Annotated in this window: 48 protein-coding genes (1 of these 48 running past the window's edge); 24 read left to right on the forward strand and 24 right to left on the reverse strand. The window is 45.2% G+C overall.

Translation table 11 applies throughout. The features are described 5' to 3' along the window. Positions 1 to 426 precede the first annotated feature (426 nt). Entirely contained in the window at positions 427 to 618 is a 192-nt protein-coding gene (locus Q4592_RS14760; RefSeq protein ID WP_137672386.1) for a hypothetical protein, read from the forward strand. A gap of 8 nt (positions 619 to 626) precedes the next feature. On the opposite strand, the gene Q4592_RS14765 is transcribed toward Q4592_RS14760, so the two are convergent. Further along, positions 627 to 2,123 (reverse strand): aldehyde dehydrogenase, encoded by a 1,497-nt coding sequence (locus tag Q4592_RS14765; RefSeq protein WP_303514482.1) that lies wholly within the window; start codon positions 2,121 to 2,123, stop codon positions 627 to 629. A gap of 135 nt (positions 2,124 to 2,258) precedes the next feature. Here Q4592_RS14765 and Q4592_RS14770 point away from each other — a divergent pair, with 135 nt between their 5' ends. From Q4592_RS14770 to Q4592_RS14785, 4 genes are all read left to right on the forward strand, one after another. Next, on the forward strand, positions 2,259 to 2,984 hold the full coding sequence (locus Q4592_RS14770; RefSeq protein ID WP_303514483.1) for a gamma-glutamyl-gamma-aminobutyrate hydrolase family protein: 726 nt from the start codon (positions 2,259 to 2,261) through the stop codon (positions 2,982 to 2,984). A 128-nt stretch (positions 2,985 to 3,112) separates the two neighbouring features. Continuing rightward, positions 3,113 to 4,516, forward strand: a complete 1,404-nt coding sequence (locus Q4592_RS14775) for an efflux transporter outer membrane subunit (protein WP_303514484.1) — start codon at positions 3,113 to 3,115, stop codon at positions 4,514 to 4,516. A gap of 18 nt (positions 4,517 to 4,534) precedes the next feature. Then, the gene (locus tag Q4592_RS14780; RefSeq protein ID WP_303514486.1) at positions 4,535 to 5,698 is read left to right on the forward strand and encodes an efflux RND transporter periplasmic adaptor subunit; all 1,164 of its coding nucleotides are present in this window, start codon (positions 4,535 to 4,537) and stop codon (positions 5,696 to 5,698) included. 37 nt (positions 5,699 to 5,735) lie between these two features. Then, positions 5,736 to 8,882 (forward strand): efflux RND transporter permease subunit, encoded by a 3,147-nt coding sequence (locus Q4592_RS14785; RefSeq protein WP_303514489.1) that lies wholly within the window; start codon positions 5,736 to 5,738, stop codon positions 8,880 to 8,882. 49 nt (positions 8,883 to 8,931) lie between these two features. On the opposite strand, the gene Q4592_RS14790 is transcribed toward Q4592_RS14785, so the two are convergent. Beyond that, complete coding sequence (locus Q4592_RS14790; RefSeq protein WP_137672392.1) at positions 8,932 to 9,756, reverse strand: HDOD domain-containing protein; 825 nt, start codon at positions 9,754 to 9,756, stop codon at positions 8,932 to 8,934. Between the two features lie 172 nt (positions 9,757 to 9,928). Between Q4592_RS14790 and Q4592_RS14795 the strand changes: the two genes are divergently transcribed. Further along, positions 9,929 to 10,141, forward strand: a complete 213-nt coding sequence (locus tag Q4592_RS14795; RefSeq protein ID WP_137672393.1) for a hypothetical protein — start codon at positions 9,929 to 9,931, stop codon at positions 10,139 to 10,141. Here Q4592_RS14795 and Q4592_RS14800 read toward each other — a convergent pair. Continuing rightward, positions 10,133 to 10,855, reverse strand: coding sequence for a TetR/AcrR family transcriptional regulator (locus Q4592_RS14800; protein ID WP_303514494.1), 723 nt, complete (start codon positions 10,853 to 10,855; stop codon positions 10,133 to 10,135). The genes Q4592_RS14795 and Q4592_RS14800 overlap by 9 nt on opposite strands. A gap of 182 nt (positions 10,856 to 11,037) precedes the next feature. On the opposite strand from Q4592_RS14800, the gene argA reads away from it, so the two are divergent. Then, positions 11,038 to 12,369: an amino-acid N-acetyltransferase gene (gene argA / locus Q4592_RS14805; RefSeq protein WP_303514496.1), complete on the forward strand. Its 1,332-nt coding sequence runs from the start codon at positions 11,038 to 11,040 to the stop codon at positions 12,367 to 12,369. Positions 12,370 to 12,543: 174 nt separating this feature from the next. Here the strand turns inward: argA and Q4592_RS14810 are convergent, their stop codons facing one another. From Q4592_RS14810 to Q4592_RS14835, 6 genes are all read right to left on the reverse strand, one after another. After that, positions 12,544 to 13,575, reverse strand: a complete 1,032-nt coding sequence (locus Q4592_RS14810) for a porin (protein ID WP_303514498.1) — start codon at positions 13,573 to 13,575, stop codon at positions 12,544 to 12,546. 210 nt (positions 13,576 to 13,785) lie between these two features. Next, positions 13,786 to 14,379 carry a hypothetical protein gene (locus tag Q4592_RS14815; protein ID WP_137672397.1) on the reverse strand — a complete coding sequence of 198 codons (594 nt, stop codon included), beginning with the start codon at positions 14,377 to 14,379 and terminating at the stop codon, positions 13,786 to 13,788. A gap of 58 nt (positions 14,380 to 14,437) precedes the next feature. Then, positions 14,438 to 14,635, reverse strand: coding sequence for a DUF4250 domain-containing protein (locus tag Q4592_RS14820; protein WP_235836167.1), 198 nt, complete (start codon positions 14,633 to 14,635; stop codon positions 14,438 to 14,440). Positions 14,636 to 14,809: 174 nt separating this feature from the next. Beyond that, a complete protein-coding gene (locus tag Q4592_RS14825) occupies positions 14,810 to 15,067 on the reverse strand; it encodes a GrxA family glutaredoxin (RefSeq protein WP_137672398.1) in 258 nt (85 codons plus the stop codon). 141 nt (positions 15,068 to 15,208) lie between these two features. Continuing rightward, positions 15,209 to 16,501, reverse strand: a complete 1,293-nt coding sequence (locus tag Q4592_RS14830) for a condensation domain-containing protein (protein ID WP_303514503.1) — start codon at positions 16,499 to 16,501, stop codon at positions 15,209 to 15,211. 59 nt (positions 16,502 to 16,560) lie between these two features. Then, entirely contained in the window at positions 16,561 to 17,742 is a 1,182-nt protein-coding gene (locus Q4592_RS14835; RefSeq protein WP_303514505.1) for an MFS transporter, read from the reverse strand. A gap of 115 nt (positions 17,743 to 17,857) precedes the next feature. On the opposite strand from Q4592_RS14835, the gene Q4592_RS14840 reads away from it, so the two are divergent. Next, entirely contained in the window at positions 17,858 to 18,742 is an 885-nt protein-coding gene (locus tag Q4592_RS14840; protein ID WP_303514507.1) for a LysR family transcriptional regulator, read from the forward strand. 109 nt (positions 18,743 to 18,851) lie between these two features. Here Q4592_RS14840 and Q4592_RS14845 read toward each other — a convergent pair whose 3' ends face one another. Then, on the reverse strand, positions 18,852 to 18,977 hold the full coding sequence (locus tag Q4592_RS14845; protein ID WP_255437773.1) for a hypothetical protein: 126 nt from the start codon (positions 18,975 to 18,977) through the stop codon (positions 18,852 to 18,854). A 730-nt stretch (positions 18,978 to 19,707) separates the two neighbouring features. Then, positions 19,708 to 20,151: a hypothetical protein gene (locus Q4592_RS14850; protein ID WP_137672402.1), complete on the reverse strand. Its 444-nt coding sequence runs from the start codon at positions 20,149 to 20,151 to the stop codon at positions 19,708 to 19,710. Between the two features lie 415 nt (positions 20,152 to 20,566). Between Q4592_RS14850 and Q4592_RS14855 the strand changes: the two genes are divergently transcribed. Beyond that, the gene (locus tag Q4592_RS14855) at positions 20,567 to 22,126 is read left to right on the forward strand and encodes a Re/Si-specific NAD(P)(+) transhydrogenase subunit alpha (RefSeq protein ID WP_303514513.1); all 1,560 of its coding nucleotides are present in this window, start codon (positions 20,567 to 20,569) and stop codon (positions 22,124 to 22,126) included. 13 nt (positions 22,127 to 22,139) lie between these two features. After that, on the forward strand, positions 22,140 to 23,540 hold the full coding sequence (pntB, locus tag Q4592_RS14860; protein WP_137672404.1) for a Re/Si-specific NAD(P)(+) transhydrogenase subunit beta: 1,401 nt from the start codon (positions 22,140 to 22,142) through the stop codon (positions 23,538 to 23,540). Positions 23,541 to 23,665: 125 nt separating this feature from the next. Here the strand turns inward: pntB and Q4592_RS14865 are convergent, their stop codons facing one another. Then, complete coding sequence (locus Q4592_RS14865) at positions 23,666 to 24,259, reverse strand: hypothetical protein (RefSeq protein ID WP_303514516.1); 594 nt, start codon at positions 24,257 to 24,259, stop codon at positions 23,666 to 23,668. Between the two features lie 1,071 nt (positions 24,260 to 25,330). Continuing rightward, a complete protein-coding gene (locus tag Q4592_RS14870) occupies positions 25,331 to 26,041 on the reverse strand; it encodes a hypothetical protein (RefSeq protein ID WP_303514518.1) in 711 nt (236 codons plus the stop codon). Between the two features lie 673 nt (positions 26,042 to 26,714). On the opposite strand from Q4592_RS14870, the gene Q4592_RS14875 reads away from it, so the two are divergent. Further along, positions 26,715 to 28,448 (forward strand): PAS domain-containing sensor histidine kinase, encoded by a 1,734-nt coding sequence (locus tag Q4592_RS14875; protein ID WP_303514520.1) that lies wholly within the window; start codon positions 26,715 to 26,717, stop codon positions 28,446 to 28,448. 52 nt (positions 28,449 to 28,500) lie between these two features. Here Q4592_RS14875 and Q4592_RS14880 read toward each other — a convergent pair whose 3' ends face one another. The 3 genes from Q4592_RS14880 to Q4592_RS14890 form a co-directional block, all read right to left on the reverse strand. Beyond that, positions 28,501 to 28,812 carry a DUF496 family protein gene (locus tag Q4592_RS14880; RefSeq protein WP_201798708.1) on the reverse strand — a complete coding sequence of 104 codons (312 nt, stop codon included), beginning with the start codon at positions 28,810 to 28,812 and terminating at the stop codon, positions 28,501 to 28,503. Between the two features lie 190 nt (positions 28,813 to 29,002). Beyond that, positions 29,003 to 29,524 carry a DUF2058 domain-containing protein gene (locus tag Q4592_RS14885; protein WP_137672409.1) on the reverse strand — a complete coding sequence of 174 codons (522 nt, stop codon included), beginning with the start codon at positions 29,522 to 29,524 and terminating at the stop codon, positions 29,003 to 29,005. Positions 29,525 to 29,654: 130 nt separating this feature from the next. After that, on the reverse strand, positions 29,655 to 30,182 hold the full coding sequence (locus Q4592_RS14890; protein WP_303514523.1) for a RodZ domain-containing protein: 528 nt from the start codon (positions 30,180 to 30,182) through the stop codon (positions 29,655 to 29,657). A 95-nt stretch (positions 30,183 to 30,277) separates the two neighbouring features. On the opposite strand from Q4592_RS14890, the gene recG reads away from it, so the two are divergent. Then, positions 30,278 to 32,359, forward strand: coding sequence for an ATP-dependent DNA helicase RecG (recG, locus tag Q4592_RS14895; RefSeq protein WP_303514526.1), 2,082 nt, complete (start codon positions 30,278 to 30,280; stop codon positions 32,357 to 32,359). Here the strand turns inward: recG and Q4592_RS14900 are convergent, their stop codons facing one another. Then, positions 32,360 to 33,301 (reverse strand): LysR family transcriptional regulator, encoded by a 942-nt coding sequence (locus Q4592_RS14900; protein ID WP_303514529.1) that lies wholly within the window; start codon positions 33,299 to 33,301, stop codon positions 32,360 to 32,362. Between the two features lie 188 nt (positions 33,302 to 33,489). Further along, the gene (glpK, locus tag Q4592_RS14905; protein ID WP_303514531.1) at positions 33,490 to 35,004 is read right to left on the reverse strand and encodes a glycerol kinase GlpK; all 1,515 of its coding nucleotides are present in this window, start codon (positions 35,002 to 35,004) and stop codon (positions 33,490 to 33,492) included. Positions 35,005 to 35,233: 229 nt separating this feature from the next. Here glpK and Q4592_RS14910 point away from each other — a divergent pair, with 229 nt between their 5' ends. Next, positions 35,234 to 36,022: a DeoR/GlpR family transcriptional regulator gene (locus Q4592_RS14910; protein WP_137672414.1), complete on the forward strand. Its 789-nt coding sequence runs from the start codon at positions 35,234 to 35,236 to the stop codon at positions 36,020 to 36,022. On the opposite strand, the gene Q4592_RS14915 is transcribed toward Q4592_RS14910, so the two are convergent. Continuing rightward, the gene (locus Q4592_RS14915) at positions 36,019 to 36,762 is read right to left on the reverse strand and encodes an MBL fold metallo-hydrolase (RefSeq protein WP_303514536.1); all 744 of its coding nucleotides are present in this window, start codon (positions 36,760 to 36,762) and stop codon (positions 36,019 to 36,021) included. The two genes, Q4592_RS14910 and Q4592_RS14915, sit on opposite strands and share 4 nt — an antisense overlap. Before the next feature lie 191 nt (positions 36,763 to 36,953). Here Q4592_RS14915 and glpD point away from each other — a divergent pair, with 191 nt between their 5' ends. From glpD to Q4592_RS14960, 9 genes are all read left to right on the forward strand, one after another. Further along, complete coding sequence (glpD, locus tag Q4592_RS14920; RefSeq protein WP_137672416.1) at positions 36,954 to 38,495, forward strand: glycerol-3-phosphate dehydrogenase; 1,542 nt, start codon at positions 36,954 to 36,956, stop codon at positions 38,493 to 38,495. Positions 38,496 to 38,715: 220 nt separating this feature from the next. Further along, positions 38,716 to 39,891: a UDP-4-amino-4-deoxy-L-arabinose aminotransferase gene (arnB, locus tag Q4592_RS14925; protein ID WP_303514540.1), complete on the forward strand. Its 1,176-nt coding sequence runs from the start codon at positions 38,716 to 38,718 to the stop codon at positions 39,889 to 39,891. Then, on the forward strand, positions 39,881 to 40,867 hold the full coding sequence (gene arnC, locus Q4592_RS14930) for an undecaprenyl-phosphate 4-deoxy-4-formamido-L-arabinose transferase (RefSeq protein ID WP_303514542.1): 987 nt from the start codon (positions 39,881 to 39,883) through the stop codon (positions 40,865 to 40,867). The genes arnB and arnC overlap by 11 nt, the downstream gene beginning before the upstream one ends. A 48-nt stretch (positions 40,868 to 40,915) precedes the next feature. Continuing rightward, positions 40,916 to 42,892, forward strand: coding sequence for a bifunctional UDP-4-amino-4-deoxy-L-arabinose formyltransferase/UDP-glucuronic acid oxidase ArnA (gene arnA / locus Q4592_RS14935; RefSeq protein ID WP_303514545.1), 1,977 nt, complete (start codon positions 40,916 to 40,918; stop codon positions 42,890 to 42,892). 2 nt (positions 42,893 to 42,894) lie between these two features. Beyond that, the gene (gene arnD, locus Q4592_RS14940) at positions 42,895 to 43,809 is read left to right on the forward strand and encodes a 4-deoxy-4-formamido-L-arabinose-phosphoundecaprenol deformylase (RefSeq protein ID WP_303514547.1); all 915 of its coding nucleotides are present in this window, start codon (positions 42,895 to 42,897) and stop codon (positions 43,807 to 43,809) included. Positions 43,810 to 43,828: 19 nt separating this feature from the next. After that, the gene (gene arnT, locus Q4592_RS14945) at positions 43,829 to 45,478 is read left to right on the forward strand and encodes a lipid IV(A) 4-amino-4-deoxy-L-arabinosyltransferase (protein WP_303514550.1); all 1,650 of its coding nucleotides are present in this window, start codon (positions 43,829 to 43,831) and stop codon (positions 45,476 to 45,478) included. Beyond that, positions 45,478 to 45,837, forward strand: a complete 360-nt coding sequence (locus Q4592_RS14950) for an EamA family transporter (protein WP_303514553.1) — start codon at positions 45,478 to 45,480, stop codon at positions 45,835 to 45,837. Before arnT ends, Q4592_RS14950 begins: the two co-directional genes overlap by 1 nt. Beyond that, positions 45,828 to 46,259 (forward strand): 4-amino-4-deoxy-L-arabinose-phosphoundecaprenol flippase subunit ArnF, encoded by a 432-nt coding sequence (gene arnF / locus Q4592_RS14955; protein WP_303514555.1) that lies wholly within the window; start codon positions 45,828 to 45,830, stop codon positions 46,257 to 46,259. Before Q4592_RS14950 ends, arnF begins: the two co-directional genes overlap by 10 nt. Positions 46,260 to 46,391: 132 nt before the next feature. Then, complete coding sequence (locus Q4592_RS14960; protein WP_303514558.1) at positions 46,392 to 48,665, forward strand: AsmA-like C-terminal region-containing protein; 2,274 nt, start codon at positions 46,392 to 46,394, stop codon at positions 48,663 to 48,665. A 2-nt stretch (positions 48,666 to 48,667) separates the two neighbouring features. Here Q4592_RS14960 and Q4592_RS14965 read toward each other — a convergent pair whose 3' ends face one another. From Q4592_RS14965 to Q4592_RS14975, 3 genes are all read right to left on the reverse strand, one after another. Beyond that, positions 48,668 to 49,579, reverse strand: a complete 912-nt coding sequence (locus Q4592_RS14965; protein ID WP_303514561.1) for a LysR substrate-binding domain-containing protein — start codon at positions 49,577 to 49,579, stop codon at positions 48,668 to 48,670. A gap of 121 nt (positions 49,580 to 49,700) precedes the next feature. After that, positions 49,701 to 50,612: a bifunctional GNAT family N-acetyltransferase/hotdog fold thioesterase gene (locus Q4592_RS14970; protein ID WP_303514564.1), complete on the reverse strand. Its 912-nt coding sequence runs from the start codon at positions 50,610 to 50,612 to the stop codon at positions 49,701 to 49,703. Between the two features lie 106 nt (positions 50,613 to 50,718). Next, complete coding sequence (locus Q4592_RS14975) at positions 50,719 to 51,141, reverse strand: hypothetical protein (protein ID WP_303514566.1); 423 nt, start codon at positions 51,139 to 51,141, stop codon at positions 50,719 to 50,721. Positions 51,142 to 51,246: 105 nt separating this feature from the next. On the opposite strand from Q4592_RS14975, the gene Q4592_RS14980 reads away from it, so the two are divergent. Beyond that, entirely contained in the window at positions 51,247 to 52,518 is a 1,272-nt protein-coding gene (locus Q4592_RS14980) for a DUF945 family protein (protein ID WP_303514568.1), read from the forward strand. A gap of 202 nt (positions 52,519 to 52,720) precedes the next feature. Here the strand turns inward: Q4592_RS14980 and Q4592_RS14985 are convergent, their stop codons facing one another. Continuing rightward, entirely contained in the window at positions 52,721 to 53,680 is a 960-nt protein-coding gene (locus Q4592_RS14985) for a MalM family protein (RefSeq protein WP_303514571.1), read from the reverse strand. A gap of 89 nt (positions 53,681 to 53,769) precedes the next feature. Next, the gene (locus tag Q4592_RS14990; RefSeq protein WP_303514574.1) at positions 53,770 to 54,987 is read right to left on the reverse strand and encodes a carbohydrate porin; all 1,218 of its coding nucleotides are present in this window, start codon (positions 54,985 to 54,987) and stop codon (positions 53,770 to 53,772) included. An 882-nt stretch (positions 54,988 to 55,869) separates the two neighbouring features. On the opposite strand from Q4592_RS14990, the gene Q4592_RS14995 reads away from it, so the two are divergent. Continuing rightward, on the forward strand, positions 55,870 to 57,671 hold the 5' portion of the coding sequence (locus Q4592_RS14995) for a GH116 family glycosyl hydrolase (protein ID WP_303514575.1). The gene runs 1,426 nt beyond the window's last position; the window shows 1,802 of its 3,228 coding nt (coding positions 1–1,802); it begins with the start codon at positions 55,870 to 55,872; the stop codon falls past the right edge of the window.

The raw sequence follows: 57,671 nt of genomic DNA on the forward strand, positions 1-57,671 counted from the left end.
AAGAACGCTTTAAGCGAGCCATTTTATTTCACTTTGGAGGGCTTGATATGACTTTCCACCAAGAACGGTGAAGAGCCGTGAAAAAAACAGTAAATATCAAGAAATAGACAAAGAACTCCACCTTAAAGTGCTACCCATTCCGGCTTTTCGCTAGACCAAAACAACGAGAAATTTCGCGGCTTGTATGGCGCAAATATTCTGAGAATCTAGGGCGCTAACATTGCCCTTGTTGACCCAAATAGTGAGCTTATCCCCTTTGTGTCAGTCAATACTTGCTTAAGGTCGGCAAGCCAATTTCAATAAGATAAAACGCAAGCATTGCTCGCCTTAACAAATTTGCACAAAAGCTTGGCGAAAACGGGCGAATACACCTTAGTTTTAGCGGGGGCAACTATACTTTAGGTACCCATGTATGGAGGGCTAGCGATGAGCGATTGTTACTTGCTGCCCAAGGGAACTGATTTGATTCGAGCGGTTAAGTACATTGGCGAGCATCATTGTCATGATGCTCGTTCACTCAACGAAGTTGCGTTTCGATTTGATTTAAACCCTCTCGACCAGCAGTTTATCTTGGACCACTTTATTGAAACGCCCGACACTCACGAATCGGGCAAATAGCCTTGTCACTAACTTAAGTCTATCCAGGTTGATTTAAGTTCGGTGTATTTTTCGAGTGCGTGCAACGATTTGTCTCGGCCATTACCCGATTGTTTAAAGCCACCGAATGGCATGGTCATATCGCCACCATCCCAATTGTTTACAAATACCGTTCCTGCCCGTAAAGCGCGTGAAGTGCGCACTGCAGTGTTAATGTCGGCAGTCCACAATCCTGCTGCTAAGCCGTATTCGGTATCGTTGGCTAAGGCAATGCCCTGCTCTAGTTCATCAAACACTTGAATCACTAACACGGGACCAAACACCTCCTGCTTTACAATGTCTAAATTGGCATCAACGTCGTCAAAAATAGTCGGTTGAATATAAAAGCCACCGCTTTCTTTACGTGTTTGTTGGCCACCACATAGCAACTTGGCTCCTTGTGCTTTAGCCGCCTCTATAAAGCCGAGTACCCGTTGCATTTGGCCTTCATCAACCATTGCCCCCATGCTGGTATTGGGATCTAAAGGATTGCCCGGCTGCCACTGCTCCACTAAGGCCAACATTTTTTCTACTAAGGCTTGATGCACACTGCGATGCACAATTAAGCGCGAGCCTGCGGTACATACTTCGCCTTGGTTATAAAAAATTGCGGCTACTGCAGTGGCGGCCGCTTTGTCTAAATCGGCAACGTCGGCACACACTAGGTTGGGGCTTTTACCGCCACATTCCATAAAGGCGCGCTTAAGGTTTGATTGACCAGAAAACTGCACCAGTTTTTTACCTACCGCAGTAGAGCCAGTAAAGGTGATGCAATCTACGTCCATGTGCAGCGCTAAGGCTTGGCCTGCAGTGTGGCCGTAACCTGGCAATACATTGAATACGCCATTTGGTATACCTGCTTGTTTGGCTAATTTGGCTAAGTACAGTGCGCTTAAGGGTGACTTTTCTGACGGTTTTAAAATAACCGAGTTACCGGTGGCAAGAGCGGGACCAATTTTCCATGAAGCCATTACCAGCGGGAAGTTCCACGGCACAATAGCAGCCACCACTCCTAAGGCTTCACGCGTGACTAAGGCTAGGGCATCGCTGGTAACAGGAGCGACTTCGTCGTAGACCTTGTCTATTGCCTCTCCATTCCAGGCGATACAGCGTGCGGTGGCGGGCGCGTCGTAAGACAAGGCATCACCAATTGGCTTGCCCATGTCTAAGCTTTCTAACAAGGCGAGTTGCGCTTGGTGCTGCTCTATTAGCTGTGCAAACGCCTGTAATACTTGTTTACGTTCTGCGGGAGCAAGGTTTGACCACACCCCACTTTGGTAGGCATTGCGAGCAGCTTGCACGGCTAATTCAACATCTGCAGCGTCACATTCCGCCAGCTCTGCTAAAATTTCACCAGTGGCCGGATTAATACTGGTAAAGGTTTTACCTGACACAGCATCAACAAATTCACCGTTAATAAATGCTTGTTTTGGGAAGTCTAAATCTAGTGCCTGTTGTTGCCAATATTGTAAGTTATGCTGAACCATGTTCCCTCCGGTTTATGCCGCCACTCGTTACGTTATATTTAACAAAGCTACACAAATATAGATAATTATTCCATACTTGATACAGTTTATTTAACAGCTGGTCTTTATAAACATTGCTTTTTCTGGGTTTTTACTATGCAAATAGCGCTTCTTAATTGCGACCGAGTTGACAGCCAATTAGTTGAAGAATTTGGCGAATATCCCGACATGTTTAAGCAGCATTTATTGGCTCAAGACAGCAAGCTACAATTCGATGTGTTTGACGTGCTCAACAACGAATTACCAAAATTGAATCAGTTTGACGGATTTTTAATTACTGGCAGCCGCCATAACGCCTACGACCAACAACCATGGATTTTGCAATTAATAAGCTGGGTTCAGCAGTGTGAACAATTACAACGCCCCTTGGCGGGCATTTGTTTTGGGCATCAAGTTATCGCCCGTGCTTTAGGTGGCAAAGTAGAGAAATCGGCGAAAGGATGGGGCTTAGGTGTCGCGGCCAACAACTTGTTACAAAAACCGTCCTGGGTCAGCCCCTCGCTTGAGGGTGAAGACAATGCCAAAACCGAACCGTTTCGTATTTTAGTTAGCCACCAAGATCAAGTGACTCAATTGCCTCCGCAAGCAGAGTTACTGGCCAGCAGTGATTTTTGTCCTAACTTTATGTACCAAATAGACCAGCATATTTTGGCTATTCAGGGTCATCCCGAATTTGCGCCAGACTACGCCGCAGCACTTATAGATAAACGACAAATGATCTTATCCCCTACCCAGTTCGTTCTAGCTAAAACAAGTTTGAAACGTCCGCTCAATGCAGACTCGGTTTTCGATTGGATAGTGCAAATGTATAAGCTGCAATAAGCACCTAGCTTTGGAATAAAAACCAAAGCGACTGTAAATTAAGGTAAAAGCAATAATCTGCACTCGACATCACTGGCTAAGCAACGTTAAATAACACCATCTGTAGGGAAATAGACAAAGGAACAGCAATGCGCTTGGCTGCATGGGTTTGGATACCAGCACTACTTGCCACCTTAACCGGTTGCAGCATGACCGATAACCCGAAGCACCAGCCCTCTGGCGAGTTGGCGGCAAGCAGCTGGACCAGCCAATTTCAGCAAGGCGAGTTTACCGAACAACGCTTTGAGCAAGCACTGCCTCCTTCATTGCAACCGCTACTTAAAGAAGCATTACGCAGTAACCCGCAACTGCAACAACAAGGTTTTGCCCTAGACCAACAGCTTTATCAAATTCGAATTCAAAATGCTCAGCAATGGCCCAGCATTGACGCCTTTGTAAGTGGCCAACGTAGCGGCACCAATAGCGATAGCGCCAGTCAGTTTAGAGTAGGCTTAGATTTTAGTTGGGAAATCGACTGGCTTGGCAAGCTAGATGCGCGCCAACAAGCTGCAGTATTAGATGCCAAAGTCAGCTTTGAACAGTGGCAACAAGCTCAAATTCGCTTAGCCGCAAACACTACTCAACAATGGTATAACGTGATAGAAGCTCAACTACAAAAGCAACTAATTGCCGAGCGTTACGATAATTTAAAAGCCAACTTACAAATTATTGAAGAGAGCTACCAAGGCGGCCTTAACAGCGCGTTAGATGTATACCTTGCTAGGGCAGATTTAAGCGCTGCTCGCGCCCAGTTAAATTCGCGAACCACCCAACTCACCCAAGCCCAACGAGAGTTGGAGTTGTTGTTGGGCCGCTACCCTAGTGGCCTTATTCAAGTAGACGGTGTATTAGATGTGCCACTAGCGGCGATGCCAGCGGGTGTTCCCTCAGAGTTGCTTAATCGACGGCACGACATTAAAGCGGCGCAATACCAACTGGCGGCTGCCGATTTACGGGTGTATGCCGCGTATCGAGATCGCTTCCCTAGCCTAACGCTTACCGCCAGTGGTGGCGGCCAAAGTGACCAACTAGGGCAGCTATTGGATGCAGAATCTTTGGTGTGGTCTCTATTTGCTGGGGTGACCGCTCCCATTTTTGACGCGGCTCGCCGCGAGAATCAACAACTACAACAATATGCGAAAGCTCAATCTCTCAATGCCGCTTATGTAGAGCAAGTATTAAATAGCTTTGCCGAAGTTGAGCAAAGCTTAAACCTTGAACCCAGCCTGTATCAAAATGCCCAACTACTCGCCACTGCTGCAGAAGATTCTAAACAAGCCGAGTCTTTGGCCTTTGAAAACTATCTGGCGGGTTTAAATGAGTATGTCACAGTGTTGGAATCGCAACGCCGCGCCTTTGATGCGCGTAGCAGTGCCATTAACGCCTTAAACTTGCAGTTACAAAACCGTATTGAGCTTTACCTGGCACTAGGTGGAGGCTTAAACCAAGCCCAAACTACGCGAGAGGCCTTTGCCTCAGAGCCATTATTTTAACAGGGAGTGTTGCCTAATATGGCCAAACTGATACGTCTTAGCTTGCCTCTATTGGTGATCATCATTGGTTTGCTGATAAGCCAATACATTAAGGCAAACAAACCTCAGGCTCAGCGCAAACCTCAGGCTCAATTAGCTGAGCTGTCGGTAGAAGTGATGCCATTAGCCCCCCAACGCTATCAAGCAAAAGTTAACTCTTACGGCAGCGTACAAGCACATACCGAAGCCAGTTTAATTGCCCAGGTTGCCGGCAGCATTACCTACGTATCAGACAGTTTTCGTGAAGGGGCTTTTTTTGAAAAAGGCGAAGTACTGGTAAAAATAGATGCCCGTGACTATCAAAATGCCATCACCATTGCCGAAGCTGAGTTGCAATCAACTCAGCTATTGCTAGCCGAAGAACAGGCCAAAGTGGAACAAGCCTTACGCGACTGGAAACGCCTAGGCAAAGGTAAACCCGCCAACGATTTGGTACTACGCAAACCGCAGTTAGCTGCTCAAGAAGCGGGATTAGCCTCGGCCAAGGCCAAGCTCACCAAGGCCAAATTAGATTTAGAACGCACCGTTATTCGTGCCCCTTATGCTGGGCGAGTTTTAGAAAAAAGTGCGGAACTGGGTGAGTACGTGAGTAGCGGTAAATCGCTCGCCAGCAGCTACGCCATCGACTATTTAGAAGTACGCTTGCCACTGAGTTTGAATGAGCAAAGTGTGTTGAATATTCCTGAAAACTTCCGTCGTTCAAACGCTGATGTGGTTAAACCTCAAGTGAGTTTACGCTCTAACTTTGGCGCACATGAATATCAGTGGAACGCCCAGGTTGAGCGCAGTGAAGCCGCCCTCGACAGTGCCAGTCGTCAATTGTACCTAGTGGCACAAATTAACGATCCTTACGGCCCAGCCAACGAGAACAAACCTTCTCTTAAAATCGGCCAATTTGTTCGAGCCACTATTCAAGGTAAAACCCTAGAGCAGGTATTTGTTATACCGCGCAGCGCCCTGTATTCAGGCCAGCAGGTGATTATTTTGGAAGACGGTTTATTGCAACGCAAAACCGTAAGCATTATTTGGCAAGACCAAGATAGCTACATTGTAGAAAGCGGTATAAGTGCCGGACAAACCTTAGTCACCACCCCACTCGGGCGAGTGATAAGCGGCACTCCTGCCAAGCCGATAGGAGCCTAACCATGCACCTCTTAGCTGCTCTACCTAGGATGTTATTATGCATGGATTAATCGCCTGGTTTACGCGTAACCATGTTGCCGCCAACCTGCTGATGGTGTTAATTGTTGGTTTAGGTCTTTACTCGGCAAAGTTTCGTTTGCCCTTAGAGGTATTCCCCGAGTTTGAACTGGACATGGTAAACGTAAGCATATCGCTGCCCGGTTCAAGCCCAGAAGAAAGCGAAGAAAGCCTCGCCATTCGCATTGAAGAAGCGATTAGTGACATTGAAGGTATCGAGCAAATATCCTCCGTGTCACAAGAAGGTGCTGCGCGGGTCAGTGCTGAAATCAACTCTCACTACGATACTCGCGATGTAATGAGCGATATTAAATCGCGCATTGATGCGGTAAATACTTTCCCCAGTGACGCCGAACGCCCGGTAGTAAGCTTAAGCCAACGCAAACGTGAAACCATTACCGTGGCGGTATCTGGCGACATTGCGCATAAAGAGCTGCGCTTAGTGGCCGAATCCATTCGAGACGAATTGTTGCAACTCCCGGAGCTAACCCAAGTAGAGTTAGATTCGGTAGCGCCCTACGAAATCTCCATTGAGGTGTCAGAGCAAAAACTCCGTGAATATGGTTTAGAGCTGAGCAAAGTGGCGCAAATTATTAGCCAAGCCTCTTTAGATTTGTCGGCCGGTTCAGTAAAAACCCAAGGCGGCGAAATTTTACTGCGTACCAAAGGCCAAGCTTATGTGGGCGATGAATTTGCCGACCTACTGATCATTAGCCGCGCCGATGGTACTCGCATTAAGCTATCTGATATTGCAACAGTGGTGGACGGCTTTGAAGAAACGCCGATTATTAACCGCTTTAATAAACAGCCCACGGTGATGATAGAGGTTTATCGCGTAGGTGACCAAAGTGCGATTGCCATCTCCGATGCGGTAAAACAATACATCACCAATAAACAACCTTATTTGCCACAAGGGCTGGCACTAAACTATTGGCGAGATAGCGCCAAAGTGGTGAAAGCGCGCTTAAACACCCTTAAAAACAGTGCCATTCAGGGCTGTATTTTAGTGGCCTTATTGCTGGCGATATTCCTTCGCCCCGCCATTGCGGTTTGGGTATGTATCGGCATCCCCATTAGCTTTATGGGCGGTTTGCTAATGATGCCAACCATGGATGTGACCATTAATATTATCTCTCTATTTGCCTTTATCATGGTGCTGGGGATCTTGGTGGATGACGCCATTGTGACAGGCGAGAATATTTACACCCACTTAAAAGCTGGAGAGGAACCCTTACATGCCGCGATTAAGGGCACCCAAGAAGTCGCGATACCGGTAACCTTTGGCGTACTTACCACGGTGGCGGCTTTTCTCCCGCTAATGATGATAGATGGAGTGAGGGGCAAAATTTTTGCACAAATTCCGCTGATTGTTATTCCAGTACTGATGTTCTCATTAGTGGAGTCGAAACTGATTTTGCCGGCTCACTTAAAACACATCAAACCGGTGAACAAACAAACCCAAAGCCGCTTTAGTTACTGGCAAAACAAACTTGCCGACGGCTTTGAAGCAGCCATTCTTAGGTTTTATCAACCACTGTTAAAACGCGCCTTATCTCGCCGAGTATTATCTGCCGCTATTGCGATAAGCGTTTTTGTGGTGGTGCTGTCGCTAGCCACTGCCGGCTGGGTGCGCTTTATTTTCTTCCCAAGAGTACCCAGCGAAACCGCCCGCGCCACCTTAGTGATGCCAGCAGGTACAGCATTTAATACCACCGACAATTATATTAATCGCATGTTAGATGCCGCCATAAACCTGCAAGACAAGTATCGCGACCCCGACAGCGGCGACAGTATCATTCTCAACATTTTAGCCACTAGTGGGTCTAGCGGTGGCTCGGGCAGCGGCCAAAGCAATAAAGGCCGAGTCGTCTTTGAAATAGAGCCTCCGGAGTCGCGCAGCAATACCATGAGTAGTGGTGATTTGGTGCGTGAATGGCGCCAGCTTATTGGGTCGTTACCGGGCGCAGAAAGCCTCACTTTTCGTGCTGAAATTGGTCGCGGTGGTTCACCTTTAGATGTGCAGTTTAGTAGCAACGATTTTGCAGCAATGGCGCAAGTGGCCGATCTCACCAAGCAAAAGCTGCAAGAGTACCCAGCGGTGTTTGATGTAGAAGACAGCTTAGCCGATGGGAAATTAGAGCTGCAGTTAAACATTAAACCCCAAGCGCAAGCACTTGGCTTAACCCTAAACGACCTTGCTCAACAAGTACGCAGTGCTTTTTTTGGTTACCAAGTACAACGTATTCAACGCGGTCGCGAAGACGTGAAAGTATATGTACGCTACCCCGCCAATGAACGGCGCTCTCAATACAACTTAAATAACATGTTAATTCGCACTCCCGATGGCGCAGAGCTGCCGTTTAGCGAAGTAGCTAGCGTGATTCCCTCACAAAGCCCGGCAACCATTACTCGCATCGACCGTATGCGAACCCAAAACATTCGCGCCGATGTAAACAAAGAGCAGGCGAATATTGAGGTAATTAAGGCCGAACTGCAGCAGTGGTTAAGCCAAACCTTAGTGGCTTACCCGCAGGTTAATTTCAGCTTAGAAGGCGAAGCCAAAGAGCAACGAGAATCCTTTACCAGTTTGGCCTTGGGTTTATTGTTTGTACTGTTTGTTATTTACGGCCTGCTAGCGATTCCTTTTGGTTCTTACTGGCAACCTACAGTGGTGATGTCGATTATTCCTTACGGAGCGGTTGGTGCGGTACTTGGTCATATGATTATGGGCATGCCACTAACCATTATGAGTATGATGGGCATGCTGGCGCTCACCGGAGTAGTTGTGAACGACAGCTTGGTATTAGTGGACTATATAAACCGCCAACGTAAAGCAGGCGTAGATTTAATGACCGCGGTAACTAAAGCCGGCGTGGCCCGTTTTAGAGCGGTAATTCTTACTTCGCTCACCACCTTTGCCGGTTTAATGCCGTTAATTTTTGAAAAGAGTACTCAAGCGCAGTTTTTGATTCCCATGGCGGTGTCACTTGGCTTTGGGATTATTTTCGCTACCAGCATCACCCTGCTGATAGTGCCGGTTAACTACTTACTGCTGGAAGATGCTAAGGCGGGCTTACGCCGCTTTAAACTGTGGTGGTTAAAAGGCTTTGAAAAAACCGCCAACTAACAAAAAGGGGTTAGCTAAGCTAACCCCTTTTTTAATAAGCGGTTTGAATTTAGGCGGTCGTGGTAGCAACCATTGCTTCGCCCTGTTCTACCGCTTCTTCAATAAAACTAGCCACGGTAGATTTATCCAACTCAACCACTTCACATAGCGGCTCAGGTAAGTTTTTACCTACCATTTCGGCACTTAGGCCAGCGTTTAAGGCATGATGCGCAAATATTGCCAAACGGATTAACACCGCGGGTTTAGACACTTCATCAAAGTCCATTGGATTTAACTGCTGTTCAATGGCATCGGTAATCACCGGCGAGAAATTCCAGCGACGCGCTAATTCGCCACCAATTTGCGCATAGTCTAAACCCAAGGTTTTACGCTGTGCCGACACCCGCGTTTCGCCCGTTTCCAAGCACAACTCAATTAACCCTGCTTCTTCAGGCGTTGCACTGGCAATCAGCAGCTCACCAAAGTTGTGTAACATGCCACAGGTAAAGGCTGTTTCAGGTTCAACATGGGTGCTTTTAGCTAATGCTTGCGCTAACAACGCCACGTACATGGCTTGTCCCCAAAACTGTTGTTGGTCGAAGTTTTTGCTCGGCATCATGCCATTTAGGCCCGCAGCCACTACCAGTGAACGAACCCGTTTTAAACCTAAGCGGATCGCGGCCGCTTCAATAGAGTCAATTTGCTTAACCCCACGAAACGCGGCTGAGTTAGCCATTTTTAATACGTTCGCACCCAAAGATTGGTCGGTCGCCAGCTTTTTACCCAAATGGTGAAGATCAACATTTTCATCATTAATGCTTGTCAGTAATTCCTGCATAATTTGCGGCATTACTGGCAGTTTTTTTACCTGCTGGAAAAAGGCTTCCAGTTCCATGGACAACTCTCCTAAAAAATAGTGTGAAGCACTGCATGCTTTCACTCTTTACCTGGTCAAAAATTGAGCGTTAATTCACATAGACTAAACAAGTGAGCTTGTTTATCGCCAAATTGACCCACACTGAAACTTATATGCAGAACAGTTTGACCTTATAGGCGTAGAAAATACAGTGACGATCGCACAAAATGACAGGAAATCTTGGCCCAGCTGTAAACCTATTACTCAAGGTTTATCAGAACAGGTCTTAAAAGAATTAATATTAGGAAACAAAACCTTAGATTATGGGTCTTGGTTACATTGCTTGGGTGCAGAGCGCCTAGTTGATGAGCAAGAATACCCTACTACCAACCAAGCACATATTGTGAGCAACGCCTTAGCGTAAAAACTTCTCTGGTACTTTTTCTAGCAGTACCATTTTGCGTAATTGATTCAGCATGATTTGAAACCAAGTGAACTGGTGGTGATGCTCTTCTGCCGAAAAGCCAATGGTACCCGCCATAAAATTGCGAGTCAGTCCGTACAGGTACAAACAAACACTGGTTAAGGCTTCATCATCCCACTTCGAGCCGTGACTGATAAATGAGCGCTTAGTTTGCTCAATCACTATCACCCGGTGCCAGCTCTCAAGCGCTTTAAAGTCTTTATCATGAGTAAACAATTCATGAAAACTCACTAGCATCACTTCTGTTTCGTCTAGGGCATTTATCTTACTTTGGGCGCTATCTGGATACTCTACGATATTGCCTAAGGTTTGCTGGAAGTTGACATCTTCCACCACAATTTGAACCTTTTTAAACCAGCGCATAGCCAACGAAAAGAAGATGGCCTCTTTATTTTTAAAAAAGCGGTACAACGAAGCAATATCGATTTCTGCATGTTGGGCAATCAAGTTGGTATTTACTGCAGCCATCCCTTGCTCTTGAATCAAAGACAAGGTGCTGTCTAAGATGTGTTCCACTAGTCGTCTGGTACGCTCTTGGCTAGGTTGCTTACGCATGGCCAAATGCTCAGGTACGACATAGTTATCCATAAATACCTCTCGTAATAAATTTATTCCATTTTTACCTGCTACCTCAACATATACTGAGGTAGTCATTAAATGTTACAGCAGCTTATACTCTACCTCGCGATAGTACACAACTGAATTGGCCATAACATATGTATAAGATTTGTCATCGAGAAAAACTTATTGCTCGACAATGTTGATGGATATGCAACAATAACCGAATATTTGACTATTAAGTCAAATCTTACGTTTAGTTATTCACGGAGAAGAATTTGAACCGCTCTGCCGAAGATTTAGTCAGCTGGTTTCGCCAGTCGGCTCCTTACATAAACGCCCATCGCGGCAAAACCTTTGTAGTGATGTTAAGCGGAGAAGCTAGCACTAGCGCCAACTTTAATAACATTATTCAAGATATTGCCTTGCTCAAAACTCTTGGTGTGAAAATTGTGTTGGTGTGTGGCGCCCGCCCGCAAATAGACAGTTTAATCGAGGAGCACCACCACAGCTGCATGTTTGCTGGCGAGCAGCGAATCACCGATGAGCGTAGCTTAAACATCATCAAACAAGCAGTAGGTCAGATCCAAATGGATATTGAAGCCCAGCTATCTATGGGCTTGGTTAACTCTCCTTTGCATCAAGCTCATATCAATGTGGTTCGTGGCAATTTTGTAGTGGCGCAACCAATTGGTATTGAAGATGGCATTGATTTTCTGCATACCGGAAAAGTGCGCCGTATTAACCACCAAAGTATTAAGCGCCAACTAGACCATGGTGAAATAGTTATGGTGTCTCCATTAGGAGTATCGGTAACCGGCGAGCTATTTAACATTTGCTCGGAAGATATCACCACCGAAATAGCGGTCTCTTTGAAAGCAGATAAAGTCATTTACTTCAGCCCCGAGCAAGGTATTCACAATGACAAAGGCCAGTTGATTAGCGAACTATTGCCCGATGCGGCCAACGAGCTAATGCGCTCAGAGCCCTTTTTACGTGATACCGACAAAGATACTCTGCGTTATTTGCGGGCGGCCATTCAATGCAGTGACCGAGGCATCGACCGCTGTCATTTGGTGAGTTACCAGCAAGACGGCGCATTGCTAAAAGAGCTCTATACCCGTGACGGCAGTGGTACTCAGCTGGTGCAATATAGTTATGAGCGAGTTAGAGAAGCGAGATTGGATGACATTAATGGCATCATTGAGCTGATTCGCCCGTTGGAAGAAGAAGGCATACTGGTAAGGCGCTCCCGCGAGTTGCTAGAAATGGAAATTGAGCGATTTACCATTGTTGAGCGCGACGGCATGATCATTGGTTGCGCTGCATTGTACGCCTTCAATAATGAAAACATTGGTGAGCTAGCGTGTTTAGTTAGCCACCCGCAATACCGCCAAGCGAGCCGAGGTGATCGACTACTTCAAGCCATTGTTAATCGAGCCCGTCAACAGGGGTTAGCAAAATTGTTTGTGCTCACAACTAAAAGTATTCATTGGTTCAGGGAGCGTGGTTTTAGCCCCGCTGATTTCGAAGACTTACCCACCGAGAAACAGGCTATTTATAACCTGCAGCGACGCTCTAAAATTTTAATTATGGATGTAGAGCGCTAACTCGCTGTCTGCCACTCATACTAAAAAGCCACTCCACTATGAGTGGTTTTTTTATGCTGAGTATATCTGTAGAAAATAAAAAACCAGCGCCGTAAAGGCGCTGGCAAAAGACAAACATACACAAGAAAATAAGGAACACGCTAAGTTAGGCGCTTAGCGTGTGTTGTAACTGTCTTAGAAGTCGTAACGTGCTGCGAAGTGGAACTCGTTCTCAGCATTGTCGATGTTGTTGATTTGGTAAGCAGCAACGATACGCAATTGCTTAGTTAGGTCGTAACGGCCTTCAATTGTGTAGTAATCAACGTTGTCGTACTTAGCTCCGCCTTGTGGCTCAACTTCAGCTTTGTTCCACATTGCTTGCGCACGGAAGGTTTTAGTGAACTTGTAACCTGCAACTAGCTCGTAACCAGTATGCTCGTTTTTAGCGTCTGAACCGTGAAGTTTAAATGCTTTGTTGTTTTCGCCCATCGAGTAGTTAGCTGCTGCGTAAACGCCATTTGCATCGTAGTTAACACCCAATAACGCTAGCTTGCTGTCTTTTGCTTCGCCATTGTTAGCGATGTTGTAACCCGCACCTAGACCAAGACCAAAATCAAACGTGTAAGCTAAAGCAATACCGTAAGCAGAGTTGTCTGCGTCAACCGTTTGGTTGCCATCAGCATCGTCCATTTTTTGGTTGTCGTTAAACTTGTAAGAAGCGTGGATATCGAAACCGCTGAATTCACCCGCGTATTTAAGAACGCTGTCTGAACGGCCAATACCTTCTTCACGGCTAGAGCTGATGCCGATAGCAGAGTTACCGTATGGGTTAACGTAGCTTGAGTCAGTCCAGTCAGCGACTAACTCTAGAGCACCGTAGTTACGACCAAAGGTAACTTCACCGAAGTCTCCACCAAAACCAGCGTAAGCTAAACGCGCTTTAGTTGCTGAAGTGTTGTCACCTTCGCCGTTGTTTTCCATTTGTAGCTCGTAACGACCTAAAGCGTAGTTTGACGCGCCAATCATAGATTTAACTTTAGCGCCAAAACGTACGTATTGGTCTGCACCAAAGTTATCAGACTTACCAGCGTCGTCACCAGCAGTGTAACCCGCGTAAATACGACCATATAGGTCTACAGCGTGTTTCTCGTCTTCGTATACTTTAGCAGCGTTAGCTGAACCAGAAGCAGCGGCAACTGCGATAGCAATAAGAGTAAGCTTTTTCATTTTAATCCCTAAAAAATGTGAACTGTATCAAGTAAAAGTTGAACAAATCTTAGGACTGGTAAATGACAGAGAGGTGACTGAAATATTAAAGATTAATGACAGCGGAACTTTAAGGAAAGCTCTGCAAGCGACTAATTATTAAGCATTTTATTTAGTTAATGCTCAAGTTAATTAAACGCATGCAGAATAAAATACGGTTGATTCAAACACCTAGAAACGGTAATTCAAGCCCATGTTAAGACCCAATTGCGACCAATAACCGCCAACAAAGGTCACTTGGCATCCTGGGCCACATTCTATTTTGGTTCCGTCGTTTACAAAGGTGCCGTACAAGCGTCCCTCTAGTTTTAAATCGAGGTTCTCGGTTAGGTGATAAAAATAACCACCACCAATACTAATAGAAAAACGCTGGGTGTCGCTGCCAGGGCTTGCCGCAAAATGAGTAAGACCGGCACCACCACTAGCAAAGGTTTCAAAATTCTCATACTGCCAACGGCGAGAGGCGGTTAGGTGAGCATACAATACGTCAACGTCGGTGTTAGCGTTGTCGTTCATCTCGGTGTTTTGCCAAGAGACTAAAGCCCCAACGTAATTGTCGTAGGTTTCGCGCTTGCGGTTTTCACCACTGGTGGTGGCAAAATCAAAAGCCGCCATATAAGAAGGTGCAGAACGCACCGAGTAGGTTTCTTCTGTATCAAGGTCGGTCATTTCACCACCAAAGGTGTAACCCGCTCCAATACTAAGATCGGCCAGAGCCGGTAGCGAAATACTCCACGCAAGTAAAAAACATCCTTTCTTTAGCATCGGTAACCTCCTGTTAGACACATCAACAGTGTCTAACATTCAGTCACTTAAGCCAAGATCAAATCTGCTTAAACTGGTTACTTATCGCATTATAGTGATAACCAATAGTTTCTAAACGGCGCGCTAAAGATCGCTCTTCAAGGCCAAACGTTAAGGCGAGATCTTCCAAGCTATCGCACTCTAGGCGTAACTTTTCGTTCACAATGCCCAATAATATGTTGGCTTCTAGGTTTAACATGTAGCTAGCATCCATCATTCTCTCCCGAGTATTAAATGGTATTGAGTTAATTTGAGCTTAGCTAAAAAAGCAGCAAGGGTAACAAATTTTGAACCTAGCATTTGCCTAATCTGCTGTACGTTTTTATTTACCCAGCCTTAAAACGCAAAAAGCCTGACCAAGGCCAGGCTTTAACAGCATCTTACTTAGCAATTAGATATCAAATTGCTCACGCATTAATGCTTCATATTCTGTACAGCCGCCCACGTGTGTTTCATCAACAAAAATCTGCGGTACTGTTTCTACAGGTTTGCCTACGGTTTTTTCCAAATCAGCTTTAGAAATACCTTCAGCATGAATATCAACATAACGGAAGCTGTAGTCTTCATGTGCTTCGCTAAGTTGTTCAGCAATCTGTTTTGCACGAACACAATAAGGGCAACCCGGACGACCAAAAATTACTGCAAACATTGTTAAACTCCAGAATAACGTGAATTGGGCTTACTATAACGGCTAAGCATTAAATTAAAAAATTGAATATTTCGTTGTTAGCGATAGGCAACAACTATCAAACTCTATAGACCTGCGTACTAATTAGTTTCTTTCATTGTTCTATCCATCAGTCATCGCCAGCAAACGCTGCTTAAACTGCTCAACAAAGTTGTTGCGCATTTCTGCACTAATCATCGGTTCTACACAATTAATGGTAACCGTTAACGCACCGGCCAAACTTTGCGAACCCAACCAGAATATAGCGCCAATAAGATGCTGAGCAGCGGTAAAGTAATATTGCTGCGGAACCAATGCAGTAGCGCTTGCCTGGGTGAATAAAGGGGCGATATTCCCGAGGTTAGATAAGTGTAAGCAGTTAAAGCGCCCCGCCACTTGCTTCATATCGTCATCCGCTCGGCGCGGCGCTTGAGCTTGCCACCATTCATCGCTACAAGAGACTAAATGCAGCCCGGTATTTACTTGCTGCTGATATAGCGCGTTAACTTGCTGGGCGCGTTGCCAAAAGGTTTGCTCTGCGGAGCAATCTACCGCAAAAGAAAACATCGATACGTAACACGCTAGCTCATGCTCATCTACCGGAGGCGCGACTATTGGCCGCACGTTAGCATTTCCGCCTGCGCTAACCAAGGTGGTGTTTGACTTAGCTAACGCTAAGGCCGTTTCAACGGCCGCGGTGTATAGCAAAATAGTCAAGCTCACATGATTCTCTCGCGCCAACACTCGAAGCTGAGTAGTTTGTTGCTGGCTAAAGGCCAGCAGCGCCAGTTTATTTTGCTGCAAGCTCTGTGGGCTGGTTTGGCTAAGCCAAGCGCTTGTTTGCTCAGGTGTAATCGGTGCACAAAAAGGACTTTCACCTGTCGATAAATCAATATCAGGAATCGCTTGGTGTACACATTGGCGAATAGCAAAGGGAACAAATTGCGGTGCCTGTTGCTCGGCCACTTGCTGATGCCGCTCTAACCACTCGGCTAATAAAGCCGTGGCCGATAAACCATCACAAATACTGTGGTGCATACTTATAATAAGGGCTGACTGCTCTGCACCTATCAGCACCCTCACCCGCCAAAGCAAGCCAGACGCACTTAAGGGAGTATTGGTTTGCTGCTGCATATGTTCAGTGAGAAATTGCGGGAACGCTGCGTCGTCACCGTTAAACTCAATCACCTCAACACTCGGCGGTTTTGAGCTCGGCAACCATTGCCATTGTTCATCAACTTGAGAAAGGCATACCGATAGCAATGGGTGGCGCTGCTGCAATAACTGGTGAATATGCGCAATGTGAGCCGGGTTGATTTGCCCTCTCACACTTACTGCATTCACCACTAACATAGCGCCGGTGCTAGTGAGTTCGGCAAATAAAGCTTCAGTTACACCTAATGGACGAATCGTCATCAATGCTCCTTTGTTGATTTACTTAACTACAACTGCAGCTAAGTGACTAACAAGGCTCATCATTGCATAGATGGGACTTTCACTTTTAGTATCTGGATCACCATGTTTAGCATTAAACCCACACCCATGATGCTAAATATGATCGCCATCGCATCGGGACTTGGCACCAATAAGGTCGTTAAACCGCCCACCGCAATAGCGGTTAAGGTCATTTGAGTGGTACCACTTAACGCTGATACCGCGCCCGCTTGGTTTGGAAACAAACCAAACAAGCCAGCTTGTGAGATAGGATAAATAACCCCGACACTCACGCTTATCATCGCCATACCCACTACCACCCACGCTAAAGAGTGCGCTTGAGTAGCCAAAATAAAGGCCGCGACAAACGGCAAGCAAGACGCAAAACCCAGTATGTGCTGCTCTGGCCAACGGCCAGTGAATCGTCGAGTGAAGGCGCTACCAAGGGCGAGCCCGCCGGCAGGAATAATCATCATTAAACCAAAGTCGTCGGCACTTAAGCCAAAATCGTGCTGCAAGATAAATGGAGCGCTACTAATCATGTACATCAAACCAATGCTAGCGATCCACCCGTAACTGGAGTAACGAACAAAATTGCTATCGCTGGCTAGCGTTAGGTAATCGTTAACCACCCGCTTAACCTGTAACGGCGGGCCGGGCTCGGCTTGGGTTTCGGGTAGCAACTTAGCGGCAATAATCATTAAACTCGCGCCAGCAATGCCGATAATAATGAACAGATAGTGCCAGCCCCAGTAAGCCGTAACTATACCGCCAATTACGGGCCCAAGAACCGGAATCACCGACGCAGCCATACCTAGCCAAGCAAAACCATTTTTGAGATGTTTTCCGCGGTAGCTATCGCTAATTAAGCAGCGCGCCAAAATTTGATTACTGCCAGCGCCCAATCCTTGAATCATGACTCCCGCCAACAACAAGTTAAGGTTATTTAAGCCTAAAAAAGTAAGCAGGTTGCCTAGCAAGAAAATACTTTGCCCCAGCCAGAATATACGACGACGCCCATAACTGTCGGCTAGTGGGCCATAAAACAGCTGAGAGATGCCTAAACCTAAAATGAAACACACAATAAGCCGCTGTACTAAATGCTCGTCTACCGCAAAGTGCTGCGCCATTTCTGGTAGCGCAGGGGTAAGTAAGCCGTTGGTTAATTGAGAACAGGCAATAAAGGCAATAGAGAACAACAGGGGAATACGCGAATAGGTCACTAACAAACTCCAATACATCAGCGAGTTTATTGTAATTTATTGCTAAGCGCGGATAATCATTCATTAAAGACATGATTTATTTCCCTGAAGGAAACAATCAAACAGGAGCGCAGTAATGGATTGGCTAAATGTAGTGCAAACCTATGTAGCAGTAGTAGAAAGCAATAGCTTTGTACAAGCGGCTCACCAGCTCAACATAACCACATCGTCTTGTAGCAAGCGCATATCATGGTTAGAGTCTCAGCTACACTGCCAACTACTATTACGCACCACTCGGCGGGTACGCACCACCGAACAAGGCCAACAGTTTTATCTGCAAAGCTGTGATTGGTTAAGTCAGTTCGACACTATGCGCCGGCAACTGGGTCCCTCAACCCAAGGATTAACTGGCAACTTAAGCATTGGCTCTCCTGCTGTGTCGGGTAGCCTATTTGTTACCCCCATTATCGCCACCTTCTTACCCATGCATCCACATTTAACAGTAGAGCTATCAGAAATAGAGCCAGGAGTGATTCCTGATCTATCCTTAGATATTGTCATCAGTCGGCAAATCGACAACTTCGACAGTACCAGTTATCGCATGCTGCATTTATTTGACTACGCAGTGAAGTGCTTCGCCAGCCCACGTTTTTTGTCTATTCATGGCCCAGTAGAAAATGCCAAGCAACTCAAGCAACTTCCGCTGTTATTAGTACAAGGGCAAATACGCTCTGGAGGGGTAAAATTTAACGACGGCACAATATTAAACCAAGCCTCTCGTTTCATCACTCACGACCCGCTGGCAGCTATTCAGGCAGCGGTACACCATATGGGAGTGGTATTGGTCTCCGAAGATTTAGTTCAGCAACAGTTAATAGACGGTAAATTGGTTGAAGTAGTGCCGGGTTTGCTGTCGGAACAACGCACCGTGTGCGCCTATTATCCAGCGCATCGCTTTGAAAACCCCAATATCAGCGCTTTTCTGCAGCACCTGCGTCAACACATTCAAAACACACATTAGCAAATTGTCTTCGGGCATAAAAAAACCGCTAGCGTTTAGGCTAGCGGTTTATAGGATGTAACAAGCGTAAATATTAAGTCACGAGTTTAAAAGGCAACTACAGCGTAGTTTACTCGGCCGCTTCAACATCTGATTCTGGTTCTTTTGCTTCAATGTCTTCACTGATAGGCAGGCGTACAAAAAAGCCTTTACCCGTTGCAAAACAACGCATCGTTTGCTGTTGGTCTTGTTCCATTTAGATAAGTCTCCTAGGTTGTTGCAAGTTTAAAAAAGTATTATTTCTGCTTATGTTTTGCTTATTGCCACTTGCGTAAGTAAGGCTAGCTAGTGAATAAAAATTGCACAAGAAATAATCGGTAAAAATCCTATTTAGCCCACTCTTTCTTGATCTAGCTCAGTCTTGCGGGAGGTAATCTATCGGCTTTTATCAGAAATGTGAAGTACTAATTTACCACTTTGGAGATGTCGGCCAAAAACGACAATATTTTTAACCAATAAAATCAATAACTTAACGAAAACAAAAAAACGCCAAAGAATGGCTTATAGCTAATTGATATGTAGGGATCTTGGTTTAATTAGATTTGGCTATATTTGTTTAAATAGCCAGAGAATAACAATAGATGAATCAATCACTTACAAGTTAGTGTTTACTAGCCTCAATACATGTGAATATTTATTCAGATAAATGATTAATGACAAAAAACTTAAATAATGTGTTATCGCTAAGCCCCGCGGAGACTGGACTTAGCGCTTCTTTATTTTCACAAAATCGAAAAACAACCATAGTCCGATAATTGTTGCCGATACAACGACCCCATATTCCAAATAAAGATGGATGTATCCAAGAAAAAAGCTAACGGCAGGAAGAACGATTACCAACAATAAGGCCAACAGCACATAGCCCATTTAAGTCCCCAATAATTTTACCAGTAGAAATTATATCCTGATAATTGCCAAGGACAAAGCTATTCGAAGTAAGAACGCAACTGTAATTGCACATGGCCGTTTTTCCACACAGTGGTATCGATTTGCGTTTTGCAAATGGCACATAGGGTTTTATTCGACAGGGTTAAATGGCCAGACATGCGGTTACCTTTGGCACGAAACATTAAGTTTTGCTGAGCCTGCCAACGTAAGCCACCGCGCCAATTGGCCCGCCATTGCGGCACTTGTTGGTAGCGTAAAAAAGTAGATTGTTGCTCAGAGGAAGTCACTGGTTGGGCAGTATTGGTTTGCGAAGTATTAAACTGTTGCTCTTGTAACCAATTAATATCACTAAATAAATTTTTAGTTGCTTGGGGTTGCTCAAGTTCGTTCTCAACGCTGAAATCAAATTTAAGCGCAGTGTTAGCATAAACCACATTTACCCACATCAACATTGTTACAATTAACGATAATGCAATAGCCATAACGACCTCCAACCTACCTTAGTATATGTAGCTACTTCCTCTTTTATTGCTAAGGGTTTATCAAGCAATCGCTCTGCTTAGGCATAAAGCCTTTACTAAAGAGTAGTAGACGTAGTTGTATCTAGCTATTTCCATGCCACTACTCTGAAATCACACAGGAACGACGTTACATTTTACTAACCTAATGACACCTAGGCATAACCTATCACACCGATAAACTTTACAAATTGGTTTGACCATTAGAAATAAGCGATACTTTTGTGCGAAGTTACTTGACTGTTAGGCCGTAGTTTTCTTTCATATCACACCAAATGCGTAAAGTTAGTTAACTTGCAGGAACTAACAAATATTTAATATGCAGCGACGTGTTGCCCAAATAGCAACTCAACATAAAAACCAATAGCAGGAACACACTATGCAAATCGGAATACCTAAGGAGATCTTCGACCAGGAGAGCCGGGTAGCCGCCACCCCAAAAACCGTAGAGCAGTTGCTAAAACTCGGCTTCTCTGTGGCAGTGGAAAGCGGCGCAGGAACAGCGGCCAGCTTTAATGACGAAGCTTACACAGAAGCCGGCGCAGATATCGTAACTAAAGAGCAGGCTTTTCAAGCCGACCTCATTTTTAAAGTGAATGCGCCTTTAGATGGCAGCAACGATACCACTGACGAACTTGCCCTTATAAAAGAAGGTGCAACCGTAGCCAGTTTTGCATGGCCTGCACAAAATCCTGAATTGCTAGAAAAGTTTAAAGCCGCCAAGGTTAACTTGCTAGCCATGGACATGGTGCCACGGATCTCTCGTGCTCAATCTTTAGATGCGCGTAGTTCACTTGCCAACGTAGACGGTTACCGCGCGGTTATTGAAGCAGCCAACCACTTTGGTCGCTTTTTTACCGGGCAAATTACTGCTGCAGGTAAAGTACCACCAGCCAAAGTATTAATTATTGGCGCAGGTGTAGCCGGTTTAGCCGCATTGGGTACCGCAGGTAGCCTAGGCGCTATTGTTCGTGCTTTTGATACTCGCCCTGAGGTTAAAGAGCAAATCAACTCAATGGGCGCTGAGTTCCTAGAGTTAGATTACGAAGAAGAAGACACTGGCGACGGTGACGGTTACGCCAAAGAAATGAGCGCAGCCTTTATTGATGCCGAAATGGCCTTGTTCCGCGAACAAGCCAAAGAAGTCGATATCATCATTACCACCGCATTAATTCCTGGTCGCCCAGCACCTAAGCTGATTTTGGCTGACATGGTTGAATTGATGAAACCAGGTAGTGTAATTGTAGATTTGGCCGCCGCTACTGGTGGTAACTGTGAGTTAACCGAGCCCGGTGAAATTGCCGTTAAACATGGCGTAACCATTATTGGTTTAACCGACATCTCGCGTCGTTTGCCAGCGCAAGCTAGCCAGCTGTACGGCACCAACTTAGTTAACCTGCTTAAGTTACTTTGCCCAGAGAAAGACGGCGAAATAAACATCAACTTCGAAGACGAAGTATTGCGTGGCGTAACCTCAGTGAAAGAAGGCGAAATCACCTTCCCACCACCAGCTATTCAAGTGAGTGCCCAACCCAAAGTTGAAGCACCAGCGCCAACCACAGAAGTAGTGGTAGAAGAAAAGCCTGCTAAACCTTGGGTAAAACCATTGATTGCAGCCGCTGGCCTCGCCGCCTTTGCTTGGGTAGCCGATGCTGCTCCAGCAGACTTCTTACAACACTTCACCGTATTTATGTTGGCCTGTGTTGTTGGTTACTACGTGGTATGGAACGTGAGCCATTCACTGCATACACCATTAATGAGCGTAACTAACGCCATTAGTGGCATCATCATTGTGGGTGCCTTAGTACAAATGAAAGCCGACACCTCCTGGGTAGTATTATTGCTATCGGGTATTGCCGTGCTTATCGCCACCATCAACATCGCCGGTGGTTTTACTGTGACTCAGCGGATGCTGAAAATGTTCCGCAAAGACAAATAGGAGAAATAGTCACATGTCTCAAGGTATTGTATCTGCAGCCTATTTAGTGGCTGCACTATTGTTTATCTTCAGCCTCGCCGGCTTAAGTAAACAAGAAACCGCTCAACGCGGTAATATATTTGGCATTATCGGTATGGCGATTGCGGTAATCGCAACCCTAGCCAGCACTCAGGTTACCGGCGGTAGCTGGATCATCACCCTTGCCATGGCAATTGGTGCAGCCATTGGTATTCGCTTAGCACTTAAAGTTGAAATGACTGAAATGCCAGAGCTGGTTGCGGTGCTGCACAGCTTCGTTGGTATGGCTGCGGTATTGGTTGGTTTTTCAAGCGCCATCGACCACAGCTCGTTAATGGATGCGGTAACAGGTCTTATCGACCCCGTTGCTAAGAACATTCACGACGTAGAAGTATTCCTCGGTATCTTTATTGGTGCGGTAACCTTCACCGGTTCAGTTGTGGCCTTTGGTAAGCTTCGCGGCATAATCAGCAGTGCCCCTAAAGCGCTTCCTGGCGCTCACTGGTTAAACCTAGGCATGATTGTGGTATCAATCTACTTAGGCAGCATGTACATGGACAGCGGCTCTATGTGGCCACTAGTAATTATGACGCTTATCGCCTTTGTATTTGGTTACAACCTGGTATCGGCCATTGGCGGCGCAGATATGCCAGTAGTGGTATCAATGCTTAACTCATACTCTGGTTGGGCAGCGGCTGCAGCAGGCTTCATGTTAGGCAACGATCTATTGATTGTTACCGGTGCATTAGTCGGTAGCTCGGGCGCGATTCTGTCTTACATCATGTGTAAAGCCATGAACCGCTCGTTCATCAGCGTAATTTTAGGTGGTTTTGGCGCAGAAGGTGGCACAGTAGTGGCCAGCGACGTAGACCAAGGCGAGCACACTGAAACGCAAGCTGAAGACGTAGCCGAAATGCTAAAAGACGCTAACGAAGTGATTATTGCCCCTGGTTACGGTATGGCGGTTGCGCAAGCCCAATACCCAGTAGCAGAAATTACTCAAAAGCTACGTGATAAAGGCGTTAAAGTACGTTTTGCTATTCACCCAGTAGCGGGTCGTTTACCTGGCCACATGAACGTATTGTTAGCCGAAGCCAAAGTTCCTTACGATATCGTAATGGAGATGGACGAGATTAACGAAGACTTCGCGTCTACCGATGTAGTGCTAGTAATTGGTGCTAACGACACGGTAAATCCAGCAGCTAAAGAGCCAGGTAGCCCAATTGCCGGTATGCCAGTGCTTGAAGTATGGGACGCTAAGAAAGTTGTGGTATTTAAACGTTCAATGGCCACTGGTTATGCAGGTGTGCAAAACCCATTGTTCTTTAAAGAAAATACTGACATGTTGTTTGGTGATGCTAAAGAAACGGTTCAGAAGATCCTTTCTCATATCTAAGCAGATAGCTTGTTGAATATGAAAGCCGCTCCTAGAGCGGCTTTTTCTGTTTAGGGTAACGCGTAAAAAGCTCAATTAGTTTTGCTAGATAGCTTTCATTGGAACGCCTAAGCTTTCTAACAAAGTTAACTATTATCTGCTTTATTTGAGGCTCTTAAGTCGTCTAACTCTTGTGGACTCGATAGATACATTTTCACCAGTTCCAGATTGTTTAGCCCTCTATTACTTAACCCAATATCCTTACGAATAGCTTTATGCATTTTGTTTACAGCCAAGAATACATCCCCTCCTCTTTCGCTGGCAGATTGGAACTCCAACTGTCGCTTGATCACTTCTGGAGAACCCCATAGCAAAATGTCTGTTTTAAATGCTAGCAGGTAATCAATGAGCTCTTGCTCAGACGGAGCCTTTTTAGATACTTTTTCATTCACTCCAGATAGTACCGCTGAAATCATCTCCAAATATTTTTGGTAAATTTCAACTTTCTTGGCGCGATGAGCTTCTTCTCGATCTCTAACACTAGTTTGCCATTGAGTAATTATAACTGCTGCTAAACCTACAAAAATGGTTGCCATAGCCCCCAAAATAGCTGCCGAGACCTTAGGGTCTGCCTCTGTAATACTCTCAACGAAGAAGTTTAGAGCAACCCAAAAACCAAACGCAAAAAAGCACAAAAACACCACACCAACCACAGCCAATAATGTTTCTTTTTTTAACAAAACGCATCCCCCTAGTATCCATCTATAACAATTTACGATAAAGAATCTTCATATAAAAAGCACATTATTTACGTGAACAATATCATTCATTTATACGAACTTTAGGGCCTAACTTCATGAATGAAAAAACAAGAAAATTTAAAATATAAATACCTTACCAATTAATTCCTCGATTTGCTTTAAGTACTGATTTCGCCCTGACGGCGACTTCCTTTTTCTTTGAACAGCCAAAGAAAAACTAAGGAAAAAGAAAGGCTGCCCTAACATCATCTTCATCCTGCGTTGCTCACTCACTGCGGCGTCAAAACAACTCGCTACGCTCAAACAGGTTTCGCCTATACCCGCAGCTCGCTTGCGCTACTCGGCGATGATGAAGGGAAATTGAGATCAAGAGCGAACCCTTTTAGTTAAGCTCTTACATAAGAAAAGTACTTGCGGAACTGATGCCGCCCCCCTAATCATGGCATCATTTTTCTTTGTTAAGCTAAAGCTTAGTACGAGGAAAAAGAAAGGCAGCCCTAACATCATCTTCATCCTGCGTTGCTCACTCACAGCGGCGTCAAAACAACTCGCTTCGCTCAAACAGGTTTTGCCTATATCCGCAGCTCGCTTGCGCTACTCGGCGATGATGAAGGGAAATGAAGATCAAGAGCCGATGCTGACCGCTCTCCCTCCCCATCATTCCCGCTGAGTATCGCAGTAAATTAGCGATAAAGCCGAGGACTGTTTGAGCGAAGCGAGTTTCTGAAGGCGCGCTAATTTATGAGAAACGCAAGATATAAGGGAATGCGGGGTGGCCTTTCTTTTGCTACTAAGCTTTAGCCGAGCAAAGCTTAGTACATCGCCGGCAAGGCGAAACCGGAACCCACACCAAACTCTTATTCAAAATGAACTTAAAAAAATTCAAGCGTACAAATTTGTTTTCAAAGCACTTGCGAACGAGCAACGAAGGAATCAAGGGGATGCGGGTGGCCTTTCTTTTGAGTACTAAGTTTTAGCCAATCAAAACTTAGTACATCCCGCTAAGGCAGGTTCAAAGCCGGCCTTAGCGTTTTATCTATTGTTACTTTACTAGAAAAAAGCTCGTACTAAGAAAAACCAGACAAGGGCTAAAATGGCGTAATTAAAAGTAACGCGCACTGGGCCTGAGGCTTTATATTTACCGGTATGCAAAACCTTATAAGCAGGGGGATTTCGAATTCTCGATACCAAATAAATAGCGGTAATTAACATCAGACTACCGCCAATAATGGCAACCCCTGTTTGACCGAGAGTATCGACCACCGAAACTAAAAACTTGGCTTTTTTGCCTCTTAACTCATCCCCTTCCGCCGCTAAACTATCGCCCAAGCTATAAAACAACCATGTTAAAAAGCCAAATATAGTTAAAGCCCATAACGACCCATAACTGGCTCTAGGAATACTATAATTATCTTCACATTCTTCAAAGTTTTCTCCAAGAGATGACTTTAAATGACCATATGCGTCATCAAACGAAGCCTGACCACTAAATTGCATAGTCTCATCGTTTTCATCTTTGCCGTTTTTGTTGGTAACCGTTATTTCATATCTAGCTGAATCAGCTGAAACTCGTGTTATCGTTGTTAATAACAATGTTTCAGTATCTTTAGGCATAGCCTTTGCTGGGGTAATTCCTTCGCTTAAGTTTTTTGCGATATCTTCCCCCTCGCCCTCATTTGACTCCGAGCCCATATAAATCGCTTCGTGGCCGATTGCATAAAAATCTAAACCGACGGTTGCTTCTCCGTGCCATGACTTCATCAACTAACTTCCTTTTCTATTGATTTCTTAAATAAAAATTTTGTATTAGCTAAGGACTAATGGCATGTCATAAAAGCCATTAATAACAACAACTAAAAACACATAAAAGCAAAAAATAAAGTGCTACTTAATGACTAGGGACAATCAAGTAACAAAAAAATCAATAAAGTATGCAAACTGAGATCTGTCTCCATATCCCGACACCGCTTCATCATTAGTAATCTACTAAGGTGGGGAGAAAAACAAACCCTTATACAAGAATTAACAAAATCGTGAATTTAAGGCCTCGTGCGCAAAGTGGCACAAAAAGTTGCCTTTTCGCATTAACCTAACTCGGTCGAAACAACGGGTAGAGTGATATGAAAAAGATGAATTTAACCAGTAACAGGCAACAAAAACGCAATTGCTTACTTTCTTGTTGTAGTGCTACAAACAAGCAGCTTTGCCTATTTTGTTTAGGTAAAGACACTATCCACCCTCCCTCTCAAACACGGCAATGAGTGCTGCGGTTTAACCTCCATAAAAGCCTTAGCGATACTTCCTCCTTTGAATCTAAAGTTAGGCCACTGCAAGCTCGGTATGAATCTTGGTATCAATGTTTAGCTTAATATTTGCCTATCTCTCCTTCCCTCAACTATTTTTAGCTAAGCGAATCTGAAACAAGGGAAGAGCTTTGTTAGAACTCGAATTTATTACTCAAATATCCCAAGACTCTGCTGTCGAATTCACTAAGTCTGCCCACTTTAACCAAGCCTTAGATATCTTGAGCCAACTACTCGATAGCCCTTATTTAAGCCTTAGCCACATTTATAATGACAAAGACAATCACGAGTTACAGTTAAGCAGTTGCCGCTATCACCAACCCACAGCAAGGCTGAGTCAAGCTAAATCGACCTCTGCTGAAACGCAGCTTCCCAACTATTTACGAGAGTTAAGCCAGAGCAAGCAAGAGTGTGCTGTAAGCTGTAATGAGCTAGACCAACAGCTTGGCTTTTCTTCTTCAACCCAACAAGACTGCAGTATTCAGCTGGTTCCATTTTTTGAGGCCGAGACTCTAATTGGTGTTCTCGGGGTACAAGCAGAAACTTCGCCCAACTTACTTAGCACCTTTCCTGCGAGTTACTGGGTGCTGAATAACCTACTGCTTAGCCACCATAGGCATAAAGTGGCGTCGGTTAAGCTCGACACCTACCAGATCGTTCTCGACCTCATGCCACAGCGGGTATTTTGGAAGAACCGCAGCTCTCGTTATTTAGGCTGCAACCAAGCCTTTGCCACCGATGCTTCTATAGATAAGCCCGAAAATATTATTGGCTTAAATGACTTCGACACCTTTCCTGAACAAGCCGAGCTATATCGCTCAGACGATGCGCATACAATGGAAACACGTAAACATATGATTAGCTCCGAGGAGCCGCAGACCCACCAAGATGGTACACAAATTTGGCTGCGAACATCGAAGCGCCCGATCATCACCAAAAACGATGTGGTGGTGGGCTTAGTGGGAACTTACGATGACATAACCCTGTTAAAGCAAACTCAACAACAGTTACATAGCGCCAAAACGGAACTTGAAGAAAGAGTGACTAAACGTACCGAGCAACTAAGTGAATCAAACTCTAAACTGGAAAAAGTGATTGAGGAGCTTAAAACAACCCAAAGCCAACTGGTAGAAACAGAGAAAATGTCGGCATTAGGCAGGTTAGTGGCAGGGGTCGCTCACGAGATCAATACTCCATTGGGTATAGCAGTTACTAGCTCTAGTCACTTAACTGAGTTGTCGAACGATTTAGATCAAGCAGTACTCAGTGGCAATATCAGTAAAAGTAAGTTTCACAATATTTGCGAGAATATCAACGTAAGCAGTGAGTTAATCCTTCGCAACTTACAACGGGCATCAGATTTGGTGAGCAACTTTAAGATGGTTGCGGTTGATCAGTCACACGATGAAAAACGCCAGATAGTATTAATGCAATATTTACACGATGTCGTTAATGCGATGACACCAAAAACTAACAAGAAAAATATTAAAGTATTTCTCTCCGGTGATGAAACCTTAAGTTTGCTCACCTATCCAGGTTCCATTGCCCAAATCATCACCAACCTTATCGACAATGCAATGATTCATGCCTTTGCCAACAGTGATAGCGGCGAAATTAAAATTCATTTCATGGTGAAAAACCAATACTTGGAGCTGTACTTTGAAGATAGTGGCGAAGGCATAGAGCCCGAACAAGTGAATAAGATATTTGAACCCTTTTTCACGTCTAAACGCGGTCACGGTGGCTCTGGGTTAGGACTAAGTATTATCTATAACATTATTACTCAGCGCTTTAACGGCAATATTCACTGCGAAAGTGTGAAAGGTAAAGGCGCTCGGTTTGTGGTGAGCTTGCCTTTGGATTAGCTCACAAAAAAGCCGCTAGGGTTAGCGGCTTACTATAAAACACAGCGGTAAATTAACCTTTCGCGTCTTTCAATTTCTTAGCTAAATCACGACGTTCTTTAGACAAATCAGCGTTCTTAATAGTGTATTCGTCAACACGGTCTTCGTAGTCGGCACGCATGTTCTCGATAATCGCTTTAACATCGCTAACACTCATGTTGTCTTGAATGTAGTTTTCCAAATTGTCGAGTAAATCTACACGCTTACGGTTATCGCGAATTTTCTTATCAATATCCACCATTTCGCGCTTTAATTTATTACGTCTGCGACTCATAGAAACAAACTCCAATACCTTGGATACACTACCTACAGCTTGCTTTTCCATCATTTCTCCTAAGTGGTGTTAAACCTTAAATGCACACTTATGATTAACTTACTCGCTTGAATATTTTCGGCAATATTTATTTAAACAAAGCGTGGTTTCACCGAAGCTAGATCAAACTGCGTGGCTATTTCATCCTAGCCTTAAAACAACAAAGCCGCTACTTAGCGGCTTTGTTCTATCTAACTTTCCTTTACCACATCAAATCATCTGGGATTTGATAATCGGCATAAGGATCATCTTCATCAATTACATCTTGGCTTGGGTCGTTAATTAGCACCACCACGCTTTCATCGCGTTGGGCTATTTTCTCAGCCACAATGGTAGGAACTACTTCATACGCTTCACCTAGCGTAACAATCGCTAAACGGCCATTACTGAGTTGCTTGCGCAGCTCATCGGTCACGTAGATTTTCTTAATTAAACTACCATGATTGAAGTTATAGGCTTCGTCACCACGTTTTCTGTCTAGCATGTTCATTTCGATCAGCTGCTTAATTTGCGCAGCTACCGCCTTTTTGGCTTTCTCGGCATTTTGCTGCTGAGCCAGTTCGGCGTCTCGTTGTTGCTGTTCTGTGCGCGATTGCTCTGCGGCGGCTTTCACTTCTTTGGCTAAAGTACGTGATTTTTTATTGGTTTTGCCTACTTTTTTGGCTTTTTTCTTGTCGACTAAACCTGCTTTAAGCATTTGCTCTTGCAGTGATAACTTGGCCATGAGAAATGAATACCTTCAATCTATTAATGAGTGGTTTGGCTGCAATGCCAGTGGCCTAGATAATACGCCAAGCAGCTACTAATTAGAACCATTAGCCACGCTTGCAGTAACACAGCTTAAGGCTTAAGGCTTATTCCTCTTCTGGCGCCAGGGTAAGAGACAAAGGTTGGTCTTGCGGGTAGCCCGACAAATCAATGTCGCTGCCATTCAACCGTAAGCTAAAACCTTCTATTTGCGAGAAATACAGCGACGCCGGGTGCATCACTTGCCATGTTCGCAAATCGCCCATACCTAGCCAACCGTCAAACACCACTTTGTCGCGACCATCAATCACCAGCAATTCTGCGCGGTCATCAGCTTCAATCTCTAGCTCTATCACCTGATCGGGGCGTAATGTTTCTGGCTGCCATTGATCGCTAGGCGCTACCCAGTAATAAGTGCGTGAACCTTGCCAACGATAAGGCAGCTGCGTAGGTGGGCGAATAGGTAAAATGGGCCGCATTGGATGTTCAATAGGATGGCTAGGAATGGGGCGTTCAATCGGTTGCTCAGGTTTATGTAAGCGCGCAGGCTGGGCGCTTTGATCAGCAATACACGCTTCAATTAAGCCTATTACCAATAATATGGCCAAACCGATATTACATAAGAATCTCAGCATTAGTCGCCTCAAATACGCTTAAACCTTTGATTAGTAATAATAGCTGAAAAATTCATATATACTCTTGGTACATGATCATATTTACAGTGGTTTAAGTGGAATTAAGCAGCTTACCCATTACCGCACTTAAGGGCGTGGGCGACAAACTTGCCGAAAAACTCCTACGCCTGCAGATTCAAAATGTGGGCGATTTGCTGCTGCATCTGCCACACCGCTACGAAGATCGCACACGCATTTGGCCAATTAATGATTTATTGCACGGTGCGCACGTATCGGTGCATGGCGAGATCACCAAAGTAGAAACCATTCACGCCCGCCGACGCATGTTAACCTGCCGAATTAGTGACGGCAGCGGCAGCATAACGCTGCGTTTCTTTAATTTTAACAACGGCCAAAAAGCCGCCATGCAACAAGGCTTGTGGATGCGGTGTTTTGGTGAAGCCAAGCGCGGTAAACATGGCTGGGAAATGATTCACCCCGAATACAGCATTGTGGCCGATCCCAGTGCGCCATTGATGGATGAGAAACTTACCCCGGTTTACCCCACTACCGAGGGCTTAAAACAGCTCAACTTACGTAAGCTCAGTGAGCAAGCCTTTGCTCTGCTTAAACAATACCCATTGGTGGATTGGCTGCCACCAGCGTTACGGCCTCATGGTTTAGATCTAAACCAAGCACTTATGCAATTGCACCGCCCAGAACCCGATACCGAGTTGTCTTTGTTAGAAGAAGGTCGCCACCCAGCTCAGCAACGATTGGTCATTGAAGAACTGGCAGCACATCAGCTAAGCATGTTAAAGCTTCGCCAAGAGCAACAACGCCAAGCAGCCATAGCCCTGCCCTTGGCAACCGAGCTAGAGCGCCAGTTTCTCGCTCAATTACCCTTTAAACCAACCAATGCCCAACAGCGCGTAGTCGCAGAAATAAAAACTGATACTCAGCAACCACATGCCATGATGCGCTTAGTGCAAGGTGATGTAGGCAGCGGCAAAACCTTAGTGGCGGCTATGGCGGCCTTACAAGCCTTAGCCAACGGCTACCAAGTTGCTTTAATGGCGCCGACCGAAATTTTGGCCGAGCAACATGCGCTCACCTTCGCCAGTTGGTTTGAGCCCTTAGGCATAAAGGTAGATTGGGTTGCAGGTAAACAAAAAGGCAAAGCTCGCGCCGAAGCGATGGCAAGAATCGCCAATGGCGAAGCACAAATGGTGGTGGGCACTCATGCTATTTTTCAGGAGCAAGTGCAGTTTGCTAACTTAGCCTTAGTGATTATTGATGAGCAACACCGCTTTGGTGTTCACCAACGTATGGCCCTGCGAGAAAAAGGCGCGGCGATAGATGGTAGCAATACCCTGCCACACCAACTGATAATGACAGCAACGCCTATTCCCCGCACTTTGGCCATGACCGCTTACGCAGATCTGGAGCTTTCAATTATTGATGAACTGCCACCGGGGCGAACTCCCATTAAAACCGTGGCACTGCCCGATACCCGCCGCGAACAAGTGATTGAGCGAGTTTATCAAGCCTGTCATACCGATGGCCGGCAAGCTTATTGGGTGTGTACCTTGATTGAGGAATCGGAAGTATTGCAGTGCCAAGCCGCTGAGGACACCGCCGACACCTTGCAAAAACAACTGCCCGACCTGCGAATTGGTTTAGTACATGGCCGCATGAAACCCCAAGAAAAACAGTGGGTAATGGAACAGTTTAAAAGCCACCAGCTCGATTTATTGGTGGCCACTACCGTGATTGAAGTGGGGGTGGATGTACCCAATTCCAGTTTAATGATTATTGAGAATCCTGAGCGTTTAGGCTTGGCGCAATTGCACCAATTGCGCGGCCGCGTGGGTCGCGGCAAGGTAGAAAGCCACTGTGTCTTGATGTACCACAGCCCGCTGTCTAAAACAGCCAGTTCACGCTTAAGTGTATTACGCGACAGTACCGATGGCTTTGTGATTGCTCAGCGCGATATGGAGATCCGCGGGCCGGGTGAGCTACTAGGCACCAAACAAACCGGATTAGCAGAGTTTAAAATTGCTGACTTGGTAAGAGACCAAGCCATGATAGGCGAAGCACAAGCCTTGGCCAAACAGTTGCTACAACAAACACCCGCCTGTGTTGAACCGCTTATTGCGCGCTGGTTAGCTGATCGCGAGCAGTTTGCTCAAGCCTAACTAAGTTAGGCTATAAGTCTCGTCTCGACAGTGTTCCACCAGTACCTCTTGCAACCACATGTATAAAGGGTTTTGTCGATTACGATAATGAAACACATAGCCAGTATCATATTTTACCGCTAAATCTAAAAAGTCTTCGCCTAATTCAAACCGTTTAATACCCGGTATATCTTCGGGAGGATAATAAGTAACACTGGGATACATAAAGTCACTCACCCGCAGCACATCCAAAATAGAACCAGGCAACTCTGAGCGAAAACCAATGGTGATTTCTACTCCATGATTAGCGAGAAATTTTTCGGCCTCACTGCGCGCTGCACTCCAGCCAGGCACATGAATTAGCGCAGTACTGTATTTGGCGAAATCCTGTGGAGACACCGTATTTCCCTCTATGGGATGACCTTCTTTAGCATAAACATAAATGGGCTGGCGCCATAATCTACGTTGTACCAACTCCTTAGAGCCTTCTACCGGTAATAAACACAAACCAAAATCAATTTGCCCACGCTGAATTAACTCACAGGTATCGGCGCCCCAAGTTGCCACTTGCAAGCGCAGTTCTGGAGCGTGTTGCTGTAACACCACAAATAGTCGCTTGGCAACAGAGGCTAACAACATCGGGTGCATAGCCACCTTAATCAAGCCTTCTAGTTCAGCCGGATTAAAATCGTTATGGTGGTCCACCACATTGGCTAATTCGGCCAATATGCTAGGTAAACTTAGCGAAAGCTGTTCCGCTTTAGGGGTGGCAATTAAGCCATGCTGAGCACGAACAAACAGTTCATCACCAAAGTGTTCTCGTAATTTTTGCAAGGAGCGACTAATTGCCGGTTGGCTTACGTTCATTCGCTCAGCCGTGCGCCGAGTATTTAGCTCTTGGGCTAAAATAACAAACACTTTGAGTAGGTTTAAATCGAGTGATTCAAATGAACTATTGGTCACTGGTTACCCCGCGGCTATTGGTGGCAGAAACTGTTAGTAATTACTCATAACAGTAGCAGTGAAACCCGCTAAGCTCATCATAATTCGAATAAGCTAGGTATTTACTGAGCAAGCGCACATAAACGCAATGGGAACTTAAGACATAAAAAAACCGCCAATAGTGACGGTTTATTGTTTAAACGCTGCGGTTAACCGTCTAACTCTTTGTCATACCAATTTCGGCTGCAGTTCACCGCCCGCTTCCAGCCCTTGTATAGCCGTTCTCGTTTCTCTTCATCTCCGTCTGGGGTAAAGCAGCGATCGGGGGTATGGCTTTCGGCCAAACTCTCAATACTCTCCCAATAGCCCACCGCTAAACCAGCGAGATAAGCGGCACCCAAGGCTGTTGATTCTATCAGCGAAGGGCGTACCACTTCAGTGCCTAATGCATCTGCTTGAAACTGCAATAAGAAATCATTGGCTACAGCGCCACCATCCACCCGCAGTTGCTTGAGCGAAATATCTGCATCAGCTTGCATAGCTTCTAGTAAGTCACGACTTTGGTAAGCAATCGACTCAAGCGCTGCACGAATAATATGATTTCGGTTAGCCCCGCGAGTTAAGCCTACAATAGTTCCACGAGCATAAGGGTCCCAATAAGGAGCGCCTAAGCCCACAAACGCCGGCACCAAGTATACGCCGTTAGTGTCGTCTACTTTAGACGCGAAATACTCCGTATCCGAAGCATCTCGAATCAAGCCCATTTCATCGCGTAACCACTGAATCGTTGCCCCGCCCATAAACACGCTGCCTTCTAAGGCGTAATTAACTTTTCCGTCAATCGAAAACGCGATGGTGGTTAGCAAACCATGGGTTGATTTAACTGGCTTTTCGCCGGTGTTCATTAATAGGAAACATCCGGTGCCGTAGGTATTTTTTGCCATGCCTTTTCGGTAGCACTGTTGACCAAACAAGGCAGCTTGCTGGTCTCCGGCAATCCCGGCAATGGGGATTCGGGTTCCACCTTTACCACCAATATTGGTTTGCCCATAGATTTCTGAACAGGCTTTTACTTCAGGCAGCATTTGCCTAGGCACACCCAACATATCCAGCAGTTTTTGATCCCATTCCAAAGTGTGAATGTTGAACATCATAGTACGGGAGGCATTGGTATAGTCTGTAACATGCACTCGACCATTGGTGAGTTTCCACACTAACCAGCTATCTACTGTGCCAAATAACAAATCGCCCGCTTCGGCTTTGTCACGTGCGCCTTCTACATTGTCGAGGATCCACTTAAGTTTTGACCCAGAGAAGTAAGCATCAAGAATCAAGCCCGTAGTGTCTTGGATGTATTTTTCCCAGCCTTGTTCGCGTAACGCTTCACACAATTCGGTAGTACGACGACACTGCCACACAATGGCATTGTAAATCGGTTGACCGGTATTTTTGTCCCATACAATGGTTGTTTCGCGTTGGTTAGTAATACCAATCGCCACAATTTGGTCACTGCGAATACCAGTTTTTGCCAGCACCTCGGTTAGCGACGCACTCTGGCTGGCCCAAATTTCCATTGGATTGTGCTCAACCCAACCTGATTTAGGAAAAAACTGACTAAATTCGCGCTGAACGCTACCTACAATTTCTGATTGTTGATTAAAAATGATGGCTCGAGAGCTGGTGGTGCCTTGATCGAGCGCCACAATATAACGCGCAGTGTCCATTGATAGATTCGTTCCACTTAAATATTTGCATTCATTATGCTCGAAAACGAACATTTTAGAACATTTTTTTAACCATTTCGTGACAAGCGCTTAAATTTGGCAACCCAATAGCTCAGTAAAAACTTGTAGTAACCTCGCCTATATCACTTTGTTAATCGTGACAATATTTGGTTTTTAAGTAGACTTAAGCCTGTCTAGAAAATAGTCCTTACTTACGGAAACCCCAGTTGTGAAGCAGACCCAGCGCCACCAGCAAATACTTCAAGTTATCAAAACTCAAGGCTTTGTCGCAACAGAAGAACTCGTTGAATCGCTCAATGTGAGCCCGCAAACCATTCGCCGAGACCTTAACGTTCTCGCCGAGCAAAAGCTGATTCATCGCCACCATGGCGGTGCCTCTTTGCTAACCAGCAGCGTGGTAAACGATTCATACTCTACCCGTAAGATTAAACAGCACGTGGAAAAAGAAAGCATTGCGCAAAAAATTGCCGAGCAAATTCCTAACGGTGCATCACTGTTTCTAGACATTGGTACCACTGCTGAGACCATCGCCAGAGCACTGCTTAATCATCGTGACTTGCGCATTATTACTAACAACATACATGTTGCAGCATTGCTGATGGTGAAAGATGATTTCAATGTGATAATGGCAGGCGGAGCCTTACGTAACAAAGATGGCGGCATAGTGGGCGAAGCAACCATTGATTTTATTAAGCAATTTCGCTTGGATTACGGCGTAATCACCGTTAGTGGAATTGATTTAGACGGTTCTTTATTAGACTTTGACTACCACGAAGTACGTGTCACTCAAGCCATTATTGCCAGCTCGCGCAACGTGATACTGGCGGCAGACCACAGTAAATTTGGTCGCAATGCCATGATTAACATTGGCAACATTGCCCAAATTGGCCAGCTTTATACCGACCGGCCAGTACCCACCGACATTGCCGACATTTTAAAGCGCGAAGAAGTACAACTTACCCTATGCCCTCCGTCGCAGCCAAGCAGCGCTAACTAAGCAAATTTTTTGCGGATTAAATCACCTAAAAACTGCTTATAGCGAGTAGGCTTTGCAGGACAAAGTTGCTGCAGCGCAAGCAGTTCGTCACTGCTAATTTCCCCTCCTTCGCCATGGGCCAGTAAATAGTTGCTCACCGCCAATTGCCGGTAGCGCTCAAGAGACGCTCTATAGTCCGCTGGCTGGCTTATTGGAAAAGGACAAATCAGCTTCTGCTTTACCCTTAAAATAGTATCGGCCACATACAACGTTTGAGTTTCTGGGTGATACAAAGACAAATCGCGATCGGTGTGCCCGGGGGTAAATAGCACCTGCCAGTCACTAAAACCGGGGAGCTGATCACCATCTTTCAAGCGGTATTTAGTGCTTAACAATGGGGAGTACCAAAGGTTAACGCGTTCGCGTTGATGACGCTGCCCAACATAGTATGCCAGCCCCAAATCCATTAAGTGCATCACTCTGCCTCTAAAGCCCTGATACCACTCACCTGCAACATCGCCAGTAGCTAACTCAAGCGGGTAGTGTTTTTGTAAGTAACTCGCTCCACCGGCATGATCAGGATGCATGTGAGTGACCATCACCAATTTAAGTTGTTCAAAAGGACGACCCAGTTGCTCGGTGATAAAACGCTTAAGTATTGAGACATCGGCACGTGAGCAGCCATCTAATAGCAACAGCTTTTCTGAGTACTCAACCAAAAAAATATTTTGAATATAACCTTCAAGCTGATGAATCTTCATTCTGCTCCGACCACTTGTTAATAGAATGTAACAGCTTAGGGCAAAAACTCCATGCAAACAAACAGCAGGCAAAACACGCACGAACAATTAACTCAACTTTTTTGCAACAATGATTGTTTTTCGATCTAGTTATGCTCTATTATGCTCGATAACGAAAGAAAACGAACTTTACTTCATAAGGATCGCGAGTAATGGAACAAACAAACGACCCATATAGCTATGACTTAATTGTGATAGGCGGTGGTATAAACGGAGTAGGTATTGCTGCAGATGCAGCAGGCCGTGGCCAACGTGTCGCCTTGTTTGAACAAAACGATCTCGCCAGTGCCACCTCCTCTGCCAGCTCTAAGTTAATACACGGTGGTTTACGCTACTTAGAACATTATGAGTTTCGCTTGGTGAGCGAAGCACTGAAAGAACGAGAAGTATTATTGAAAATGGCTCCTCATTTAGTGGAACCAATGCGTTTTCGTTTACCACATCGCCCGCATTTGCGCCCATGGTTACTAATTCGCATGGGCTTGTTTCTTTATGACAACTTGGCGAAACGCGGCACGCTTCCCGCTTGCCAAGGATTAAGTTTTGGCCAAAACAGTGTGCTGAAAAAAGACATTACCAAGGGCTTTGAATACTCTGATTGCTGGGTCGACGATGCCAGATTAGTGATCAGCAATGCTTTACTCGCCGAAAAGCATGGCGCTTATATCGCGCCTCGGCATAAAGTGATTGCCGCAAAACGAGATGGCCAACACTGGTTGGTAGATGTACAAAATACCCACAGTGGAAAACAGCAACAATATCGCTGTGCCACCTTAGTGAATGCTGCCGGCCCTTGGGTTCAACAATTTATCGAACAACACATGCAGCAAACACCGCCGCGCACTATTCGTTTGGTGAAAGGCAGCCATATTGTGGTGCCCAAAATTCACAACGAACAGCAATCTTATATATTGCAAAACAGCGACAAACGGATTGTATTTGTCATCCCTTATCAACAGGAATACTCGCTCATTGGCACCACTGATGTGGAATATAAGGGCAACCCTTCTGAAGTCGCTATCTCAGACGAAGAAGTCAATTATCTTTGTGATGTGGTAAACCAGCACTTTAAGCAGCAAATTGCCCCTAGTGATGTGCTACATACTTTCTCGGGCGTTCGCCCTTTATGCCAAGACGAATCAGACGACCCGTCTGCAGTGACTCGTGATTACACTTTAGAACTGAGCGATGAAAGTGATGGCGCGCCACTGCTATCAGTATTTGGTGGCAAACTCACCACCTATCGTAAACTAGCCGAAGCAGCCTTAGAGATGCTGGCTCCGCGTATAAAAGATTTGGGTCCCGCTTGGACCAAAGCGTCGTTCCTACCTGGCGGGGCAATCCATAGCAGCATTCAGAGTTTTATTAAGTTACAGCAAGCCGAGTCAGACCTACCAGCGGAGCTGATCGCTCGCTGGTGTATGCAATACGGTAATCGCGCCAAGCAACTGTTACACGATGCGCAACAGCAGGGATTAGGCGAGTTGTTTGGTGGCAACCTCTATCAAATAGAAGTGGATTACCTGCGCAACAATGAATGGGCCAGTGAACTTGATGACATATTGTGGCGCCGAACTAAACAAGGTTTGAAGTTTGATGCCGAGCAGCAGCAAACCCTGCAGAACTATTTGGCGAGCAAGCTTTCCTTAACCGCTGTAGAGAACGGTACTGTCGATTCGGTAAACGTTGATTAATGACCCAATCTTGCTCAAGAAGGCCTTTAGAACTTCTTGAGCTTTTTTATCATTGCTTGACCAAAGCATGTTTGAAACACTACAAATCAATCCTAAAAATAACGCTTTAAACAGCATTTTTTACCAAAACCATACATTCACCTACGCTTTGCTCCTTTCTTTACACGCCCGGCACAGTTAGACTTCATCCACTTTAGTATGGATATGCTGACTAGAAATAATGAATCAGGAATTTTTGCCCCTAAGCCGCCCGGCGATTGAGCAGCAAGAAATAGATGCGGTAGTCGACGTACTTAAATCAGGCTGGATTACCACCGGCCCGAAAAATGCCGAGCTAGAAACCGCAGTAAAACAATACACTGGCGCTGAACACGCCGTGGCCTTGAGCAGCGCCACCGCAGGCCTTCATCTCACTTTGGTCGCATTAGGCATAGGCCCTGGCGATGAAGTGATTACCCCGTCAATGACTTGGGTATCCACCGTTAACCTGATTACCCTAATGGGCGCCAAGCCGGTATTTGTAGATGTTGATGCAAATACTTTGATGACCACCGCCGACCGCATTGAAGCGCAAATCACCAATAAAACCAAGCTGATAGTGCCCGTTCACTACGCTGGCGCTCCCCTCGATCTAGATGCTATTTATGCCTTAGCTGAACGTTACAATATTCCCGTGGTCGAAGATGCAGCCCATGCTATTGGTTGTAAGTACCAAGGCAGACCCATTGGTAAAACCGGTAACTGTATTTTTTCTTTGCATGCCATTAAAAACGTAACCACTGCAGAAGGTGGTATTTTTACTACTAATAACGCTGAACTAGCTGAGCGAATTCGCCGCTTAAAGTTTCATGGTTTAGGTGTTGATGCTTTTGACCGTGAAACCCAAGGTAGAGCCCCTCAAGCAGAAGTGATTGAACCGGGATACAAGTACAACATGCCCGATATTTGCGCGGTGCTTGGTTTAGGCCAAATGCAGCGTTTATCCGAGATTACTCAACAACGTCAGCAGCTAGTGGCACATTACCGAGAACTGTTGAGTGAAGTGGATGGTATTTCGCCATTGAGCGTTCCCGACTATTCACATACTCACTGCTGGCATTTAATGATCGTAAGGGTTGATAAAGATGTGTGTGGCTTTGACCGCGACCAGCTCATTAGTTTGTTAAAACAACACGCTATTGGCGCGGGCATTCACTTTAAAGCCTGCCATAGTCAAAAGTACTATCGTGAAAATTACACAAGTCGATTCGGCGAAATAAACCCGGATTTAAGCAATACAGAATTTAACAGCCAACGTATTTGCTCGCTGCCGCTATTTCCTAGCATGCAGTTAAGCGATGTTGAGCGTGTGGTAACAACAATCACTCAACTTATTGGATCTTCTCATGAGGCATAAGCAAGAAATCAAATTCGTATCTATCGTTATTCCGGTTTACAACGAAGCCGATAGTTTACAAGAGCTGATTAAACGAACCTGTGCAGCCGCAGATACCATGGGCAAGGATTACGAAGTTCTATTGGTTGATGACGGCAGTAAAGACAACAGTGCCGACCAAATTGAAGCGGCCGCCGCCGCAGAAGGCAGCCATGTTGTAGGTGTTATTCTAAACCGTAATTATGGCCAACATAACGCCATTATGGCCGGTTTTGAGCATGTGCGTGGTGACTTAATCGTTACCCTAGATGCCGACTTACAAAACCCGCCAGAAGAGATCCCTAACCTGGTGGCTAAAGCAGAAGAAGGTTATGACTCGGTAGGCACTGTGCGTAAAAACCGCCAAGACAGCCGCCTTCGTCGCTACCCATCAATGCTTATCAACAAGATTGTAAAACGCTCAACCGGCGTAGAAATGAACGACTACGGTTGTATGCTGCGCGCTTATCGCCGTCACGTAGTGGACGCGATGTTACAGTGCCATGAACGCAGTACTTTTATTCCCATTTTAGCCAACGGCTTTGCTCGCCACACCATCGAGATTGATGTTGAACACAGCGAGCGCCAACAAGGCGAATCAAAATACAACATTATGGGTTTGATTAATCTGATGTTCGATTTGCTAACCAGCATGACCACTGCACCGCTAAGAATGCTCAGCATTGTGGGCGGAGCCATTGCGGCTTTAGGTGGTTTATTTGGCCTGGTTTTACTCTTCATGCGCCTAATTTACGGCGCTGAATGGGGCGTAGACGGGGTATTCCCGCTATTTGCTCTATTATTTATCTTTATTGGTGCTCAATTTGTAGGTTTAGGTTTGCTGGGCGAATACATTGGCCGCATCTATTCCGACGTGCGAGCACGACCGCGTTATTACGTTCAAGATGTGTTGGTAGGCGAAGCCACCAAACAGGCGCGCGATAGCAAGCCTGAATAAGTAACGAAACGCGAAACTCATTTACCAATTATTTCTAAGGAATAAACCATGAAAGCAGTGGTGTTTGCTTATCACAACATTGGTTGTGCTGGCATTAAAAGTCTTCTCGATGCGGGCGTAGAAATTGCCGCAGTATTTACTCACTTAGACGATGGTAACGAAAACGTCTTTTTTGAATCGGTTGCTAAACTAGCTGCCCGTAACGGCATCCCAGTATTTGCCCCAGAAGATGTAAACCACCCGCTATGGTTAGAAAAAATTAAAGCGATGCAGCCAGAGGTATTTTTCTCTTTCTACTATCGTTCAATGATTAGCCAAGCCTTATTAGATTTAGCCCCTAAAGGTGGCTTTAACCTGCATGGTTCTTTGTTACCACGCTATCGTGGCCGGGCGCCAGTAAACTGGGCATTATTAAATGGCGAAACCGAAACTGGCGTAACCCTACACGCCATGACAAGCAAAGCCGATGCTGGCGATATTGTTGCTCAGCAATCGTTAAGTATTAATAGTGACGATACTGCTGCAACCTTGCATAGCCGACTCACCGAGTTAAGTAGCCAACTGTTAGCCAAAGCGCTGCCGCAACTGGTTGCAGATAAGCACTCTCTAACTCCACAAGATGAAAGCCAAGCCACCGTATTTGGCCGCAGAACGCCGGCCGATGGTGAAATTAAATGGGCGGAAAACGCATCAACTATCTTCAACCTTTGTCGTGCGGTAACTGAACCCTTCCCTGGCGCTTTTACCTTCTTAGGTGAGCGCAAAGTAATCTTCTGGAGCACCACAGCTAGCGAACAAGAGTTTGATGCAACACCTGGCACCATTGTAGCCACTGCGCCGCTAACCATTGCCTGTACTCAAGGCTCATTAGTAGTTAATGCAGGTCAAACTGAAAACGGCTTGTACTTAAACGGCGAGCAACTGGCTGGCGAAATGCACCTGGTAGCAGGCATGCGTTTTGGCCCACAAGCCAGTGCCGTAATTGCTGCAAAACGTCGCCAAAAAGTACTGATTTTAGGCGCTAATGGCTTTATCGGTAACCACTTAACCAAGCGTTTGTTAGATGACGGTAAATACGAAATCTACGCAATGGACATGAGTGCTAACCAAATTGAGCAGCATTTAGAGCACCCTGATTTTCACTTTGTAGAAGGTGATATCACCATTCATAGCGAATGGATTGAATACCACATTAAGAAGTGTGACATTGTGCTACCACTGGTAGCGATTGCCACGCCTATTGAATACACCCGTAACCCGTTACGTGTATTTGAACTGGACTTCGAAGAGAACCTTAAAATTGTTCGCGAATGTGTGAAATACAATAAACGCATCATCTTCCCGTCGACCTCAGAAGTATACGGTATGTGTACTGATGAAGAGTTTAACGAAGACAGTTCGCCACTCATTACTGGCCCAATTAACCGCCAGCGTTGGATTTACTCAACCTCGAAGCAGTTATTAGACCGAGTGATCTGGGCTTACGGCAAAAAAGACAACCTTAAGTTTACTTTGTTCCGTCCGTTTAACTGGATGGGCCCACGTTTAGATAGCTTGAACTCAGCGCGTGTTGGCTCTAGCCGAGCGATTACTCAGCTAATTCTAAACTTGGTTGAAGGTACGCCAATTAAGCTGATTGATGGTGGTGAACAGAAACGTTGTTTCACTGATATCTCTGAAGCTATTGAAGCCTTGTTCCGTATTATCGAAAACAAAGACGGCTTGTGTGACGGCCAAATCATTAACATTGGTTCGCCAGACAACGAAGCCAGTATTAAACAAATGGCTGAAACCCTAGTGGCTAAGTTTGACGCACACCCACTGCGTGAAAAATTCCCACCCTTTGCCGGTTACCACTTAGTAGAAAGTAAAACCTTCTATGGTGATGGTTACCAAGATGTTCAACATCGCCGTCCAAGTATTCGCAACGCCAAGCGCTTACTTGATTGGGAGCCGAGTATCATGATGGAAGATACCATCGAAGAAACCTTAGACTTCTTCCTTAAAACAGCCGTTGACGAGTAACAATGAGTTCGAAAGATACGATAAAAGTTGGCTTAAGAATTGATGTAGATACCTTTCGTGGCACGCGTTTAGGCGTGCCCAAGTTATTAGACATTTTTCAACGCCACAACATTAAGTCGTCATTTTTCTTCACCGTTGGACCCGACAACATGGGGCGCCATATTTGGCGCCTTTTACGTCCGGCCTTTTTGAAGAAAATGCTCCGCTCTAAAGCCGCTAGCTTATACGGCTGGGATATCATTTTCCGTGGTACTTTTTGGCCCGGCCCAGTAATAGGCAAAAAGCTCGCATCGGTGATAAAAAATACTGATCAAGCCGGCCATGAAATTGGCTTACACGCTTGGGACCATCACAAATGGCAAATGAAAACCGACAGCATGTCGCAAAGTGAATTAGGCAATGAAATTCGCAAAGGCTATCAAATGCTGGCAGACATTACCGGCAAAGACGTGCAATGCAGTGCGGTAGCAGGTTGGCGATGTACCGACACCACTCTTGATGAAAAAGAAGCGTTTCCGTTTCGTTATAATAGCGACTGCCGAGGCGAATCTATTTTTGTTCCTAAACCAGGCATGGCGCCACAAATTCCAGTGACCTTACCCACCTACGACGAGTTAATTGGTCAAGATGGCATAGACGAAAGTAATTATAACCAAGCCATTCTAGATCGAATTAAGGCCGATAGCTTAAACGTGTACACCATTCATGCCGAAGTAGAAGGCATTGTTTGCGCTGAAATGTTTGAACAACTAATTATTGCCGCCAAGCAACAAAACATTGAATTTGTGCCACTGTGTGACTTGCTTGACCAAGATTATGTGTCTTGGCCACAAGATAGCATTCTTAATATAGAAATGGATGGACGCGAAGGTTGGTTAAGCCATCAAGCGTCGCTTATTCGCCCTCAAACGCCTTAAATCAGGACTAACCATTAGCATGCGCCACTTACGAATCAACCTAGCCACTTGGGTGCCCATCTTCTTTATTTTGCTCTACCTATTACCTTTAGGTATGCGTGATTTATGGTCACCCGACGAACTACGCTACGCCGAAATTTCACGTGAAATGGTCAGCAGCGGTGATTGGGTAGTGCCGCGTTTTAACGATTTACGTTACTTCGAAAAGCCTGTAATGGGTTATTGGATGAATGCGGTATCGCAGTTGGTGTTTGGTGAAACCAATTTTGCGGTGCGCGCGGCGTCGGCCTTTAGCGCCTTAGGGGCAGCATTTTGTATTTTCTTGCTACTAGCCCGCTTTGCCTCTCGGCCAGTAGCTTGGTTAACCTCAGGCATTTATTTAAGTATGTTTATGGTGTCGGGCGTGGGCACCTATAGCGTATTAGACAGCATGTTGAATCTCTGGCTCACCGCCAGTTTTACTGCGTTCTACTTTGCCATTCGCAGTGAAGAAATGCGGCAACGCGCTAAATATTATGGTTTGGCTGGTTTCTATTGCGGCTGTGCAGTATTAACCAAAGGCTTTTTGGCCCTAGCGCTGCCGGTATTAGTTGTGGTGCCATATATGTTATGGGACAAACAATTCAAAACCATTTTGAAGTGGGGCTGGTGGGTAATGCTGCTTGCCTTGCTCACCTGTTTGCCATGGGCCTTAGCAGTACATGCCGCTGAACCTGATTATTGGCATTACTTCTTTTGGGTAGAGCATATTCAGCGTTTCTCCGCCGAAAATGCCCAGCATTCTGCGCCAATCTGGTATTACTTGCCATTTTTAGCCGCTGGCGTACTGCCATGGTTATTTTGGTCACCCAGCGCCATTAGCCACCTAAAAGGACAAATGCATTCTCCGCTGCTTCGTTATGCCTTGTTATGGGCAGTATTACCTTTGGTGTTTTTCTCTTTAGCTAAGGGCAAGCTAGCCACTTATATTCTGCCAATTATGGCACCGCTAGCGATTTTATTTGCCTTTGGTATTCAGCAAGCTTTTGCTAAATCCTGTAAAGGTTTGAAGTGGGGAAGCTACTTAAACGCGGCCTTATTTGCCCTACTCGCCATAACCACTCTAGTATTACACTTTACTGGAAAACTGCCCTTAGATGCTGAAGAGTCTTACCGCCCTTGGTTACTGTTTAGTATTTTCGGTTTCTGGTCTGCAATGGCCGTGGTAGCGATAAAAGCCAATAGCCTCAACAGCAAAGTGGCCAGCTACATGTTAATGCCGCTGGGATTATTTATGTTGGCATGGGCAACCTTTCCTAATGTCAGCATCTACTCAAAAATGCCAGCTAAATTTATGCAGCAAATCTCTCACTTGGTAAAGCCCAATACTGTATTAGTGGCAGATTACCCAGACACTATGTCGGCGTTTAATTGGTACTTTAAGCGTGAAGATGTTTACTTAGTGGGTCAAAAAGGTGAAGTAAGATACGGCCTAGAGTATCCCGATGCTCAGCACCGCTACATTGAAACTAAAGCGCTCGCGAAGTTTATCGAGCAACAACGCCAACATGCGCCAGTGATGATTTATTACCGGGATAAACCTGATATGGGCGGTGAGTTACCAGCCACTACTCAACGCATAGATAAAGGTCGCTACACCGTGCTCTATTATCAAGCGTTAAACCAATAATGCTTGAGTGGTTATTGGTGATAGCCTCCATTAGTTGCAGCTCGTTGAGCCAATATTGGCAAAAACGCGCGGCGCTGTTGTTTGCCGCTCAACCTGAGTTAAGTACGGTGAGAAAATTACTGTCTAAACCTTTGCTACTGGGCATTATGTTTTTGGCCTTAGGTGCAGTGTTTTGGCTAGGTGTACTCAGCCAGTGGGATGTATCCGTTGCTTACCCATTACTTAGCAGTAACTTTGTGATCATGTTACTCATTTCTAAATTTGCCTTTAACGAATCGGTCAGCCCTCGCCAATGGTGTGGGGTCACCTTAATTATGTTGGGTGTCGCTATTCTTGGAGGGGCAAGCCAATGGCTTTAAAAACTGAGCCAAGAAGCGTGGCCTTAGCATTGCTAAGCGTAGTGTTTATCTCGCTGGCCCAACTTGCTATGAAATGGGGAATGAGCCAGCTCACTCTTCATTTTTCGGCCTTGAATGAGCTATGGAATAGCCAGCAATACTTCAATGTGCTGAGCGATTACCTTGCTTATTTTGTTAGTGTATTAGCAGGCTTAGGGTTTTATGCGCTGTCGATGGTATGTTGGGTTTTGGCGTTAAAACGATTAGCTCTTTCAGTGGCATATCCATTATTAAGCTTAAGTTACGTGATCGTTTATTTTTCTGCTATTGCTTTGCCGTGGATTGGCGAAGCCTTTAGTTGGGTGAAAGCCTTAGGCATCGTCTTTATTTTGGCTGGCATTGTCTTGGTATTTCCTCGAACTAACACAAAAAGTAATACCTAACACCAGCAATACTGCGGCTTTAGCCAAAAGGGGTGAAGCCTGCGCTATTAAATGTGCGAATACTCAAGTATTGTTGCTATGTCTATCTGTATTACTATTGCCTTAAATTAGTCGCATGGAGTTTGCGCCAACATGAAACGCTTTTTTGACCTACTTGCCATCTTATTATTACTGCTACTGGCAACTTCGGTCTTTTTCTTGTTTTCTTTTCACCCAGATCGCTACAAAAGTGACTTTTTGCATTGGTTTAACCAACAAAGCGATTGGCAGCTCAACTATAAAAATACCCAATGGTCCTTGAAGCAACCTTTAAGTCTGCAAGCATTTGATCTTGAACTGGCGAAGTCTGGGCAAGCCGCTATTTTAGCTAAACAAGCAACGCTTAATTTTGCCTTAATGCCTTTGTTACAGGGCAACATTAGCCTTGATAGCTTATCGATTGAACAGGCACAGATTGCCCTAACTCAGCAATTATTCGACGCCCCAGCCGAACCAATAGCCACCGAGCGCCAATCAAGCAACCCTGTTCTAGCTTGGCTTGACAGCGTAGAGCTACAACAGGTTATTGTTAAAGATAGTGATTTTATATGGCAAGACGCTGAGCAACCCTATCGTTTAGAACGCTTTGAACTGGCCATTGAAGATTGGCAAATTGACTTAGACAACCCCAGCCCTAAACAATGGCAATTTACCTTACATAGCTCGGCGCAATTGTTGGTCACGCCTTGGCAAGAAATCGCCATGCCACAGCTAAGCTTGGCCTATGCTCAAGAACAGTTGGTGATTGACCATATTGGTGCCGACCTTTTACAAGGCTCGGTATATGCCTCTGCAGAGTTGAGTAATAAACAATTACGCATTCGCGAAGTAGCCTTAAATAGCCTGCGCTTAGAGCATTTTGCGAATCAGCAATTTGGCTCAACAGACGCCAATTCAGAGCAGCATGAGCCCCTCTCTCTGCCTGAGTTAGACTGGCTTGATAGCATTCAAGTAGATAACTTATTGCTGAACCAAATTAGTTTGGTGTCGCAAGTCAATGGCCACAACTTGGTACTTAATAAGTTCACCGCAGAAGTCGAAAACTTTCAAAGCCCCTGGCCATTTGATCAACAAGCCTTTGAGGCCGATTACGCATTTATTGCCGACGAATTTGGCATAGACCATATTCAGTTTAACGACCTCACTGCGAGTGGACGCGTGGCGCAAGGGCAATTTTCCTTGGCGGCCTTGCGGAGTCAGTTATTTAAAGGCCAACTCAGCTTATCGCTAAGCTATATATGGGAGCAACAAGCTTTAACCCTGCATCAACTGGTACTAGCCAATAACGAAATACCTATACAGCCCAACTGGTTACCACAAGCCCCAACAGATTCGGGCGAAGATTCGGTGCTGCCCGGCACAGGCACTGAGCTCGGTGCTCCACTACAACAATTCAATATTGAACAGTTGGAGCTACAGCAAGTTAAATTACTTTCTTACGCCGACCAATTACCCTTTTCTGCCACCGGCCTTAACGTAGAGTTGCGTCAATTAGAGTTAATAAAAGACGGTAAATGGCAATCGGTAGATGATATTTGGCAGGCTCGAAGCCAAGTATTTGTAGAAGCACCAGAGCTAGCTTACCGCGGCATGGTATTAAGCCATGTGAGTATGGATTTAGGGTCAGATCAACAGATAGGTTACTTCAACCTCTATGGAGAACTACCTTTAGGTCAATTTGAGTTGCAAGGGCAAGCGTTATTAGACCAAGAAAACAAGCCATGGCAAGCCGAGTTATCAGGCTTGTTACTCGACGTAAGTCCACTAGCCCGCTTGGCAAACAATCGCGATTTTAGTTTAGTGGGTGATTTAGAATTGGCCGGAAAGTTACGTGGAAAACTGAGCGACTTTGGCGCCAATATCGATGGTTCAATCGACTTTCATAGCCAGTTATTGCAACTGCCAGGTGCCGATTTAGAAGTAACTTTAGATCAAATTATCGAGAGCCCACGTCAATACTATGAAGATCCCAACCCACTTATCGCGTCCGGTTGGCCTGTCTTTTGGCAAAACCCGCGTAGCTTGCCACAAGGGATTACCCAATTTACTAATCTAGCTTTAAGTGCTGAACTTGAGCAGGGAAAACTGCGCATTGCTCCCCAGCCACTGCCGGGCTTGCGTTACCAGCTCACTTTAGCTGGTGAAGTAGACTTAGCTAAACAACGTTTTAACGACTTAAAACTGGTCGTGGCCGATCAGCCTTGCTGGCGTTTAGTGCACTCCATCACTGGTCAATGGAACCAACCCGCAGTGAGCTTCGATCATTATCTTTCACCTCGCCGTTACTCAGTAGACCAACAAGATTTTGTTAGAGCACCTAGTATTCCTCAGTGCCGTTATCCTCTAGCGGGGCAAGTAAGCCAATAGGTTTAGAGTTGTATGGCTAAAGGCTGATGCTGGGCTTGTTCGATAAAACAATCTCGCAAAGGGTTCTGGCTACTGTCTTTACGCCACACAAAATTGAAGGTTCTACGCATATCTAAGCTCGGTGTATTTAAGGCAATTAACTCGCCGACTTGAATCGCCTGTTCCACGCTGCGTAGTGGCAAACAACTTAAATACGCGCCATTAGCCACCAGCGCGATTAAACTCGGCACATGGCTATATTCTCGCCACACTTTTAGCTTGGTGATTTTGCCATGAATCGCCCCGTTGAAAATATCTCGCGTTCCAGAGCCCGCTTCACGTAATACCCATCTTGCTCGACTAAGTTTGGCTAAGTTCACTTCTTCATGAGACGCTAGAGGGTGCTGCTTACCCGCCACTACTACTAACTGGTCTTCACACCAAACTTGCTGAGCAATTCGGCTGTCGCTGCAATGCCCTTCTATAATGCCAAGTTGCAAACGATAGTCGAGCAAACCCGCTAGCACCACTTCGGTATTGCTGATTTGTGGGTGAATCACCAAGTCAGGATAGTCTTTATCTAGCTTAGTGATGATTTGCGCCAAAAAGTATTCCGCGATAGTTTGGCTAGCGCCAACAGTAAGCTCCCCGCTTATCACTTGCTGCCCAGCAAAGCCCTGCATAATGTGCTGACTTTCCATTAACACTCGCTTGGCTCGTGGGCGCAACCAGTGGCCCCAATGATTGAGTCGTAGTCGTTTGCCTTGGCGTTCAAACAAACGTTGTCCCAGACCGGTTTCCAGTTGATTTAAAGCCATACTAGCAGCGGATTGAGTCATCGATAGTTGCAGTGCGGCGGCACTAACACTGTGGGTTTCGGCAATGCATACAAACACCGACAGCTGTTTAAGACTAAAGCGATACAGATGCTGCATATAAACTTTCCTGATGAACTCAACGAGGTATATTCAATACTCTAATATACCTCGTTAGCACTAAAAGGAAACGGCCTGAGAAGAAAGGGTTAGCTAGAGCCTTTTATAGGAAGGAACGAACTTAAGAATCAAGGTGAGTTTTCGGCAAAATAACATAAAAACCTTTAAATTCAGCGGCGGTTTTATTGTTATGGCAAACTTGCACAGTGACTGTCATTTTGCATTTTTTCCCCTCTAACAAGGGTAACAAGCTGCCTTTCATTTGGCTTTTCTTGACCTTGGCAATAGCGTCTTGGTCAATGGCTTTACGGTGTTTTATCTCACCCTTAGCTAATACAATATCTCCAGCAAAGCCATGTTCTTGCAGCATCAACCAAATCATACCCCAACCCGACAATACCGCCTGGCTGTATATGCTGCCAGCAAACATAGTGGAGTGCGGATTACCGTTTCCGGCAATAGGTAACTTGGTAGTCAGTTCGTTGCCAGTATATTGATGTAGCCGAACGCCCATTTTTTCACTTAAGGGAATTTGCTGGTTAAACATTAACTGTAAAGCAGTACATAACTTAGGTTGACGAACAAAACGGTGCTCTGGAGACAGCTCTTTCACCATTTGTTGCACTTTTACTTTTACTTTATCAAAGGTAGGGTCGCCAGCAGGTTCAAAGCCACAGCTAGTAAAAAAGGCCTGAGCGTCACCACGGGCATTGACTACAATACGCTCTACGCCTTCATCATGGGCCGCCTCTTCTAACGCCAACATCAACAACGTTCCTAAACCGTGTTTACGTTGCTCAGGGCAAACCGCTACATGACGAATAAGCGCTTCTTTATTATCACTTAAAAATAAGCGACCAACCGCTAAAGGATCGCCTCGGCTATCACGAATCATGCGATGAATACTGTGATCATCATAAGCATCTCGCTCACTACCTAGTGGTAGTTGCAAAGGTTTGTTCAATACTTCCCAACGAAATTGATAATACTTATCCATTTCACCAGACGCATCTGGGCAAATCACCTTAAACATAGCTATTCCCTTATTGCTTATCAGCCAAACCCACGGCTGCAGCGCTGTGTCTTATTATGACACTTATCATCATTAAAAATTCATCACCCAATACCAAGTATTATCATCAACCTGGAGTGCTAACTTTACATATTGCACCTAATCGCAACAATAAACCAACACTTAACATGGTAGTTAGCATGTCCATCACACTGTGGTAGTTCAGCCACCACATCAGCGCCAAATAAGCGAAATAAATGGACCAAGAAACCAAGCGCCGACTAGGTCTAGCCAGATGAAGTAACACTTGAAGACAAAAAGCTAGCGCAGTATGGGTGCTATAGTCCAAACCCCAGCGTGGCCACCATGAATAATAGAGATCTATTAGCATCAGCCCGTAAGTGCTTGCTAAGCCTACCAGTAATAAGAAAATACCATTTTGAAGCTTTTGCTGTTGCTCCTGCTTTAGGTATCCAAAAGCGATAAGCACTAATACAAGCACCAACAATGGAGTGTATAAGTCGGCAACTACAGCCAAAAAGCGCGTCATAGTAAAGAACCATTTGCTCAGTCTAAATGGCCATCAGTTTACTATTGCCCGGCGGAACAATATACAATGATAAATCGGCCAATCTAGTCCTTAGGAATTTGCTCAGTGTTAAAGAAAAGCATAATGGCGCTAGCCACACTCGTTGCCATAACTTGTGGTGCTCAGTACCTAAGCCATTCGCAATACCGCCAGCAGGTGAAGCAAATCGTGGCGGACTTCAATCAGCAGAATGAGTGGCAAATAAGCCAAACAGTATTGAGCAGCAGCTGGTTTCAGCAACAAGAACAATGGCAACTTACAGGCAACCTAAGCCAGCTGGGTTTAGATCCCCAGCCAATTGAGCTTCACGTCATTCAGCAAGTTAGCATCTGGCCGTTATGGCTTGAAGGAAAGTGGCAAGTTGACCCCGAGCAAGCGAGTTATCAGCAATGGTTAAGTGACTTAAATCTTGCAGCAATTCCTCATTTAGGAACTTGGCAAGCTAACTTGCTCAGCCAAAAATTACAGCAGCAATTACGGGTTGACACTTTTGAACATAACTACACGGAGTTAGCACTCAACTTTAAGCCCATGAGCATTTCTACGGTTAGCGATTTGTCCTTTCAGCAAGGTGAGGCAACGCTTAGCTGGCAAGGAATGGAATTACTTGATAGCCAACAAAATGGTGACCACATTCACCTAGGTAAAGTGGAAGCCAGCGAAACTTTTAGCCAGCGTCAGCAATGGACATTAGTAGAAAATGCCAGTTGGTCAGTTGAACAGCTACGCCTTCAATTAGGCCAAGGTGAAACCCTGCTGAAGTTGCAGAACCTTTCAGTAAACAACAGCTTTAGTGAAATTAAGCAAAATGCGTATTTAAGTCTAAATACTGAGTTAAATAGTTTCATTTTAAGAGAAGGGGCTGAAGTATTTCAGCTTGACCAATTGCTACTGCGCTCTAGTTTAGGTGGCGTACCTATGCAAAGCTTAATTCAGCTGGCCCAGTCAAAATACACCTCGTTGAGTTCTGATGAGCTAGATGTATTGGTGCAGCAAGCAGTATCAAATGGCATTGAATGGCAGTTAGACACCTTAGTGTTTGAGGTCGACTCGAGTTATAACAGCTTACCCTTACAGGGCGATATAAACCTAGCAGGCAAAGCAAAGCTGCTACCTTTCAAACTAGGCGAAGTGAGCAGTCCGATACAGCTACTGCGATACATAGATTTAAATTTGGCCATAGATGTTGGCGACCAGCTGTTTAACCAAAGCCCTTTATCCGCGTATATTCTTGCTCTACGCAATGCCGGATACTTGCTACATGAGGAAGGCCGAGATCGCAGCGAACTGATCTTCAACGACAGTGAGTTCACTATGAACAACATGCCGGTTAATTAAGCGTGAAAACACACCCTCACCTCAAAGCCGCTGAAGTCAACTAGCAACAATCACATGATAAGATCTTATTGAATGGTTCACGCGGTTTAAAGTTGGCAGTGTTCGCTTAAGTAAGCGGCACTAAACCATAAGCTCGGGACAAAAAAATGCGGCGATAAACGCCGCATAAACAGGGATTAGAAAAAAACACACTGGTATTGCACTACTGTTGCTGCTGTTTCTTCAATTGCTGCATAAAATGAGACTGCGCTTTTGTCGAACCAGCTCGCTCTGCCTCCTCGACTAGGTTTAAGGCCCTAGTAAGGTCATCCTGTGCTACTGCTTTACTAATTTGATCCAGATAAAAGCTCTCTGTATCACTTAGCATATCTGCGCTTGGCGCTTTATTAGCAGCTACCGCGGTGGTAGTGGCTACTGCAGTAGCGGCCGCTGCATCTGCTTTAACTGGAGCAGCTTCAACGGGCGTTAAATTTTGTTTGGGTTCAGCCGAAGTGACATATGACGAGCTGAATAACACTTCGCTAAAACGAACATCTAGGTTACCTATCGGCGAATGTTTTGAATAATATTTAAAGGCCGAAGGTAAACCACCACCGGTTTTTTCTTCATAAACAACTTTAGGATCAATCAGTTCGGTTTTACCGCCATATTCAGTGGCTTTACTGTAAACCAATAAGTAACGTGCTTGTTTCGCTTGCTCAGGTGTGATGGCCTGCTGCATAGATAAAAAGCCTTCCGGGTCTAATGTAGTGCTTTCAACTCGAAGCACCTCATTCAAACCTTGATCATAAAAAATCGCGGTAGGTACAAATACGGTACGCGCTACAAGACTGTCTAAATGAAAAGTAAATTGAGAGATATCATCTGGAATCAATAAGGCTGCTGTATAAGAGTTACCTTCAGGAAATTGAACTACTGGTGACTTTTCGGTGACATCTATACGATTGGTTCTGTCTAAAGACAATAATTGATATTGCAGCTGTGAGGGTAGCTTTGGAGAAACACTTGAAGATTGTAAGTTAGCTGCAATTTTTGCCTCATCGGCAAATTGAGCGCCCCAAGTTCGAAACGGGTCAGTGACTTCTAAAGGCTTGTCATTGCTAGAGCTTGAACACGCGCTAGCTAAAACACAAGCTACAACTACCGTTAATACTTTTTTCAAATTTCCACCTCTTAAATGCGGGCGCTAACACCTTAGCGCCCACTCCTTGGTTTGAGTACCTAATTAAACAGCACTCAGCTTAGCTGGGTTTACCACCAAGCTTCAACCATGGCACCAATTTTTGTTACATCAACCTTATCTTTACCTTCCGTATCCACTTCACCCGTTACAGCGTAGAAGCGAACTACAGGGCGAGACCACATGAAGTGACCCACTTGGAAGTTTTGAGACAAAGTAATTTTCCATGCATCACTCTTGTTCTTAGAACCACCAACATCTGTGCGCTCTGTAAAGTGAACACCAGCTTCTAAAGCAGTTGCCATGTACTCAGTCCAGTGATGCTGAGGACGAACAGATACTGCATATTCAACTTTTTCATCGAATGAACAGCCTGTTTCTTTACAATCAACTAACAAGTAGTTGGCGTTGTATTCCATGGCAGTCATTTCGCCAAAGTTAACCGCGCCGTCTAAGAAAGCACCGTAAGAAGCAGCTTTTTTATCTTCATAGTTTGACCAGTTTTGGCCCGCTGAGTTAGCAGAAATCAACGCAGCAGCGTCAGTTTCGTAACGAGCAGCAACTTGGAACCAACCATTGCTTAAACCTTGACGGTAAGAAGCAAATACTTGCCATGCATCATTATTTTCGATGCGATCAGGGTTAGCTGCATCATCTAAATCACCAGTAGTAAACGCGTAGTTACCACGGAATTTAAGAGCACCTTGCTCACTCACTTTAATATCGTGCAAGTTAAAGGCTAAAGAGTTAACTGAACCTTTTTTGTTTGAAGCAGTTGTACCACCACCACCCTGTGTCCAACCTAAATCAAGTTGAGCAAAACCAAGGTTTAAGTTATCAACACCAGCACCAGAACCATCAGCACTAAGCATGAAGTAATCGCTTAATCCGCCTTGTTCACGACCGTAGAAACGTTTACCAGCCCAAACATAAGCGTCTGGTTGTGAAGCAAAAATACCTTTACCGCCACCGTAGAACTGGGCTAAACCAATGGTATCGCCCCAAGTAGGTGAGTAACCAGGGGTGTTAAGCATAACGTTCATATCGAATTTAGCGTCGCCATTCTCAAAACCTTGAGAAAGCATAAACTCCATCCAGTTGTCTTCGTTACCAAGACGACCAGCACCGTTAATTTCGCCGTGTTCGCCTTTTAGCTGAACAATTTCGTCGCCCGATGCTTCTAAAGCATAACGGCCGTAACCAGAAAAATTAGGGGTACCCGCGAACGAGCTAAGAGAGGTTGCCGCTGACGCGACTGCAATTGCAATTGTAAGCGCTTTCATTTTCATTTTGTTCAACTCCGTGTGAATCTTGAAATTTTATTGGAAGCATTTTTTATATATGGCGAACTAGCCATGGTTAAGAAGTATAAGACTCAAAATTAGATAAATAAGTGACCAACATCACTAATGAAAGCGCTTGCAAAAAACAAAGATCACAATTTAAACAAAATAAGAACCTATAGTTTCATGAAATATAGTGAAATAAAGCTATAGAACATGAAAGCAGTTTCACGGGTAACACATTGTTATTTAATAGTTATTTAACCCACTGAATAAGGTACTGTATACTTATGAAACAAATGATGTTTTTTCGCATATTCACTTTTGTTACAAAAACCAAACTATGTGAGATGAATCAAATAATTATTTTCATCTGATGTTTTTTACACTTATTAGTGCATCAATATGTCTCAATACCTATTGTTAATTAGCTAAAATGAAGCTTTGAGTTGATAAGGAAAAACAAATAAGGCATTAAGGTCCATGAAAATACTGAAGCAAATATTAGCGGCAGTACCCTTAATTTAGCCCCAAGCCTTATTTTCTCATCGAACAAGTCAACACGCTGATGCAATAAAATAACCAGCTAATGTTTTTTAGTATTTTCACAGGCCTCGCAATGCTGCAATGGAAATGTTTCATACGTCAGCTGATTGTACCTAGCCTCCAGACAGCCTATCAATAAAGGCCTTGAGCCTTTCTATAGAACAAGCAAACTACACTTATTGACTAAATTGCCTTGGCTTCTTTCATAGCTTTCCTATTACGAAATCTTTTATTGAGGCCGATCACTTTTTCGAATTGATGCACTAAACAAGCTAAGGCTACCTGTTAACATGCCATGTGAAAGCGCTTACACATCAATAGTATTTAGTTGAGGTCATTCCAATGTTGCATCGTTACACCGCTCAATCCAGTTATTTTGGTCAGGTCAGTGACTTGATGAGTCCAGGATTGGCCGACGAGTTTGTACAACCCTGGTATGTCCCATTAAGTACAACCCCTGCAGACACGGGGATCGCGGTAGGCGGTATTGGTAGTGCGTACACCCTAACACCAGCGGGAACAACGCCACTGTTTCATATGTTACCGGGTTTGCATCTAGCCGACAGCCAGCGTGATGGTTTGCGATTAGAAGAGTTTTTCTTGAGCCAACGCGATGCAAATGAGCAGCAACTGGTGATAGTGAATCACAGCAACTTTCAGCAAAAGCAGAAATTTTTCGCCTTAAGTAATCACCTACAACAGCCACTGTTTAAAGCTGATGATGATACAGAGCAACAGCTTGCGCACCTGCAAAACCTTATTCAAGAGCCGGACTTCTACCAATGGAACCTAGCTAATTTACAGCGTTGGAATGTAGAGTTATCAGATAAAACTCAGCAACTGTTAAGCAACCAAGTGACTGGCGCAGCGCTTAACATTAGTTGGTTACTCGATTTCTATGACGGCGCACTTGGCCTTAAAGCAGCCCACCAACAAGCACTCTATGGTGATTGGGAAGCAAGTACCTACCACGGCATAGACACTTGCCCAAGCGAGCAAGTTAATTATCAAGCGCTGTATCCAGTCGCCAAGCAGCAATTTGTTGACCAGCAAGCTATCCAAGTAACAAAGTTTCACTATAGCCCGGTGGTGCCTAATCACGAAGATTGGGCAGCCTTACCGGTGAGTTATACCCGTATCGTATTGCGTAACCAAAGCCAAACTAGGCAGGCATTTAGTTTAATTCGCTGTTTAGAAAACTTAAGCGGCTTTCAAGCGATTAAACAGCGCCCGGGCGTTCAAGATTCAGCCTGTAAATTGGTTCGTGGGGCTAACGGCCAAACAAGCCAACTGCATCGCTGGCAAAATGACGCTAAACACTGCGCCGTAGAAATGAGCGGTAACGCTAATCCAGGCATAGACTTTGACGGCCAAAGTTGTTTATCCGTTTCCGCGCCAACTGGTTGTTGGGTAAGCGCTAAGCCTTATTTTTACACAGATAATACCGCCAATGTAGTGGCCGGAGGCTTAGCCAGCGGACGCTTAGGAGAATCATTTGACCGCGGTATTTACAGCGGCCGCGAACTCAGTTCAGCAGCACTATGCATTAGCGGCGAGCTAGCCCCTGGCGAGCAAGTCGAACTATGTTTCTCACTAGTGCTAGATTTCCCCCATATTCGTTTACCGGGCCTAACTAGCCTTAAAAAGTACACCCAACAATTTCCACAAAGCGAAGGCAGAGCATTAGCTATTTGCCAGCATGCTATAGAGATAGAACCTCAGTTAACGGCATCATTAGCTGGTGTCAGCGAACAATTAATGCCTGACGATAGCCTAGCTAGCTTACCGCTTGGGCCGCAAGGACAAACCGAGACACGGACTCTGGCTCTAAACACCCTGTCGTTTCTAGCTGAAGCTACCGTTTGGGATGCCGATGATAAATTTTTAGTAAGAGAATGTGCCGATTACCCATTCTTCAATTCCTTGGATGTGTATTTTTATGGCTCGTTTTCATTACTACAGTGTTTTCCACGCTTAGATGGCGCGGTAATGCGTCATTTCTCGCAGGCCGTACTAGCAGAGAACTCGCATATTCGCCGCCACCATGAATACGTAGGCTTACCTCACGCCGATTTACCGAACGACAAAACCGAAGGTCCACGTGCGGTGCGAGGAGCAGTGATTCACGATTTAGGCAGCCCTTT

It is taken from the genome of Agarivorans sp. 1_MG-2023, assembly GCF_030548385.1.
Lineage (GTDB): Bacteria > Pseudomonadota > Gammaproteobacteria > Enterobacterales > Celerinatantimonadaceae > Agarivorans.

Bases quoted from the DNA above. Each gene is read 5' to 3' on its own strand.
- Q4592_RS14770 (WP_303514483.1), top strand. From the start codon at position 2,259: ATGCAAATAGCGCTTCTTAATTGCGACCGAGTTGACAGCCAATTAGTT.
- Q4592_RS14950 (WP_303514553.1), top strand. From the start codon at position 45,478: ATGCTTGAGTGGTTATTGGTGATAGCCTCCATTAGTTGCAGCTCGTTG.
- arnF (WP_303514555.1), top strand. From the start codon at position 45,828: ATGGCTTTAAAAACTGAGCCAAGAAGCGTGGCCTTAGCATTGCTAAGC.
- Q4592_RS14830 (WP_303514503.1), bottom strand. From the start codon at position 16,501: ATGACGATTCGTCCATTAGGTGTAACTGAAGCTTTATTTGCCGAACTC.
- Q4592_RS14820 (WP_235836167.1), bottom strand. From the start codon at position 14,635: ATGATGGATGCTAGCTACATGTTAAACCTAGAAGCCAACATATTATTG.
- Q4592_RS14780 (WP_303514486.1), top strand. From the start codon at position 4,535: ATGGCCAAACTGATACGTCTTAGCTTGCCTCTATTGGTGATCATCATT.
- Q4592_RS14990 (WP_303514574.1), bottom strand. From the start codon at position 54,987: ATGAAAATGAAAGCGCTTACAATTGCAATTGCAGTCGCGTCAGCGGCA.
- Q4592_RS14975 (WP_303514566.1), bottom strand. From the start codon at position 51,141: ATGACGCGCTTTTTGGCTGTAGTTGCCGACTTATACACTCCATTGTTG.
- Q4592_RS14760 (WP_137672386.1), top strand. From the start codon at position 427: ATGAGCGATTGTTACTTGCTGCCCAAGGGAACTGATTTGATTCGAGCG.
- Q4592_RS14890 (WP_303514523.1), bottom strand. From the start codon at position 30,182: ATGCTGAGATTCTTATGTAATATCGGTTTGGCCATATTATTGGTAATA.
- arnT (WP_303514550.1), top strand. From the start codon at position 43,829: ATGCGCCACTTACGAATCAACCTAGCCACTTGGGTGCCCATCTTCTTT.
- Q4592_RS14870 (WP_303514518.1), bottom strand. From the start codon at position 26,041: ATGAAGTCATGGCACGGAGAAGCAACCGTCGGTTTAGATTTTTATGCA.
- arnB (WP_303514540.1), top strand. From the start codon at position 38,716: ATGAATCAGGAATTTTTGCCCCTAAGCCGCCCGGCGATTGAGCAGCAA.
- arnC (WP_303514542.1), top strand. From the start codon at position 39,881: ATGAGGCATAAGCAAGAAATCAAATTCGTATCTATCGTTATTCCGGTT.
- Q4592_RS14840 (WP_303514507.1), top strand. From the start codon at position 17,858: ATGGATTGGCTAAATGTAGTGCAAACCTATGTAGCAGTAGTAGAAAGC.
- glpD (WP_137672416.1), top strand. From the start codon at position 36,954: ATGGAACAAACAAACGACCCATATAGCTATGACTTAATTGTGATAGGC.
- Q4592_RS14965 (WP_303514561.1), bottom strand. From the start codon at position 49,579: ATGCAGCATCTGTATCGCTTTAGTCTTAAACAGCTGTCGGTGTTTGTA.
- Q4592_RS14850 (WP_137672402.1), bottom strand. From the start codon at position 20,151: ATGGCTATTGCATTATCGTTAATTGTAACAATGTTGATGTGGGTAAAT.
- Q4592_RS14970 (WP_303514564.1), bottom strand. From the start codon at position 50,612: ATGTTTAAGGTGATTTGCCCAGATGCGTCTGGTGAAATGGATAAGTAT.
- pntB (WP_137672404.1), top strand. From the start codon at position 22,140: ATGTCTCAAGGTATTGTATCTGCAGCCTATTTAGTGGCTGCACTATTG.
- Q4592_RS14815 (WP_137672397.1), bottom strand. From the start codon at position 14,379: ATGCTAAAGAAAGGATGTTTTTTACTTGCGTGGAGTATTTCGCTACCG.
- arnA (WP_303514545.1), top strand. From the start codon at position 40,916: ATGAAAGCAGTGGTGTTTGCTTATCACAACATTGGTTGTGCTGGCATT.
- Q4592_RS14960 (WP_303514558.1), top strand. From the start codon at position 46,392: ATGAAACGCTTTTTTGACCTACTTGCCATCTTATTATTACTGCTACTG.
- Q4592_RS14790 (WP_137672392.1), bottom strand. From the start codon at position 9,756: ATGGAACTGGAAGCCTTTTTCCAGCAGGTAAAAAAACTGCCAGTAATG.
- Q4592_RS14800 (WP_303514494.1), bottom strand. From the start codon at position 10,855: ATGACTACCTCAGTATATGTTGAGGTAGCAGGTAAAAATGGAATAAAT.
- Q4592_RS14765 (WP_303514482.1), bottom strand. From the start codon at position 2,123: ATGGTTCAGCATAACTTACAATATTGGCAACAACAGGCACTAGATTTA.
- Q4592_RS14855 (WP_303514513.1), top strand. From the start codon at position 20,567: ATGCAAATCGGAATACCTAAGGAGATCTTCGACCAGGAGAGCCGGGTA.
- Q4592_RS14825 (WP_137672398.1), bottom strand. From the start codon at position 15,067: ATGTTTGCAGTAATTTTTGGTCGTCCGGGTTGCCCTTATTGTGTTCGT.
- Q4592_RS14845 (WP_255437773.1), bottom strand. From the start codon at position 18,977: ATGGAACAAGACCAACAGCAAACGATGCGTTGTTTTGCAACGGGTAAA.
- glpK (WP_303514531.1), bottom strand. From the start codon at position 35,004: ATGGACACTGCGCGTTATATTGTGGCGCTCGATCAAGGCACCACCAGC.
- arnD (WP_303514547.1), top strand. From the start codon at position 42,895: ATGAGTTCGAAAGATACGATAAAAGTTGGCTTAAGAATTGATGTAGAT.
- Q4592_RS14810 (WP_303514498.1), bottom strand. From the start codon at position 13,575: ATGAAAAAGCTTACTCTTATTGCTATCGCAGTTGCCGCTGCTTCTGGT.
- Q4592_RS14880 (WP_201798708.1), bottom strand. From the start codon at position 28,812: ATGGAAAAGCAAGCTGTAGGTAGTGTATCCAAGGTATTGGAGTTTGTT.
- Q4592_RS14775 (WP_303514484.1), top strand. From the start codon at position 3,113: ATGCGCTTGGCTGCATGGGTTTGGATACCAGCACTACTTGCCACCTTA.
- Q4592_RS14885 (WP_137672409.1), bottom strand. From the start codon at position 29,524: ATGGCCAAGTTATCACTGCAAGAGCAAATGCTTAAAGCAGGTTTAGTC.
- Q4592_RS14785 (WP_303514489.1), top strand. From the start codon at position 5,736: ATGCATGGATTAATCGCCTGGTTTACGCGTAACCATGTTGCCGCCAAC.
- Q4592_RS14915 (WP_303514536.1), bottom strand. From the start codon at position 36,762: ATGAAGATTCATCAGCTTGAAGGTTATATTCAAAATATTTTTTTGGTT.